The sequence below is a fragment of the Corynebacterium sp. HMSC05E07 genome (assembly GCF_001807225.1).
In the GTDB taxonomy this organism is placed as follows: Bacteria; Actinomycetota; Actinomycetes; order Mycobacteriales; family Mycobacteriaceae; genus Corynebacterium; species Corynebacterium singulare.
Genome location: NZ_KV788212.1, coordinates 236 through 43,334, shown reverse-complemented (window position 1 = coordinate 43,334; position 43,099 = coordinate 236). Strand labels below are relative to the sequence as shown.

Here is a 43,099-nt window from a genome sequence, read left to right as displayed (position 1 = left end):
CAAAATCAACGCACTCTAAAACCGGAAGGGTCTTTAAAGGTTAAAAATAACTACATTCAAAAACTGACCGCGGGAAAAATATTGTTTTTGCTTCGACAGCAATACTGCAAGCATACAAACGAAGGTAATGCCACCATAAACTGCGACATTCTACCAATCGGCTAGCCCCAGAATCCCTATGGCAATCGAAACGGCGAGAAAAGCAACTACGGCTGTTAGAGTGTTTCTCATGTTTAACCTGCACATAACTTTGCTTGAGGGGATTTGACGTTCGGCTAAATGGAAAAGCTTGAAGTAAAGTGTTACTGAAAATCCCTTACCTTACCTAGCGTAAAGATGTCTGGTTTTAAACGATGGAGTTGAAGATGATCCATACGTAAACGTTTAATTGAAAGGCTCTTACCCCCAATCAAATCCGAAAAAGGATGTTGGGAATACGGTTAGCCCCTGTTACCGCCCGGTGGTCGACCGAGCAATCGCCGTCAATCAGACGACAGATAGTCGATAGCCTACCGGGAACGGCTGCTGAGATTCAGGTTACGGTGGATGCTTCTAATTTGACAAGGGGACTTGCTTATCGCGAATGTCATTGTGGTTGACCCCATCACAGGCGAGAACTCTCATTTATGAGACATCGAGAATCCCGCAATTCCCATTCCACCAGCGAGAGTATTCCACATGCTGTAGGGTGCAGCTCATCTGAGAAACGGGATGTCAGGGTGATGTGTATCATAGCTTTTGTCCGCCTATCGATACAGAAAGGTTCTACCATGAATCGAGTCACGCTTCTGACAGTTGCGTCTCTACTCACTGCAGGTATTGCCCCCGCAGCTTCTGCCGAAACGGTTGAACAAGCAGAGAAAACTCTTGTTTGGTCTGAAGAGCAATTTGATAGGTCTCTTAAGGAGATCACTCCTGAAGAGAAGAAGCAGCTTGAGCTAATTAGTAACGTCGGTGAACATATTGATTACGACGATGAGGGTAACCTCAAGACCGATCTCAGCGATGATCAGCTCCGTAGTGATTATGGTTTCGAAGACAAAGATGTCAGTTTTTTCCACTCAGTGCTTGCTGAGGATGAAAGCATTGTTCAGCACAAGGAAAACGAGCCAAAAATTGTTACTACATATGATTACAAGCTCGGCCACATATCAAATAGCGATCTGAAGGTTGGGGCGGCTGCAGCTCTTACCGCAGCGGCAATGGAAGGGCCAGCTGCTCTCGAGGCGGCATTCTTTGCTTGGGGTGCTATAACAGGCGGGCCGATCGGAGCTGCTATCGCTGGCGCTGCCGGTATTCTTGGGGCAGCTTACTTTGTCGATCTTGCTCTTAAAATCACAGGGGCGGTCGCGCAGGGTAAAGGTATTACCTGGTACTCTAAGTGGGGATTTCCGCCAATTACCGCAAAGATTGAGGATGACTAATGCGGATGGATAAAGATCCAAAGTTTATTCGCTTTCCAGAATCTCTGTGGGCTTTTGTCACTATATTCCCCTCGGATATCATTGAGAATGATGGACTTGAGCACTTCTTCGATTCTGGATATTTGTGGCTCTATTCAATATTGGGATTAATCCTTTTTGGTATTTCCATGATCATGGGTAAAAAAGCGATATCTCCTTGGATGCATCGTGCGCGTTCCATTTTCCTCTTTGCTGCAACGATAGCTATTACAGCTTTCTTTCCTAGCCTAGTTGGGCGAATAGTCGTGGTCTTCCTAGCTATCTGCTACTTTTTCTGGCCCAATAACCATATAGTCTTTCGTCGAGCAGCGGCATGATCGGTGTTTTGAATGGAGCTAGCAGTCTATTAATCACTTGATAAAAAGTGATAGGATCTTGCTAAACTGTCTTCCAAAATTTGGCCACAGTACTCATGCGGGTACTGTGGCCAAATTGGTGCATCTATCAAAAAGGGTACATAAGGGTTAAGTAGCTCTTAACTATGGAGTTGTGACGCCTTGAGAGTGCCAGGAAGATTTGGATTCAGAATGAGTTCACGCTACGCACGCCAAGAAGCCCTCTGGGGAGCTAAGACTCAACAACGGCTTCACACTTCCACAGTCGCCGTCATTGGTGCTGGCGGCCTCGGCTCACCTGCCCTGCTCTACCTGGCAGGCGCGGGCGTGGGGCGCATCCTGCTTTTCGACGACGACCTCGTCTCCCTCTCCAACCTGCACCGCCAGGTCATCCACACCACGGCGACTGTGGGCCAGCCCAAAACCGAATCCGCCGCCGCGGCCTTGAGCGCCCTCAACCCGGAGTGCACCGTCGAGCAATTCTCGCGCCTGACACCCGATAACGCCCTGGCGCAGCTGCACGGCGCTGACCTCATCATCGACGGCACCGATAACTTCTACTCCCGCCATCTCGCCTCCTGGGCCGCCCATGAGCTGGGCATTCCGCACGTGTGGGCGTCCCTTCTGGGCTATGACGCGCAGCTCACCGTCTTCCACTCCGGCCACGGCCCGGTCTACGAGGACCTCTTCCCCACCGACCCGCAGGTGCCTTCGTGCTCACAGGCCGGCGTGATAGGCCCGGTCGTCGGTGTGGCCGGCTCCGCCCTAGCGGTGGAGGCTCTCAAGCTCCTCACGGGTATCGGCACCCCGCTCATCGGCACGCTGGGATACTACGATTCCCTCGCCGGGACCTGGGAATACATCCCCGTGCGCGCAAGCGGCGTCATCCCGGCGCGCCCGGCCAACCCCACCGACGTCCGCGACGTTCCAGAGGGCGCCACGCTCATCGACGTCCGCACCACCTCCGAACGCGCCACCTCCCGCATCCCCAGCTCGCAGCACTTCCCGCTCGATGACATCCTCGCCGGCCACAACCCGCCCATCGACCCCGAAGCTCTTGCAGTTCTCTATTGCGCGAGCGGCCTGCGCTCCTCCCAGGCAGTCGAGGCCCTGCGCGCTCGCGGCTTCAGCAACGTCTACTCGCTGCGCGGTGGCATCGATGCTTGGCAAGAACACATTTCCGAGCTCGAGGCCGAGGCCGACGCCGCCCACCGAGGCGATCTGGAGACCATTTCTCTTAAAGACCTAGAAGCAGAGCAGGGCGTGGTCGACTAGCTTTCGGCCCCAGGCTGAGAGGTTTTCTAGCCCCTCAGCCGGCGGCTCCGCCTTCTCGACATCACCCCGGCTACATGGTCCCTCTAGTTTGGTCCCCATACTCTGGTCCCTACTCACCGCAAAGGGACCTTTTACAGCCAGTTTCCTGCGCCCAGATGGTCCTTTTGCTCAGTGAAAGGACCAAAGTAAAGAGACCAATTTGAAGGGACCATCTTTGTCCCCCCTTCATCGACCAACCAGCTACCCCCTTTGTAAACTCACTGCCATGAGGATCCGCCAGTATTACGTCGCCACCGCTGTGGTGTGTGCTCTCACGCTGGTGTACATGCTGCTGCGCTGGGACTCGGTCCCCGATCCCATCCCGGTCCACTTCGATGGCTTGGGCAACCCGGACCGCTTCGAGCCCAAGTCTTTCTTCAACGCCACCGCTTTGGTGTGGATCGGCGTTGTATTCGCCATCGCGCTGCCGTTGTGCGTGCCGCCGATCTCGCTGGCGCGAAAGACAGTGCAGGTTCCGGCGGAGTCAGCGCTTCCTTTCTCCGAGGCCACCGCACAGCGCGCGGAGCTGCTCGCTGAAAAGACCGCCACGTTCATCGCCCAGACAGTGTTTGCCATGACGATCTGTTTAAGCCTTTCCGCCGTCGGTACCGTCGTGCCGGATATCCCCTTCTCGGGCTTTCTCCTCGTGACCGCGTGGGTAGGCTTCACCCTGTTCATCATGATTCAGGGCGTCCGATTGACGCTGACATCCGCGAAGGACGTGAAAGCCATACCCACCGACCAGGATGAACAGGTTCGCAACGAAGCACTCCGCCTTGCCGGTGGCATGGGAGTCTACAAAGAACCTAAAGACCCGATGTGCATGGCAGTCTTTTCCACAAATCCTTCGAAGCTGCAGATCAACACCGCGCACGAACCTGGTCGGCGCTACCTATGGCGCATGGGCATCGCTCTCGCCGCATCCATAGTATTCTGCGTGCTCATCGCCGTACTCTAGATGCATGGAGCACCTGTTTGAGCGCGCACACTCGATTCTTTCTGATGCCACCCACGTCGAGGTTTTCACCGGCGCGGGCATGAGCGCGGATAGCGGCATCGCCACGTACCGCGATGCGCAAACAGGGATCTGGGAGAACGTGGATCCGGTGGCGATGGCGTCGATAAGCGCGTGGCGCAGCGATCCTAAGCCGATGTTCGCCTGGTACCTGTGGCGCGCCCAGCTGGCGCAGCGGGCCGAACCCAACGCCGGGCACCGCGCAATTGCCGCCGCACGCGGCATGACGGTGACCACGCAAAATATCGATAACCTGCACGAGCGCGCCGGAAGCCAGGACGTGGTCCACCTGCACGGCTCCCTGTTCGCCTTCCGCTGCACCGAGTGCGATACGCCATATGACGAGGACATTGCGTTCCCAACAGAGCCAGTTGAAAGCATCACGCCACCCGAGTGCCCCGTGTGCGGCGGCCTCGTGCGCCCGGGCGTGGTGTGGTTCGGTGAGGCTTTGCCCAACGACGAATGGGCCGAGGCCGAGCGCCGCATGTCCACCGCGGACGCGCTGCTCATCGTGGGAACCTCCGGCGTGGTCTATCCCGCCGCCGGCCTGCCACAGATTGCCCATGCGCGCGGTATCCCCATCGTGGAAGTCACCCCGCAGCCCACGGACCTCTCGTCGCTTGCCGACGTCGTGGTCACGGCCACCGCAGCGGAGGCGCTGCCTCGCATTCTTGCCGGGCGAATCGATGGCATTGACAAGTAGCAGCTCTCTATCCCTCGGGTCTTGTTAAACAGAATGTACAAGATGTACATTTGCAGCATGGAAACGATGTCAGTGGCATCCAGCCAATTTCGCCAATCCCAAAGCCGAATCCTTGAAGAGGCACAGCACATTCCCGTCGCCATCACCAGTCGCGGAAGCCGTGTTCGCGCTTTTGTTGTCTCCCCTTCGTTTTTCGCCCGCGCAGTTGAAGCACTAGAAGATCGCGAAGATATCCAAGCCGCAGAGCTTGCCCGAGGAGAGTCCGCAGAAATCTCACACGAAGACCTTAAAAAAGAACTCGGACTCACCTAATCGCCATCTATGGCTAACTCCACCTATCGCATCACCTATAGGGCATCCGCAGCCAAGGAACTACGCAAGCTCGATAAACCGACGCAAAGGCGCCTACTTGCGGCAATCGAAGGCTTAGCCGTTAACCCTCGCCCGGATGGAGTAAAGAAGCTAAAAGCCTCGAACGATCTGTATAGAATTCGAATCGGACACTATCGCGTGGTTTATGAAATCTTGGACGGAAAGCTCGTGGTGCTTGTCCTACGCGTTGCTCACCGACGAGACGTTTACCGGAAATAGGCAAAATTTCTCTCAGATAAACAAAACCGGTTCTACCCTGCCAGAAGGTGAATACTCCACTTGGATCGCAAGATAGTTCTTAAACATCCAGATCGGTGTCGTGCTCCTTAGCCTTTCCGTCCAGCGCTTGCTCATAAGACTCCAATAGCCGGCGAGCATTGACTGGGGAGCCGAAAAGATAATCAGTCTCTACCCACGCCGAATAGTTGTCTTCTGACATCACGAAACCGCCTTCCTTACCACAACCATTATTCCCCCCGAGAGGAAATGAATCCATGCTCTACCTTGTTCCAGGAGCCTTAGCCGGCATCATCTTTTATGCCATTCTCACAGCAGTGAGCTGGGCAATCGGGAAGGTTTGGCCGCAACGTCACCTTGGGGCACATGGCTGTTTGGCCATCCACTGCCTCGTCGCGATTGCATTCTCTATTTTTCTCGTTGTTGCTGGCGGCGGAGGAAATTCGGCCACGCACCTGCAGATTAGCGGGTTCCTGCTGGCTGGATGCATCCTGAGCTTCGTTACAGCCGCATGGGATAGGGAGCAAAGCCACTCCACATGACCCCCGAAAAAATTGGCGGAGGCGGCGGGATTTGAACCCGCGGTGAGTTTCCCCACGCTGGTTTTCAAGACCAGTGCATTCGGCCGCTCTGCCACGCCTCCTCGTCACGCGTCAGCATGCACCGCGCGCAACACGTTCAGAGTACTAGACCTCCCTGGGGAAGAGGAATTCACCCCAACCACTTACTGCAGTTCAACCCAAGGCATCCGAAAATCGGATGACATCTTTTGAAAGCCATTGAAAAAAACTCCCTGCATGGCAGACTCGGGAACATGCAGACAGTAGATACCCTCATCATCGGCGGTGGCGCGGCCGGCCTTCAAGCAGCCCTGGTCATGGTCCGCGCGCGCCGCAGCGTCCTCGTTGTTGATTCCTCTACCCCTCGCAACCGCTTTGCCCGTGAAATCCACGGTGTGATTGCCCTCGAAGGCACGCCACCACGTGAGTTCCAGGAGCGCGGCAAAGAGCAGCTGCGCAGCTACGGCGTGCAGATCGTGAAGGCCACCGTAGATTCTGTCACCGATAATGACCGCACGTTGACCGCAACATTGAGCAACGGGGACACCGTCGCGGCGCGCTCCATCATCGTTGCTAGTGGTGTCGACGACGTACACCCAGCCATCCCGGGCCTGGAGGAAAACTGGGGAAATACGGTCCTCCACTGCCCCTATTGCCACGGTTACGAGGTGGCGGACAAGCACCTCGGCGTTCTCTGCATCGGCGAATTCTCCCTGCAGCACGCGGCAATTCTGCGCCAGTGGTCTCAGAACATCACCTTCTTCACCAACGGCATGGAGCTCAACGAGCAACAGCGTTCACACCTCACCCGGCGAGGCATGGCGCTTGTCGACGGCCCCATCACCGCCTTCCACGACGGAAAAGTCCAGGTTGGAGACGACGACCATGCTGTTGATGCGCTGTTCTACATGCCTATCCCCCGCCCGCACGATGAGTTCCTCGCTGACCTCAACCTCGAGCGCCACAGTCCTCCGTCAGGGATGGGCGGAAGCCTCATCAAGGTGGGCCCCGCCGGCGCCACCAGCCACGCGCGCATCTGGGCCGTGGGCAACGTGGTAAACCCACCAGCACAGGTGGCGATGGCCATGGGAGAAGCGAACGCCGCCGCCATCGCGGTCAACGCTTTCCTCGTCGAGGATGATTGGATTTAAGTACGGTGGTGGCATGAAAGCCATCATTCAGACCAATCCGGAAGACCCAAGCTCGCTGGAGCTGGGGGACGCTGATAAGCCGCAGCACAAAGACGGCGAAGTGCTGGTCCAGGTCAGGGCCGCCGGCGTGAACCGCGCCGACCTGCTCCAAGCCCGTGGGCATTACCCGCCACCGCCGGGTGCTTCAGAAATTATCGGGCTGGAAGTCGCCGGCGAAGTCGTTGACGCAGGTGATACCGATATCACAGTTGGATCGAAGGTCGGCGCACTTCTGGCCGGCGGCGGCTATGCCGAGTACGTGGCCGTGCCCAAGGGCCAGCTTGTGCCCATCCCCACCGGCTACTCCTTTGCCGAGGCCGCCTCCGTCATCGAAGTGGCCTGCACCGTGTGGTCCAACATCGCCATGGAGGCCGGCCTCGCAGAAGGCCAGACCATCCTCATCCACGGCGGTGCGGGCGGCATCGGCACCTTCGCCATCCAGGTGGCCAAGCAGCTGGGCGCCACCGTTGCCGTGACCGCCGGATCCGATGAGAAGCTCGAGACGTGTAAGGAGCTCGGCGCGGATATCCTCATCAGCTACAACGAGCAGGACTTCGCCGAGGAACTAAAGAATCAGTGTGATGTCATTCTGGACATCATGGGCGCAAAGTACCTCAAGAAAAACCTCATCGCGCTGGCCAAGGGTGGACACATGGTTACCATCGGCATGCAGGGCGGCACGAAGGCTGAGCTCAACATGGGTATTCTGCTCAACAAGCGCCTGACCCTGCAGGGCACCACGCTGCGCTCCCGCTCGGTGGAGGACAAGGCCGCCATCGTGGCCGACACCATCACGAATGTCTGGCCCTGGCTGGAGGACGGCAGCGTGAAGCACCACCTCCACGGCACGTACCCGCTTGCCGACGCCGCCAAGGCCCACAAGGCCCTCGATTCCGGCAAGGTCACCGGCAAGCTCGTCCTTGAGGTCTAGAACGACCTCTTAGGCCAAAGACGCCACGACGCGAGTCAGGTGCTCGATGTCGTGGTAGGTGCTGAACGGGCTCAGGGAAACTGTCACGGCGCCGCCGATTTCCTCCACACCCATCTCCGTCAGCAGAGGTGTGTGCGGGGCCGTCGTGGTGACAAGGCCGTTGTCGAAGAGGCGGCGGTGAATGACCTCCGCCGGAACGTCGCGCACCGCGAAAGTGAGGCGTGGGATGCGGTCATCGGAGGCGTCGGCAGCCGCCTCGCCCGTCACGCCCAAAATGTGCACGGCCGGCAGAGTGCCCAGCAGGCTGTACAGATCCCCGGCAAGTTCCTCCATGTAGGAAGACAATGCCGTGAGAGAGCGCGTCAAACGCACGCGGCGTGAACCACGCTCACCGCCTGCCAGGGCCGCACAATGATCCGCCAGGGGGCCCACACCGCCGGCCAGGCCCGGAGACACCGGACCCACCACGATCTCATCGAGGCGGCGGAACATCGCCGTGTCGCGGAAGACCAGCGCGGCAATCTGGGGGCCGCCGAGCTTGCCGACGTCCACCCCTACAATGTCCGCACCAATCTCATCGAAGTCGAGGAGGCGGTAGGGGGCGACATCGGAGACGTCGACAAGCGTCCAAGCGCGCGAGCGTTCATGGACCGCATCGATGATCTCCTCCGTCGGCGTCACCGTGCCCAACAGTGCATGAGCGGCGGAGAATGCGACAAAACGCGTGGATCCATCAACGAGCTCAGCGTACTGGAAGGCAGGCAGCTCGCCTGTGCCGAGGTCCGGCTGTGCCCAGCGGATATCCGCGCTGAGGCGCTCAAAGGCGCCGGAGAGCTCCGGCGGATCGAAGCGGGACAGCACCACCGAGGACCGGCGGCGCAGCAGCGGACGCAAGGCCAACGCGAGCGACTGGTAAAGCACCGGCAGGGACGGCCCCAGCACAACACGCTCCGCCGTGGCACCCGTGAGATCCGCCACTGCCCGGCGCGCGGAGGCATACATGTCCGCCGCGTTGAGCTCACCCGGCGCGCGGTGCGCCGAGTGTGCGCCACCGCCATCCTCCTGCGGCTTCACCGTGGCGGAGGTGCGGAAGGACCGCGCCACGCCCGAGGCCACGCGCTCCGCAATTTGCGGTGAAGAGTGGGCATTGAGGTAGGTCCAGCCATCGGACAGACCAGTGTAGAGACCTCGCACACTGGCGACGTCATACTGTTCTGTCATGGTTAACCCTTCCTCCTCAAGCGGATGATCGCCTCCCTACTCTATACGTCTCACGTAAATCTTTCCTAACCCGTGATTTCCCCTGCTCGTCACCGTTTTCGCTGGTTACGGGCGTGTGTCTAGGTGTTTAGGTATCGTGCGCGCTAGGGTGAAGGGCGTGCAAGACAAGAAAAACCTGCGTGACGACGTCGCCCGCATGACCACCGCGCCTGCACCCGGCGAGGAGCCGGCCTCGCGGTCAATGACCATGTCGGCGGCTTTCGCCGACCTGCTGCAAGGCGCTCGCCAGCGCGAGCTGTGGTTCAAGCTGGGCATTCAGGACATCAAGCAGCGCTACCGGCGCTCGGTGCTGGGCCCGTTCTGGATTACCATCGCGACCGGCGTCATGGCCGCCGCTCTGGGCCTGCTGTATTCCATGCTCTTCCAGATTCCCGTGGCGGAGTTCCTGCCCCACGTCACCGTGGGCCTGATTATGTGGAACTTCATCTCCGGCGCAATCAAAGAGGGCTCGACGGTCTTCATTGATAATGAGGGCCTGATCAAGCAGCTGCCTGCCCCGTTGTCGGTCCACGTCTACCGCCTAGTGTGGCGCCAGACTTTGTTCTTGGGCCACAACCTCATCATTTGGTTGCTGCTCATCATTATCTTTCCTCGGCACCTGGGGTGGGAGTTCTTCCTGTGCATCCCGGCGCTGGCCTTGCTGCTGGTCAACGGCGTGTGGGTAGCCATGTTCTTCGGCATTATCGCCACCCGTTTCCGTGACGTTGCCCCGCTGCTGGAGGCTCTCACCCAGCTGCTCTTCTACGTCACGCCGATCGTATGGATGACCTCTACCTTGAAGGACCAGGGTGAGGCTGTTGCCAGCCGTGCGCGCATTGCGGAGCTCAACCCGCTGTATCACTACATGGAGATTGTCCGCGGCCCGCTCATCGGTGTGCATGTGCCGGCCTATCACTGGTTTATCGTCATTGGCTGCACCGTCGTCGGCCTGCTCATTGCCGGTTTGGCCATGCGTCAGTGGCGCTTCCGCGTCTCCTACTGGGTCTAGAAAGGATTGTCCATGGTTTCCATTGATACGTATAACGCTTGCGTGGACTTTCCCATCTTTGATGCCAAGTCCCGTTCGCTGAAGAAGGCAATGCTCTCCACCGCTGGTGGTTCCATTGGCAAGAATGACCAGAACGTGGTCATGGTGGAAGCACTTAAAGACATCAACCTCCACCTGCGCGAAGGTGACCGCGTGGGGCTCGTTGGTCACAACGGCGCTGGTAAGACGACCTTGCTGCGCCTGCTCTCCGGTATCTATGAGCCGACTCGCGGCGCGGCCGACGTCCGCGGGCGCGTCGCCCCCGTCTTCGACTTGGGCGTGGGCATGGACCCGGAGGTCTCCGGCTACGACAACATCATCATCCGCGGCCTCTTCTTGGGCCAGACCATCAAGCAGATGAAGGCCAAGATGGATGAGATCGCGGAATTTTCTGAGCTGGGTGATTACCTCTCCATGCCGCTGCGCACCTACTCCACCGGTATGCGCGTGCGCCTAGCGCTGGGCGTGGTGACCTCCATTGAGCCGGAGATCCTGCTTCTCGACGAAGGCATTGGCGCCGTCGACGCCGCCTTCATGGCCAAGGCCCGCGTGCGGCTCCAAGACCTGGTGAAGCGCTCCGGCATCCTGGTCTTTGCCTCCCACTCCAATGACTTCCTGGCCCAACTGTGCGATACCGCCCTGTGGATCGACCACGGCCAGATCCGCTCGGTGGGCGAGGTCTCTGACGTCGTGGGCGAATACGAGGGCCCCGAGGTTGGCGAGTACGTGCGCGACCTGCGTCGGCGCTTCGACAACGAGGAGAACACCTAAGTTTCCGTGAAAACAGGCAACTATTCACTTGTTTTCACGAAATCCTCGCTGTTCCTACTGCCCTAGCTGCCAATCTTGCCGGCCCTCAGCGAATGGCTGACCAAACTTTCGTCACTTAGGGCACCTCACCCCGAGCATCGCACCCAGCTCCTCGGTCATGCCACTGACAGTCACTTCCGGCCCCGGATGGTAATCCTCTTTGCGCAGCACTGCCTTGTTGCCTTCGATGGAGTAGTGCAGCTTGCGCGAAACAGCTTGAGACGCCTCATTGCCAGGGTCCCACTCGGAGCGCAGCTGGCGCGCGCCCAAGTACTCAAAGCAGAAGACCGCAGCCGCATGGCGAATCTTCGTGCCAATGCCGCGTCCTTGGAAGCGGCGGTAGATCCACGACCCGGTTTCGACCTCATGGTTGTCTGGGAAATTCTGAGCCCGCAGATCTACCGAACCAATGACCTCACCGTCGAGGTGGACACCGAAGTCCAGCGACCATTCTTCCGGGGACATCTGAGCACGGTGCGCCCACCGGAAGCTCGGATCAGGTTTCTCCTTCAGCCACGGGAAGGTGTACTCCGGTAGCGGCTCTCCAAAAATCTCAGCAGCCGTGACGCCATGGATGGCGGCGATGTCGCCATCACGCAACACCCGCAAAGTCAGGTCTCCTACTTGTAGGGAGAGCTTAAAAGGTGCCCACATGTCTTCGACGCTTTTCACAGTCATGGCAACATTGTATTGAGCTATGCGGGTGGCACAATGGAACGCATGACTGCCACCCTGTCCCCGGCCGGAACAACGGCCGCTGTGATCGTCACCCACCAGCGCGTAGAGCTGCTGCGCGCCTCGCTTGAGCAGGTGGTGAACCAAACGCACCCAGTGCAGTGGGTCATCGTGGTGGATAACGGTGCGGAGCACGCAGTAGAGGATCTGCTCCACGAACTGGCGGGCGAGCGCGCCGTCTACGTTCCTTCGGAAACCAATCTAGGCGGTGCGGGCGGCTTTGCGCTGGGCTTTCTGACTGCACTCGCCCTGGGCGCGGACGCGGTGTGGTGCGCGGACGATGACGGCCGCCCCGCCGACCACCACGTGTTGGAGGAGCTCTACCGCGTGGCTGAGAAGAACAACCTGCACGAGGTCTCCCCCGCCGTGTGCAACATCGATGAACCAGCCAAGCTCGCCTTCCCGCTGCGCCAGGGCCTGGTGTGGCGCCGCTACATGAGCGAGTTGGAGGGGGACTTTCTACCCGGAATCGCCTCCCTCTTCAACGGCGCGCTGATCTCCGCTGAGGCTATGGACATCATCGGTGTTCCGGACTACCGCCTGTTCATCCGCGGCGATGAAGTGGAATATCACCGCCGCCTGGTCAACTCGGGATTAAACTTCGGCACCGCCCTGACCACGAGCTACCTACACCCAGACGGTTCCGATGAGTTCAAGCCCATCCTCGGCGGAAAAATGCACACGCAGTACCCGGAAGGGGAATTCAAGCGTTTCTTCACCTACCGCAACCGCGGCTACCTGCTGTGGCAGCGCGGCATGCGCAAACTCTTACCACAGGAATTCGCGCGCTTCGGCTGGTTCTTCCTAGTGCAACAGCACGACGTCAAGGGTTTCCTCGAGTGGCTGCGCCTGCACAACCGCGGCCGCAAGGAAGATTTCCGCCGCCCCTAATCCGCCGCCCCCTCAACTGCGGAGCTAGTCCACCTGAAAGGACTTGCGTGTGCTGCGGAAAATAACCCAGCGTTGAACAAAGAAGTTAATGAGCGTGGCCGTACCCTGGGCAATAACAAAAGCCATGGCCAGCGCCCACGAGGACGGCCATTCCAGGTTGTGGTCAAAGAAGGGAAACGCCCAGCGATACAGAAGGATATTGATCGCATAAGTCATGGCGTAGGTAGCGATAACGGCCGCAAAGCGACGCTTCGACGCATTCGCGTTGAAGGTCCACCGCCGATTGAGCAGGTACGCCACCAAGGTGCCGGCCACAAAGCCCAAGGTGCGCGACGTTACCCCGCCGAAGAGGTCTAAGCCGATTTGAAAAAGCCACGTAATACCGACGTCAATGACCGCAGAGATTGCGCCCGTGATGGCGAACTTTGTTCCCTGCGCCTGCAGGGAGTTCGACCGGGAAAGGCGTTCGGCATGGTTGGGCATGTCAGGAATTTTACTTGTCCTTAAAAATGAACACGCGCTGAATAGCGAAGTTCGTTACCGTTGCCACACCCTGCGCAATGACGAAGGCAATGGTGTCCTTGAGGGCTCCCTCAAAGCCCATGCTGATGAGCGGAGCGTTGAGAACCCAATACAAGAAATTCTGAACCGCAAAGGTGGCGAGGTACAGCATGCCCACCGCGCCCGCGGTGCGACCGGACACGTGGGCACCGAAAGTCCAGCGGGCGTTAGCGATGTAGGCGGCGATCGTGCCGAAGACCCAGCCGATGGCCTTCGCCAACGAGCGATGCAGGCCCAGATAAGTAAGGAATAGGGTGAGACCATAATCAATGGCCGCGGTGAACACGCCGACGGATACGAAGCGCACGAGCTGCGTCTTCAGAGTGGAGTCACCGGTAGAGGTTGGTTTAGTCACGGCGCAATACTCTACCCGCGCACGAGAGCCCGGTAAATGTCTAGGCGATCAACCGGTGCGGCGGCATCGACACCATAGGCCCCCAAGGACGCCAAAACGTCGAGAGACGCGGTACATAATTCCCGGATGTCAGAGCCATGAAGCTCCTCGCCGTCATCATCCACCCAGCCCAATGCTGCCATAGAGGTCTCCACCACCGAATCAGTCAGTGCGCGCCCACCCATACAGGACAAGGCCAACGCCATGGACCAGAAAGCATCCTTACCCTCATTGGTGACCTCTCGCGGCAGGGTGCGCAACTGGTTGAGCGTGGCGCCATCGACGTTAATCCCACGGTGCAGGTCGAGTGCTTGAAGGAGCGGTACGAAGTCATAGAGCCGCGAACGCTCAATGAGCGCGCGGATGGGAGCGGCAACGAGGTCAAGGACCTCATCGATTGTTTCTTGGCCGGTAAGTTCCGCATTGACGGCAGTGAGATCGAACGGAGTCTGGAAAGAACCAGAACCGCCCACACAGAGGGCTTCTGGCGTGCCGCCATCGCGCGGATAGGTCTCGACCACAACAATCTCGAAATCCCACAAGCCCCACGCATAATCAATCTGTTCACCCTCGCGGCGAAGAAACTCACGCACGGTATGGCTTGGATCAATGCGCTGGCCCCGAGCATCGTGATGTTCAAAGAAGTGCCAAGGGGAACTCTCTTCCGGCAATCCGAAACACACCTCGAGGATGCGGTGGAGCTCTTCCAGCGTCAGCGCATCGGAGAAACCAATCTGGCGGTGCACCTCGGCTTCCGCACGGACATTAGAGACTTGGCAGAGCAAGGTGCGAGCGGCGTCGCCACGATCGGCGCGGACCTGCGCCAGATCTGTGACCTTTGAGCTCATGGGCCCCACCATACGCACTTTTAGCTGTGGGCGGCGTGCTCGCGGGCCTCCAGCTCACTGAAAAGGAAGGTTAGAGCAGCACCAATGGCGCCCCACAGGGTCCACGGCTTGGACACACCGCGGCGGCGGGTGAAGCTCACGATGCCCTGTTGGATCTTGATGTTCAACCAGCCACCGAGTACCAGAATGGCAAAGGCTACGGGGATGGCCCACGCAGGGACGTCGGGAAGCTCCGGCTCTGGTCGGTCCTCGTGGCTTTCTGCATTAGTAATAGCCACCAGCGCGCCGAATCCGAGGAAAGACAAGATGTAGGCGCACACAAGCGCGGTCTTGTTCTTAATCCAATCCGGGAATGCCGTCATAATTCCTACTGCAGCGGCCTGGGTAATGCGGCCGGGCAGGGTGTCATCCAGCGCGTAGTTGTCAGTCTTGGGAGTAGTCATATCGCCCTACTGTAGGCGGGCGGTAGGCTACCGTGCATGTACTCCTCTAAAAAAGAGCACCTCACCCCAGCACAGCGCGCGGCTCACGACGACCGCGCCGAAGATGACAAGCGCCACGGCCACTTCCTGGCCACTGAACACACCGCGCTGCCTCTCGACGGTTTCATGACCAGGCTCATTGCTGAGGAACTGCCGATCCTCGATTCCGCTTCACGCGGCCGGGTGTACGAGATTCTTCGCGAATATGAGGGGCCCGAGATCACTACTCAGGAGGAGCTCCCGGACGAGATTCGGGACATCATGGATCTGCACTAGCCCATCACCACACCCCACACGATCAGACAGTACGCCTGTCCGGTTTGTTTTGTATGTGTACCTAATCTCACGTTTTCCCTCACGCCATCTGTCTCTCTTGCTATGTAGGGTGGAGAATCGACCCATCACATCGAGTCAAAAGAAGAAGAGATGGAACTGCATACTACTGAGAAGTCCCTCTACGGTTGGGGCCGCACTGCGCCGTCAACCGCCCACGTCCTGTCCACCCCGGACATCGACGTCATCAAGTCCGCCGTTGCCCAGGTTGCTGAGGACAACGCCGACAAGCCTTCCCACCTCCGTCGCGGTGTCATCGCCCGAGGCATGGGCCGCTCCTACGGTGACCCCGCTCAAAACGGCGGCGGCTTGGTCATCGACATGCAGGCCCTCAACAAGATCCACTCCATCGATCCGGAGTCGGGCATCGTTGACGTCGACGGCGGCGTCACCCTGGACCAGCTCATGAAGGCTGCCCTGCCGTACGGCCTGTGGGTACCGGTTCTGCCGGGCACCCGCCAGGTCACCATCGGTGGCGCCATTGGTCCGGACATTCACGGCAAGAACCACCACTCCGCCGGTTCCTTCGGTAACCACGTCACCTCTATGGAGCTGCTCGTTGCCGACGGTCGCGTCCTCCATCTGACCCCGGATGGATCAGATGAGGATCCAACAGGAGAACTCTTCTGGGCCACTGTTGGTGGCATGGGCCTGACCGGCATCATCCTGCGCGCGCAGATCAAGATGACCAAGACGGAGACCGCGTACTTCATCGCGGACACCGACCGCACGGATAACCTTGACGAGACCGTCGCGTTCCACTCTGACGGTTCGGAGCACAACTACACATACTCCTCCGCGTGGTTCGACGTCATCTCCCCGGAACCGAAGCTCGGACGCTCCACCATTTCCCGTGGCTCCTTGGCCACCCTGGCACAGCTCGAGGAGCTGGCCCCGAAGCTGGCCAAGGATCCGCTGAAGTTCAATGCTCCGCAACTCATGACCGTTCCGGACATCTTCCCGAACTTCACCATGAACAAGCTGTCTCTCATGGCCATTGGTGAGGCTTACTACCTCATGGGCTCTCCAGCCCGTAACCAAGTCAAGAACCTCACGCAGTTCTACCAGCCGCTGGATCTCATCGGCGAGTGGAACCGCGGCTACGGATCCAATGGCTTCCTGCAGTACCAGTTCGTCGTGCCGATGGACGCGGTCGAGCCTTTCAAGGACATCATCCGCGATATACAAAAGTCCGGCCACTACTCCGCGCTCAACGTGTTTAAGCTCTTCGGCCCGGGCAACAGGGCCCCGCTGTCCTACCCGATGCCGGGCTGGAACGTCTGCGTGGACTTCCCCATCAAGCCGGGCTTGGGCGCCTTCCTCGATGATCTGGACAAGCGCGTCATGGAGTTCGGCGGCCGCCTCTACCTGGCTAAGGAGTCCCGCACCTCGGCGGAAAACTTCCACACGATGTACCCAGGCCTGGAAGGTTGGCTCAAGACCCGCAACGACATCGACCCGACCGGTGTCTTCGCCTCCGACATGTCCCGCCGCCTCGAGCTGCACTAGAAAGGAATCACCTCATGCTGAATGCAGTAGGCCAAGCACAACACATCCTCCTTCTCGGTGGCACCTCCGAGATCGGCCTGGGCATCGTCGAGGAATTCCTCGATCGCGGCCCCGCCAAGGTCACCCTCGCTGCTCGCCCGGACTCCCCGCGCATCGCGCAGGCACAGGCCACCCTGGAATCCCGCGGTGCTGACGTTGAGGTCATCGATTTTGACGCTACGGACTTCGAGGCCCACCCGGGCGTCATCAAGCGCGCGTTTGAGCGTGGTGACGTCGACATCGCCATCGTCGCCTTCGGCACCTTGGGCGACCAGGAAGAACTGTGGCAGGACCAGGCCAAGGCCGTGGCTTCTGCGCAGACCAACTACACCGCACCGGTGTCCCTCGGCGTGCTCCTGGGGCAGAAGTTCAAGGAGCAGGGCCACGGCACCATCGTGGCGCTGTCCTCCGTCGCGGGCATGCGCGTGCGTCGCTCCAACTTTGTCTACGGTGCCTCCAAGGCTGGTGTCGATGGCTTCTTCATCAATCTCGGTGAGGCCCTGCGCGGTTCCGGCGCTAAGGTGCTTGTAGTCCGCCCAGGCCAAGTCCGCACGAAGATGTCGGCGGATGCCGGCGAAGCTCCGCTGACCGTCAACGTCTCTGACGTGGCCAAGGCCACCGTCAAGGCCGTTCTGGACGGTAAGCAATCCATCTACGTGCACCCGCTCTTCGAGTACGTGTCCTTGGGCTTCAAGTTCATCCCACAGGCGATCTTCCGAAAGCTACCGTTCTAAAGTTCCTCTAAGTCCGTGGCGTGTGGGAGACTTGTAGCATGACTGAGTCCCCCGCCATGGAATATGACGTCGACCGTCTGTCACGTCGCGCCTGCCTCGTGGGCATCGTCGCCGCCGCTTTCGGCGGCGGCCTTGTCACCCTTCTCGGGTTCTTTGCCTTCAAGACGGTCTCTCTACCGGCGTTTAGCACGTCCATGGTCACTCGTGCGTTGAGCACGACGGGCACGGTGCTCACTGTCGGCCTCGTCGGAGCTCTGTGCGTGTGGTGGCTCTTCGATGAGCACAAAGATGCGGTCAACCAGCGCCCGCGCTGGCGCACCTGGCTCACCACTGCCGTGTGTTACCTCTCCCCCGCGCTCCTCACCCTGGCCACCATCGGCCTGCCACTATCAGCCTCGCGCCTCTGGCTCGACGGCGTCCAGGTGGACCAGGTGTTCCGCACCCAGTTCCTGACGCGACTGACGGAGACAAGCTCGTATGCGGACATGAACTACGAGGGCTTGCCCACCTTCTACCCCCTGGGTTGGTTCTGGATGGGCGGCCGCTTGGCCAACCTTCTCTCTATGCCCGGCTGGGAGGTGTATCAGCCATGGGCGCTGATCTCCCTGTCGGTGGCCGGCTGCATCTTGGTTCCGCTGTGGCAGCGCCTAGTCGCTTCTCTGCCCGTGGCCACCGCCATCGCGCTGACCACCACTGCAATCACGCTCACCATCGGTGCTGAGGAGCCCTACTCGGCGGTTATCGCCATGGGCGTTCCAGCCGTAGCCATCCTGTGCTCCCGCGCATATGACGGCTCCTGGCTTTCCACTCTTGCTATTGCCCTCTACCTGGGCATCTCCGCGTGTTTCTACACGCTGTACACGGGTGCTGTCGCGCTCACCATCGTCAGCCTCATCGCCCTCGTCGTCTGCGTCTCCGAGCGCACGTGGCAGCCCGTCGTGCACCTCGCTGCGATTGCCGCAGGCTCACTGGCCATCGCAGCCATTGCCTGGGCTCCCTACATCAACGGCGTCCTCCGTGCCTCCGCGCCCTTGGAATCCGCAGCGCAGCATTACCTTCCGGAGGAAGGCACCCAAATCCCAGCGCCATTCCTGTCGCTGTCCGTCATCGGACTGCTCAGCATCATCGGCCTGGTCTACCTCGTGCTGCGCATCGATGAGCCAGATCTCCGCGCACTGAGCACCGCGCTCGTAGGAACCTACCTGTGGACGGTGGCGTCCATGGTCATGACGCTGGCAGGTCACACGCTGCTGGGATTCCGCCTCGAAGTTATGGTGGTTGTCCTCTTCGCCACAGCCGGTATCCTCGCACTCGCGGACGTCCGCCTCATGGGCCTTCCCACGCTGTATCCGGAGCGCTTCACTGAAAGCATGAGCAAGCGCGTTACGGCGGCCTTTGCCCTCATCTTGGGCATTGGTGGCATTTACTACGCACAGCAGATTCCGGCCACCAACGAGACAGCGCTGGATCATGCCTACACCGACACCGACGGCTACGGCGAACGCGCTGACCGCTACACCAGTGATTCTGCTGCCAACTACGGCAAGATTCGCCAGTTTATCGATGCACAAGGTTACGAAGCCGCGGACACCGTGGTGCTCACGGATGAAAAACTCTTCATGGCGTACAACCCCTACTACGGGTTCAACGCATTCACCAGTCACTACGCCAACCCGCTCGGTGAGTTCAACACCCGCAACCTGCAGATTGAAGATTGGGCTAAGCGGTCCTGGGAGCAGAACCCAGAGGAATTTGCGAAGTCTCTCGATTCATCTCCGTGGCGTGGGCCGGATGTCCTCATTTTCCGCGGCGATCTGGAAGAGCCGGGCGATGGCTACAAGACGCACTTGGCGGAAGACATCTACCCGAACCAGCCCAACGTGCGCTACCGCGCCGTCTTCTTCAACCCAGATGTCTTTGAGAAGGGCTGGGAAACCACCCAGATCGGTCCCTTCGTTGTGGCGGCACGTTCCTAAGAGCGTTTCTCAATAAGGCGAGGCAGTGACGTAGACTGATCGCCGTGTCAGATAGGAAAACCTCAGCACCGCAGTCCCTGCGGCTCACCGCCATCATTGCCGGACTCATCGGCTTCCTGTGCTTTGTAGCCACGCCACTGCTGCCAGTCAATCAGACCCAGTCCTCCTTCGACTGGCCGCAGCAGGACTCCCTGCAGTCCATCAACGCACCGCTCATCTCAGTGGCGCCGGAGGAGATTGAAGCAGAGATCCCACTGGTGGCCGTCGACAAGCTGCGCGATGGCCAGGACCTGCTCTACGGCACCATCCCGCCGGAGTCGAAGAAGGCCTCCAACCGCGGCATGTTCGTCCGTGCCGGCGAGGATGGCTTGTCGGTGACCAGCCTCGATGAAGTAGTGTTCTCCCTTACCCCGGAGCAGGTGGCCAAGCTGCCTGACGACGCCTCCCTCCGCATCGATTCCACCGAAGAGGCCACCACTGTCTCACTGGGCACGTACTCGAAGACCTCCGAGGAGGACCTGCGCCCGCAGGTCACCGGTGTCTACACCGAGATCGATAACACTCCGGAGAACCTGCAGGCGCTGGACAGCGACCTGCGCATCCACGTGGAGGTCAACTCCCGCTTCACCTCGTCACCAACAGCACTGAAGCTCATCGCCATGTGGCTGGGCTTGGCCATGGTCGTGATCAGCCTTGTATGTCTGTGGCGCATCGACCGTCTCGACGGCAAGCGCTTCGGCTTTATGCCGGAGACGTGGACGCAGATTCGCCCGCTCGATGGCGTGGTGGCCGCAGTCCTGGGCTGGTGGTACATCTTCGGCTCCAACACGTCGGACGATGGCTTCATCCTCACCATGGGCCGCGTATCGGATCACGCGACCTATATGGCGAACTACTACCGCTGGTACGGCGTTCCTGAGGCACCGTTTGGCGCGCCCTACTATGACCTCGTCGCCTGGCTGGCGCAGCTGTCCAGCACATCTGTTGTTGTGCGCCTGCCATCGCTGATCTCCGCGCTCATCATTTGGTTTATCCTCTCGCGGGAGATGCTGCCGCGCTTTGGCGGTCGCGTCAATGACCGGCGCCTCGCGCACTGGACCGCGGCGTTAATGTTCCTGGCCTTCTGGCTGCCCTACAACAACGGCATTCGCCCCGAGCCCATCGTGGCGCTGGGCGTCATGGTGACCTGGGCTTCCTTTGAACGCGCGATTTCCACGCACCGCCTTCTGCCTGCTGCCGTGGGCACCATCGTGGCCAGCATTACCTTGGCGGCAGGCCCCACGGGCCTCACCGCTGTGGGAATCTTCCTGGTCTGCCTCCCGGCGCTCTTCCGCATCATGGGCGAGCGCGCCCCGCAGGTGGGCTGGCTAGCTCTCATTGCGCCTTTCCTCGCCAGCGGCACGGCCGTTATGGTGGCGGCCTTTGGTGACCAGACCCTGGCCAGCGTCCTCGAGTCCACACGCGTGCGCTCCCAGGTCGGCCCCTCCCTGCCGTGGTATTCCGAGTTCGTGCGCTACGCCACGCTCTTTGAGCCTTCCGTGGATGGTTCGCTCACGCGCCGCTTTGCCATGTTCACCATGATCTTCTGCTTGGCGCTCATCATCTACGCCTTCATCAAGAACCACCGCGTGGTCGGCGCGGAGGTCGGACCTACCCAGCGCCTGCTGGCCATCATGGCGCTCTCGGCTTTCTTCCTCATGTTTACCCCAACGAAGTGGACGCACCACTTCGGTATCTATGCAGGTATTGCCGGTGTCATCGCCGCGCTTGGCTCCGTGGTGCTCTCCCAGATCGCCCTGCGCTCGCCCCGTGCGCGCACCTTCTCCATCGCCGCGGTCATTTTCCTCATGGCTATCTCGTTGGGCGGCTGGAATGCCTGGTGGTACGTGTCCTCCTTCGGCATCCCGTGGTGGGACCGCACCGTCCAGTTCAAGGCTATTGAGGCCAATACCGTCGTCCTGGCCATCGGCATGGTGGTACTGGCGATTGGCCTGTACCAGTCACTCATCCACGATTACCGCAAGAACAAGGCCGAGGCCAACGGCACACTCGAAGACTTTGAGAAGGCGTCCGCGGCCAAGGTTTCGCGCTGGGCTGGTGCTATGTCAGCGCCGATCGCTATCGCCTGCGCCCTCATCGTGGCGTTCTCCTGCGCTTCCTTTGCCAAAGGCTATGTGGCCCAAGCAGATTCCTACTCGGTGGGCAAGGGCAACCTGGCGTCCCTGCGTGGAGACACCTGCTCACTGGCAGATTCCACCCTGGTGGAGACCAACACCAACGACGCCTTCCTCACGCCCGTCAAGGGAGAATTCAAGGATTCGCTCGTTGACAAGAAGGAAGACAACTACGGTTTCGGCCCCAACCTGATCAAGGAGGATATCGAGCCGGAGAACCTCAACTCGGCGTCGGTAGGCGCCATTGCGAACAGCACCGGGGATAGCGCCGCCACCTCCAATGAACAGAAGGAGGCCACCACCACCGGCACCGCCGAACACGAGGAGAAGGCCACCGAGGTCACCGATTCCTCCGCGGGTGGTGTGCGTGGTACCCGCGGCGTGAATGGTTCGGAGATGCACCTGCCCTTCAACTTGGACTACACGAAGGTCCCGGTCATGGGCTCCTATTCGGAATCCCAGCGCTCCACCGCCACCATCACGACACAGTGGTACAACCTGCCGGAGGAGACCGAGGACACCCCCGTTCTGGCGGTGTCCGCCGCCGGCAAGATTTACCACCATGATGTCAACGGCGTGGAGCAGGAGGGCACCGAACTCACCTTGGAGTACGGCACGCTCAAGGATGGCACGGTGACGAACAAAGGTGAAGCCGAGCTTTCCGACGTCGGCGCAACCCCCAAGTGGCGCAACCTCCGCATCGCCCGCAAGGACCTTCCTGAGGAGGCCAACGTTGTGCGCCTCGTTGCGGTTGATGATTCCACCGACGAGGACGACTGGATGGCATTTACCCCGCCGCGCGTTCCGGAGCTGGCCTCTATCAACTCGCAGTTCGATGCCGAGACCCCGGCCCTGCTGGACTGGTCGGTGGCGCTGCAGTTCCCCTGCCAGCGCACCTTTGACCACTATGCGGGCGTGACGGAGATTCCGGAGTTCCGCATTCTTCCCGACGCCGCCGCGCAGACCTCCCTGACGGACTTCCAGTCCTTCTCCGGTGGCGGTGCGATGGCTACCGCGGAGGCTGTGAACTACTCCTACGAGATCCCGAGCTACCTCACCAACGATTGGGCGCGCGACTGGGGCTCGATTGAGAAATACGAGCTGCGCACCAATTCCCTGGGCGAGGCCCCAGCGGAGGCGGATATCGACCTCGAGGTCATCCAGCGCTCCGGGCTGTGGAAGAACTCAGAGATGAAAATTCGCCCCGAGTGGGAGCAGTAACTGACAATCTAGGCAGGTGAAGCGGCGGACTTCAAAAACTCCGCCGTCTCTGTAATGCGCTGGCGAGCTACCGCTGGGGTGGAGATGCGGTGCATCGACACGTACTCGGCTGTTTCCGCCCCGGGGATCTCCACGCGCTGAGCAATCTCGTCCTGCAGCGCGGTCTGCACAAGGATGCGCGAGTAAACACCGGGGAGCTTTTCCACGTCAATGGCGTAGTTATTGCGGATATCCTCCGGCAGCTTGGCTAGGGCGCCAAAGTCGGGGTAGGTGGCCAGGAGGGCGTCGGCAGGCACCAGCGCCGCAAGGGCCGCGCCGGAAGAATAACCCCACACCGTGACGTGCTCAGCGCCCTGGGCGCGGGCATAGTCGATGGCTTTCTGAACGGACTCGACCATCTGCGCCACGGTGTGCTCGGGCGCGAGCGGATAGTCCACATCAATGATGGTCGTGCCCGACAGCTGCGCCGCCGCGGCAACCTCAGGGCGCCACTGCATCTCCAGTGCCTGCCCATCACCGCGCCACCAGCCACCCGAATGCAGGGATACCGCCCAGCGGCTGCCGTCAGCATCGGACGGGGTAAAGACCGCGCCGACCTCAGACTCCGTGACCGTCACGCCCTCCGTGAAGGCAGTTCCGGGCAGCGAATGATCCACCGCAGAGCCCAGCACCATCATGGAGGCCTGCACGATGCGGTCCGGCAGCAGTGCGCAATAGCGATCCGCCTCCGGCGAGCCACCACCGGCCCACGGTGGGCGGAAGTCCGGCAACGGGTAGTGCACCTCCATGTAGGAGGAGAGCTGCTCCAGCTGCTGTTCCGGCGTTAGCTGGCGGTCTTGGCCGCCGATGGTCCACTCACTCATGGCCCCCAAGGGTACTACCAGATAGTGACGCGCTCCTCCGGCGCGATGCCGCCCTCCACATCGAAAGCCTCGTAGAACTCATCAATGTTGTCCGCAATAATGTTGCAGCGGAACTCCGCCGGGGAGTGCGGGTCGATGGCAAGGTACTGGGTCGCCATCTCTGGGCGGATAGCCGTGCGCCACACCCGCGCCCATGCCAGGAAGAAACGCTGCAGACCGGTGTACTCGTGCTCCGCCAGTTCCGGCTCGGCACCCTCGGCCTCGAAGGGTGCTACCTGGCCGTTGATGTCTAGGCCCTTATCTGCGCAGTAGTTCTTGTAGGCCACCACGGCGATGCCGAGTCCGCCCAGGTCACCGATGTTCTCTCCGAGGGTAAAGCTGCCGTTCACACCCGCGGAATCGGTGCCCTCAAGCACCTTCGGCACCTTTCCCTGATACTGATCCACGAGCTTGGCGGTGAGCTTCTCAAAAGCGGCGCGGTCCTCCTCGGTCCACCAGGAATTGAGGTTGCCCTGGCCGTCATACTGCGAGCCCTGATCGTCAAAGCCGTGGCCGATTTCATGGCCGATGACCGCGCCAATCGCGCCGAAGTTCTCCGCGGCATCTGCGTCCGGGTTATAAAACGGCGGGCGCAGGATAGCGGCCGGGAAAGTGATGTCATTGACCACCGGGTTATAGAAGGCGTTGACGGTTTGCGGGGTGGAGAACCACTCATCGCGATCAGCCGGCTTGCCAATCTTGGCCAGCTCATAGTCGTGGTTCCAGGCGCTACCTGCGCGCACATTCGCCACTAGGTCCGCGCCCTTCGGTGAGAACTTCAGGTCAGAGTAGTCACGCCACGTGTCGGGATAGCCAATCTTGGCCTTGAACTGAGAAAGCTTCTCCAACGCGCGCTCGCGCGTGGCCGGGGTCATCCACTCCAGTTGGGAGATGCGCTCGCGGTAGGCAGCCGTGAGGTAGTCCACGAGCTCATCCATCTCCGACTTCGAGGAGGGCGGGAAGTGCTTATCCACAAAAACCTTGCCAATTTCCTGGCCCACCATGTTCTCCGCCAAGCCCACAGCGCGCTTCCAGCGGTCACGCTGCTCCGTGGCGCCGGAGAGAGTCGTTCCATAGAACTCGAAGTTGTTCTTACCAATCTCCTCGGTGAGGTACGGTGCACGGGAGAGCAGGATGTGCCACGTGGCCCACAGCTGCCAATCCGCCATACGGCCGACGGTAAACAGGCCCTCGAGGTGCTCAAAGTAGGAGGGCATCATGGCCACCACGCGGTGCTCGGGCAGGCCCCCACCGTTCAGGATGGCACGGGTAATGCTCGGCAGCTTATCGACGTCCACCGGGTTGTACGTCTTCACCGCATCGCGGGCAGCCACCACATTCCAGTGCCCAGCCGCGATCTCTTTCTCCAGAGCCACGATGCGGGTTGCAGCTGCCTCCGCGCCGAGGCCGAAGAGGCGCGCTGGGTCAAGGAAGCCCAGCATGGCTTCCACATGCTTCTCGTAAGCGGCGAGGATCTCAGCGTGGGCCTCCTCGCGGTAGTAGGCCTCATCGGGCAGACCCAGGCCGGACTGAATAATGTATGCCACCGCCTCCTCGGAGCCGGAGTCCTTCTCCACCCAGAACGTCACCGGAGCGCCAATGCCCTCGCGCTCGAGTTTGCCCAGGTTGTGGGCCAGCTCTTCCGGGGTGGCGGCAACCAGCTTGTCTAGATCGGCGGCCAGCGGTGCGGTGCCAGCAGCGTTCACACCCTCGGTATCCATGTGGGAGGCATACAGGGTGCCGGGGCGTCCGGTGTCCTCCTTGACAATCTCGTGGACGAGCTCCTCGGCTTCGTCGCGCAGCGCGTGGAACGTGCCATCGACGGCGCGGTCATCGGGGATCACGTGGGACTCAATCCAGGGGCCATTAACAAATTGGTACAGATCCTTCATGCACTTCACTCTATGTCAGAAGCACGCGTTAATGTGGTGCCCATGACTTCCTATCGTTTCCCGCCGGCGAAGATGACAGGGCCCTTCTTCGCGGTGCTGGGCGCAACCGTCCTCGTCCTCGGTACGCCCGCAGTGCTGAGCCTGGCCCTGCCAGAACAGGAACCTGAGCTCGAAGACGTGGTGCTGGATGACCCCGACTGGCGCCAGCCCATCGACGGCCTCAAGTGCAGCGTCAACCATGATTCCATGGCCAACCAGGCGTGGGACTGTGGCGATACCTTGGTCGAGGCCTATGTGACCGAGGGCGTCGACGACGATGCTCTCGCCCTGCGCCGAGGGGTACGCGCCACATCCTTTGGACGCATGCCGGCGGAATCGGAGGTCACGGATCAGGACGGCATCCTTGTCCTTGGAACGTATGACGTCGTTCCGATCTACGCCTTCAGCGTCGCCAAAGGCGACCTCAACTATCAGATCATCTTCTCCGATGGTGAGCCCGCCGATCTCGCCGAACAGTTTATGGAGGCCTTCCGATGAGCAAGATTTTCCGAGTCACCCTGTGGATCATCATTGGCCTGTGCTTGCCGTGGTCACTGCTCAACCTAGCCGTGACCTTCTTCGTCGCGCCGCTGCCAGGCCTAGTCAGCGTGCTTATCGGCGTGGGCTTCCTCGCACTGGGCCTTTTCCTGTGGAGCCGGAGTCCGATGTGGGCGCGGCCGGGGAAAGGGTGGGCGTCGGCAAGCGTGCTGTGGGGCGCCGGCGCCGCGGTATCTCTCGCGTTACTTACCGCCACACCACTTACCGATCTCAGCGTCGGCATCGGCTGGGAGGAGTCCATGATGTCCTGGGGCGGCGCCTATCCGGAGGAATTCGCCAAGGCCCTCGGCGTGGTTTTCGTCCTGCTGAGCTTCCGCCAGCTCAACCGCCCCTGGCACGGGTTTATCGTGGGCGCGCTCGTGGGCTGGGGCTTCGAAGTCTTAGAAAATACCCTCTACGCTTCCATGGGCGCCTTGATGCACCCCACCTCGGACTGGATTGGCATGCTGCAAATGTGGGGCCTGCGCCTCGTGGCAGGTCCGTGCCTGCACATGAGTTTTACGGCCATCGCCGGTTTCGGCATTGGCTGGGCTATCTATGCCGCCCATAAGCCCTGGTGGTGGCGCCTCGGCATCGGCGTGGGCGCGCTGTTCGTCTCCTTCTGTCTCCACTTCGCGTGGAACTACATGTGGGATGCGACCTGGCAGCTGATTGCGCAGTACATCCTGGTGGCACTCATCATGTACCCGTTGGTCATCTACCTTGGCATCCGCGCCCACCGCCTTGCCAAGGCCGATGACACCTATTCACACTCGCCGGGAGCAGTGAGCCTGCAGTGAATTAGTCGAACTGGCCCTGCACAATCGCCGCGACGGTGGCGGCGATCGTGGTAAGGGAGCGCAGGGGTTCCTTCAGGACTGTAGGGCGTCCCCCGGCGCGGCGCGGCTGGAGGGTGAAAATCACCCGGGCGAACATATATCAGGTTCGTATGATTAGCACACATGAGAGGAGCTCGGTACACGGCGCTTGAGCTCCTCGCAGGCTCGATCGCGCAGGTCCTGCGGCGTCGGCGCGGCTGGTGGCGCGGGCACCTGGGGTGCTGCGGGCAGGACCTCGACGGCCCCAAGGACATCCGCGGTGAGGTCGGCTGGGGAGCCATAGGTGTTCGCCGCCACGGTATAGCCCGGGCCAAAGGACGCGGTGGCATGCACCTGGCGGTCATCCGACCAGCCAAACTTCGTCCCCAGAATGCCGGGTATCTGCGCGGTGCCGAAATCTTGGCGGTAACCATCGGCCGCTGCGGGCGCTGCCGTGGCCATGCCCTTCATGATGGGAGCGGCAGCCGGATCCGTTGAAATAACACCCACGAAGCGCGCGAGATCCTCTGTTGACGTCGTGGTCAGACCCCAGTAGCCGTTGTGGTGGGTCTCTCCCAGGTGATACTCCGCGATGATGGACGGGATAGCCTGCGGATATTTCCGCTCCAGGTCACCCGCAGTGGCATCTTCGGAGAAGCGAATCATGTTCTCCACGCGGGCTTTGTCCTCCGGCGCACCGTATTTGAGCACCCACGTGCCCAGGTACAACTTCACCAGGCTCAAGGCTGGGCGTGACTCGTGGCTGTTGGGCGTGGAGACGACGTTGCCGTCGGCATAGCGCACGGTCATCTGGGTGCGCGGCGGAACCTTGTTTGGGTCAAAGGTCATCCCCTGGGCTGCTGGCGCAGCAGCGAGGGTGGCGGTGAGGGCGAGCGCGAAAGCTCCAGTTTTTGTCAACACACGTCACAGCCTAGTCCTCGCCACGGCGTTTACCCCATGTCCACAAGGAGTACTCCCCCAATAATCAGCGCCACGCCCAGTCCTTTGAGCCACGTAAACGGCTCGCGAAACAGCGCATAGGAGGCCAGCGCGGTGAGCGCGACGCCGGATGCGGTCCAGATGCCATAGGCCACGCCGAGCGGCATGCCCGCGCGCAGCGCGAGCGACAAGAAAGCATAAGAGGACACGTACGCCACCACGACCCACGCAATCCAGGCCTTGTGGCCGTGTACGGCAAGCATCCGCAAGCCCAATGTTCCGGCCACTTCAATCAGGATGGCAAGAGCAAGCCAGATCACGGCGTCACCTCCGTCAGCTCTGTCTTCGGCTCACGCCCGCCCATCTCCACGCAGGCCACGCCAGCGATGATGCAGGCCATGCCCACCAGCATGAGCGGTGTGAGCTGCTCGCCGAAGAAGAGCGCGGACAGCCCCGCGGTGAGGACCACGCCCGTGGCACCCCAGATGCCATAGGCCGCGCCCACATGCATGCCGCAGCGCAGCACCTGGTGCAGCGAAGAAAACGCCACGATATAGCCCACCACCACGACGCCGTAGACCACCGGGTGCTCCAGCGCTACTTTGAGACACAGCGTCGCGGTGACCTCGCTGAGGATGGCGACGGTGAGGAAAAACCAGGCGCGCATCACGTGTCCTTTCACTTATGGGGCATGCTTGCCGACGTCTCCCAGATCCCCCGCATCCAGCCCACACTCCGCCAGCACTACACGATTTCCGTTGTGTGGAATCCCCTCCGCATCCCAGTGGTCCTGGGCAGCAGAAGAGTGGGTACGGCCTGTGCTGTTGACCACGCGCCACCAGGGCAGGTCAGCTCCCTTCGACATCACCCAACCCACATAGCGAGCGCCCACGCCAGCCACCTTGGCAATTTCGCCGTAGGTGGAGACGTTGCCGGGCGGGATGCGGCGCACGACTGCCCGCACATCATCCACGCGCGTATCGGTGCTCATTTGTTGTTCTTTAGATCTCGATGGGTTCGTCGGGGGCGTCCTCGACCTCGCACAAGGTCAGCGTGGCACCCGTCGAATCGGCGATGAGGCACAGGCGGCCGAAGGGGGACTCATAAGGTTCACGGATAACCTCACCACCATTGTCCACGGTGGCCTTGGCTGCCTGGTCCACATCCCGCACTCCCAGGTAGGTCTGCCAGAAGCTGGGCAAACCCTCGGCCTTCCAGAACCCAGCAAAGGCAGCGCCTTCCTCCTCCGCGAGCGCGTAGTCCTCATCGCCGCGGATCTCCCAGTCAAAGAGCTCACCGTAGAAGTCAACAGCGGAACGGAGGTTCTCCGACACTGCCAGCTCGTGCCACACCGGGGTACCCGGCTCGCCGCCGGCCACGAAACGATCGAGCTCCGGCTGGACCAAACCGAACATGGCACCGCTGTTATCAAGCACGAGGGCAAGCGGCGCACCCAGCGCCAAGATCTTTCCACCGAGCTTCTCCACTCGGGCACAATCGGCCTCCAGATCGCGGGAGAGGAAGTACGTAGCCCACGTGTCCTGACCAGGAACAATCTCCGCGATGGGCAGGCCTTGCAGGCGGGCGATGCCCTCCTCAAACTCCCAGCCCAACACGGCCGAGTAGAACTTCTCCGAAGCCTTCACATCGGAGGACGCCAGAGTAATCCAGTAGGGCATTCCCACTTCTGCTTCAAAAGCTGGCATTAGAGGTTCCTCCACTTTTCCGGGTCGAAGTCATCGTCTGCCGTGGCTTCGTCAAAGTAGTCATCGTCGTCGTCCTCGGCGGCGACGCGAACGCAGGTGTCAGCGACACAGATGACGTCACCAAGCGCGAGCGTGGCTCCACGCTGCGTGACAACCTCACCGTTGACCGTAACCTCGCCCTGCTCGATGAGCTCCTTCGCCTCGCCGCCAGTGGCGACCAAGGAGGCCAGCTTGAGGAACTGGCCGAGCTTGATGGATTCTCCCCTAATTGAGACGTCTAGCATGCCGCCCAGCATACCCAGCCACCAGTGCGCTTAGAGAGCCAGGACCCCGCGAATGCCCTCAGCCAAAATGATCACACCAAGCAGCGCGAACACCACGCCACTGAAGATATCTACATTAGCTGAGTTCTTCGACATCCACTTCGACACCGCACGGGTGCACAGCGCGACGCCGACAAAAATCATGAGGCTTTCAACGATAAGCACGGAGCCCACCACGGCGTTGGCGCCGAATCCCATGCCGGGGTCAATAAAATTGGCAAAGATAGCGCCGAAGAAAATGACCACCTTGGGGTTAGAGAGATCACTGACCAAGCCCATGCGGTACGCGGTACCAAGTTTGATGATCCCGTCCGGGGTAAATCCGCGCGGCTGTGGGGCGCTCTTTTCGGTGCCCACCACAGTCGCCGGCGCCCGACGCTCCTTAATGCCACCGCTAATGGCAGAAAAAGCCATCCACAGCAGATAGCCACCACCAGCAACCTGCAGTGCTACGAGGGTGACAGGATGCGTCGAAATCAGCGCGGTCAACCCCGCCAGCGAGGCCACCGTCCACACCACCAAGCCCGTCGTACTGCCAATGGCTGCCCATACGGCAGCGCGCGTGGAACGCGCACCTAAACGAATTATCTGCACCACATCCGGTCCCGGCGAGGCCATCGCCGCGAACCACACACCCATCAAGGCCACTAGGGCGCTGAGAGCCACCTAACACCCCCACGTTCACATGCGTTGATATTTACGCACGTCAGTGTAGGAAGCATCTCACCTGCAGCGAAACAGATAATTTAACTTTGCGTGCGCGGCTTAATCGTCATGGTGTCAATGTTGACATGTTCCGGCAGGGAGGCCACCCAGCGCACAGCCTCGGCGATGTCCTCCGCGGTGAGATTAAGTTCGCCATCGTAGACGGCCTCCGCGCGCGCTTGGTCACCGCGGAAGCGGTTGAGGGAGAACTCCTCCGTGGCTACGCGTCCGGGGTCAAGCTCGGTAACGCGGACGCCATGCTCCTCAATGCGCAACGCACGAGAAATCACGCGCACGCCATGCTTCGCGGCGTTATATCCGGAGCCGCCTTCATAGACGTTCCAGCCGGCGACAGAGCCCATGTTGATAATGAGGCCACCCTCCAGCTTGGGCATGAGCGCCTGAATCATGCGCACGGTGCCGAGGACGTTCACCTCGTACATCCACTGCCAATCCTCGACGGTCGTCTCCACGAGGGGCTCTAGGCCCTTGGCGCCGCCGGCGTTGTTGACCAGTAGATCAACATGATCGAGGTGGGAGGCAAACTCCGCCACAGACTCGTCTGAGGTCACGTCCAGCGCATAGGCCTCGCCGCCGATGTCCTTGGCTAGGGCTTCAAGGCGATCCACGCGGCGCGCGCCGACGATGACATGCCAACCATCGGCAGCCAATGCTCTTGCCGACGCCTCCCCAATCCCCGACGATGCCCCTGTTACGACCGCGACGCGTGCTGTATCTGCCATGCGTTTTAGGATAGGGCTTCTTCCAGCTCGGCGCAGATGTTTGCCACGATCTCAGACTTGAAATCAGCCGGGGTGAACTCGCCCTCCGTCATATCGGTGGCGAGTGAGATGTCGAGCTGGGTGCGCAGCTGCGTCATGGAGAAATTCGCCATGACGAGGCGCCAGGCCTCCACCGCACGGATGCCACCACTGAAGCTGTAGCCTACGTAGGCAATGGGCTTGCCTACCCACTCGGCGCCCAGGGAATCAACCGCGTTCTTGAATGCGCCCGGCACGGAACGGTTGTACTCCGGGGTGACGAAGATATACGCGTCACAGGCATCAATCGCATCGGACCAGGCCTGGACCCTCTCATCGCCATACTTCTTGTTGGCCGCCATCGGAATGACCGACGTGGTGAGAACAGGGACATCGAAGGCCTTGAGATCGACGAGCTCATACTCCACGTCGCCGACGTTGCGGCCGTGGGCCAGGTCAGCGACCCACTGAGCAATAGCCTGCCCGGCGCGGTCCTCGCGGGTAGAGCCAAGGATGATGCCGATTTTTGCCATGTCAGTGAGCCTTTCCGCCCTCAAGGTGTGCCCCCACTAGGTAGTGGGCACGTCAACGTTTGTTCTGCCACGAGCGTACGCGGATATGTCGACGCAATCGACACGTCGCCGGGATATGTTTAAAATTTCGGAAAAAATCGACATATCCGCCCAACATGTCTATTCTTTTGCCATGGCAACCTACAGTCCAGAAATTCCCTACAACGAGCTTCCTCCCCTCCCGCCTGCGGACGTCGTGGAAACTGTCCCGGTGCTGAAGGCCATCATCGACGCCAAAGAAAAGCTCGCTGAACTGCGTACCGCGTGCCAACTCATCCCGAATCCGGAGATCATCACCTCCACGATCCCGCTGCGCGAGGCGCGCGCTTCCTCCGAGATCGAAAACATCGTCACCACTAACGACGAGCTCTTTCGTGCAGCGTGGCAGGTCGATACCGAGCCCTCCCCTGCCACGAAGGAGGCTCTCCGCTATAACTCCGCGTTACATGCAGGCTTGTCCTCGTTATCGCAGCGTCCTCTATCGGAAAAGACAGCGAAGATTGTCTGTAGCACGCTCTTAGATACCCAGGCCGAGGTGCGTTCCCTGCCTGGAACTTTCATCGGTAACCCCGTTACGCAGCAGCGGCTTTACACGCCTCCCGAAGGCAAGGAAATTATCGAAGGTCACCTCGCGGCATGGGAGGACTATATCTATTCCAGCCATAACGTGGATTCGCTAGTGAAAATGGCGCTCCTTCACTATCAATTCGAGGCAATCCATCCCTTCTACGATGGCAACGGACGCACCGGCCGTATCCTCAATGTCCTCCATCTCATCCAAGAGAAACTCCTTGAACTTCCAGTCTTGTATTTGTCCGGTTATATCGTCGGCAATAAGGCTGAGTACTATCGCTACCTCAATGCCGTGACGGCTGAGGGAGCGTGGGAGGACTGGCTCCTTTTCATGATCCATGGCGTGTACGCGGCGGCGGACGACGCTTCCTCGATGATCACCCAACTCCGTGCCATCCAGGAGAACACCGCACATGAAATACGCGCTGCGGGTGTCATTAGCCAGCCACACGAGATGGCTGAACTAATCCTCATCAAGCCTTACGTCCGCATCTCGGACGTGGTGGAGATGGGCGTCGTCAAGCGCCAAACCGCCAGCGCATGGTTAGCCCACTTGGTTGACCTGGGAATTTTGGAAGAGATTCAGCAGGGCCGCGGGAAAGTGTTCATTCACCGCGCCGCCCTTGACGTTCTCACCCGCGAGTAGGGCAAAACAATAGGATGGTGAGCATGACTCACCCTGATACCGGATCCTTTGAACGCATGGCCAGCGGGCAGTGTTTCATGCCAGGCGTTAATGAGGAGGTCCGCGCGGAGCACCAACGCGGCTTCCGCTTGGTCAAGGAGCTCAACGAGCTGCAGAACACCGACCATGAACGCGCGAAGGAGATCCTGCGCGCGCTGCTCTCGCCCGAGTCTGAAATTCCCGGCCTCCATGCACCGCTCAACCTGGAGTTTGGTCGCAACGTCACGGTGGGCCGCGGCGTGTTCATCAATTTTGGCGCCACCATCCTGGCCCAGGCACCGATCAGCCTGGGGGATCGCGTCATGATAGGGCCGAATTGCTCGCTCATTACCGTCGGCCACCCCGTGGATGACCACCGCCGGCGCGAGGAGGGCTGGGAGATTGCCAAGCCGATTAGCGTCGGGCGCAACACGTGGTTCGGCGCGAATGTCACGGTGCTGCCGGGTGTCACCATCGGTGAGGACTGCGTCGTGGGCGCGAATACGCTGGTGACCACGGATATTCCGGACAAGTCGCTGGTGCTGGGCTCCCCGGGGCGCGTGGTGCGGAAGCTCGAAGGCTAGAATTCCACTGTGTTTGACCTCGCCACCATTGGCCGCGGCCTGCCGGTCCTCGAAACCATCGATTCACTTCCTTCCGAGGGCCACGTCGTGGTCCAGGCCCCACCGGGCACGGGTAAGACCACCCTCGTCCCGCCGGCCTTGGCCAACCAGGTACACGGCACCGTGCTCGTCACCGCGCCGCGCCGCGTGGCGGTGCGTGCGGCGGCCAACCGCCTGCAGGAGCTTTCCGGCCAGCGCATTGGCTACGCGGTGCGAGGGGATTCCCGCAAAGGCCAGGACGTCGAGTTCGTCACGCCCGGCGTGCTGCTGCGCCGCCTCCTGCGTGATCCGGAGCTCGAGGGCGTTGCCGCCGTGGCTATCGACGAGGTCCACGAACGCCAGCTCGACACCGACCTCGTCCTCGGCATGTGTCTCGAGTTGTCGCAGCTGCGCGAGGACTTCCGCGTCATCGCCATGTCTGCGACTGTCGACGCCGCCCGTTTCTCCCAGCTCATGGGCGGTGCGCCCATCCACACCACGGAGGCTGTGACCTACCCGCTCGACATCACGTATGAACCCGTGCCCGGCCGGGCGGCGGGGGATAGAGAATTCTATCGAGGCGTGGCAGACATCGCGGCGAGGCAGCACGAGTCCACGCTCGTCTTCGTGCCGGGCGTGCGCGAGGTCAACCTCGTCTGCGAGGCGCTCGCCGGCCACAACGCTTATCCCCTGCACGGCCGTCAGACCACCCAAGAGCAGGACGCCGCGCTCTACACCACCGAGCGACGTATCGTCGTGGCCACCTCCATCGCGGAGTCCTCGCTCACCGTGCCGGGCGTGCGCACCGTCATCGATGCTGGTCTTTCGCGTGTGCCTAAGCGCGATGCGCAGCGCGGGATGAGTGGGTTGGTGACGGTGTCGACGTCGAAAAGCAGCGCGGATCAGCGCGCCGGCCGTGCCGGACGTGAGGCGCCCGGCACCGTCATCCGCTGCTACTCACAAGACGATTACCAGCACTTTTCCCCGCACGTCACCCCGGAGATCCTGTCGGCTGACCTCACGCAGGCAGCACTTTTTATGGACTGCTGGGGCGCGGGCCCGGACTTCCCCCTCCTGGATCCCCCTCCCGCCGCCGCGCTTGCCGACGCCCACCGCACCCTCTCCTCCCTCCACGCCACCGAAGAGCTGGCGCTGCTGCCGACGCACCCACGCTGGGGAGCCGCGCTTCTCCAGCACGGTGCTGGCGCGGCCAGCACGATTGCGCGCCTCGATGATTCCGATCCGAAGCGCCTCGCGCACCTCGTGCCCAACAAGGGTCCGGTGGACCCCGGCGTGGTCGTGGCCACGGCCTTCCCCGAGTTCGTGGCCAAACGTGTGGCGGACAAGGAGCACCTTCTGGCCAGCGGCACCCGCGCCCGGGTCCTTGATTCCGCTGACGCACGGGGGCTTCGCGGCCACGAGTGGCTCGCCGTCGCCGAGGTCTCGCTGTCCAATGCCGGCAACGCCATCATCCGCGCGGCCGAACCTATCACGGAACAAGACGCCCTCGATATCGTCGGCGTCACCGAGGAGACCCGCGCTTTCCTCGACGGCTCCAAGGTCCGCGGCGTGCGCGTGCGCGCAGCCGGCGCCATCGTGCTTTCTGAAACCCCGGTGAAGGTTTCCGGCGACGAAGCCGTGGCGGCCCTGCGCAACTCTGGCCAGGGTTTGAGCCTGTTCCACTTCAGCGAGAAGGCCCAGAACCTGCGCGATCGCCTGCGCCACCTGCGGGCGGCCTATGGTGAGCCGTGGCCGGACGTCGATAGTGACAGCGCCAGCCTAGAGTGGCTCGAACCGGAACTGCGCCAGCTGGCCGAAGGGCAGAAGCCCGACATGTACCCCGCCCTGCAGCGCCTTCTACCCTGGCCCGAAGCCAGCCACCTCGACGAGCTCGCCCCTGAGCGCCTGCCTGTGCCCTCGGGCCGCAACGCGCGCATCGACTGGTCCGGTGAGCGGCCCGTGGTGTCCATCAAACTGCAGGAATGCTTCGGCCTGGCGGAATCCCCCGAATACTGCGGCCACCGCGTGCAATTCCACCTGCTCTCCCCCGCCGGCCGTCCGCTCGCTGTCACCGATGACCTTGCCAGCTTCTGGGCCGGGCCCTATGCCGGCGTGCGCGCCGACATGCGTGGGCGCTACCCCAAGCACCCGTGGCCGGAGGACCCGTGGAACGCGGTGGCCACGGCGAAAACGAAGAACCGTCTCTAACCCCACTGCTGCCAGGACAGGTACACACTCATCACGACCACGAGCGTGAGCAGCGCGTAGCGGATGAGCTTCGCACCGCCGCCCAGTACCGTCCGCGCGCCCAGCTGGGCACCGATGATATTGGCCACCGCCAGCACGAGCGCCAGCGCCCACAACACGTGCCCACCCGCGATAAAAACCACCAGGGCGCCGACATTCGTACAGGTGTTGACCACCTTCGCCATCGCCGCGGAGGTGAGGAAGTTCTGAGAGAAGATGGCGGTAAACGCCATGATGAGGAACATGCCGGTGCCAGGGCCGAAGATGCCGTCATAGAAGGCGATGGCCGCCACGGCCCCGAGTGCTGCCCACGTGCGCCAGCCACCGCGCCGGCCTTCCCCGTTGCCGCTACCGAACTCGGGACGAAACGCCACGAAAATACCCACCGCCACCATAAGAACGATGATGAGCGGGCGCATGACGTCCTTGTCCATGAGCGCGGCTGCCACAGCACCCAGCCCGGAGCACACGAGCGCGGTGAGCCCCATTCGGATGAGTTCACCTTTCGGCGGGCGCACTTTCTTGACCAAGGTATAAGCCGCCGACGCCGTTCCCGACACCGCCGCCACCTTGTTTGTCGCCAGCGCCGTCGCCGGCGCAAGCTGGGGTGCCACCGCCATGATGAGCGGGATAAGCACGAGCCCGCCGCCGCCAATCACGGCGTCAACCCAGCCGGCCACGCCCGCGCCGATGGTGAGAATGGCCCAACCGCTCAATCCAAAGTCCATGGCCACTATTAAACTCGACGGCATGTCTATGCGTGCACGGTGGTTCATTGTTGCCCCGGGGTCTGCAGCCCTCGGGGCGCTGTTCAGCTACGTGCACGTCCCCGCGGCGTGGATCCTGGGCGCCATCGTGGTCTCCGGAGCCATGGCCCTGACCACGGGCACCGAGCTCACCGTCAATGACCGCTTCTACGCCATGGCCCGCGGTTTCATCGGAATGATGGCCGGCATTCCGCTGACCCTCGTGCCTGCCTCCACGCTCCTCGGCTTCGTGCCGGCGGCAGTGACAATGTCCCTCATCACCGTGCTCATCGGCGTCAGCGGTGGCGTTCTGCTGCACCGCGCCCAGCCGAAGGACATTTCCTGGGAGACCGGCATTTTATCGATGCTTCCGGGAGGGGCCTCGCTCATGCCAGCCCTGGCCAGTGAGCTCGGGGCGGACTATCGCTATGTCGCGCTGACCCAATACCTGCGCCTTTTGGCGGTGTCGGTGTCCCTGCCGCTGGTGGTCTCGCTTCTCGACGCCCCCGCTGGCCACGGTGTCGACATGAGCATCGAGGGCGAGGTCACCTGGTGGATTGTGCTGCTCACCATCGCCATCGCGATCCTCGGAGAGCGCCTGGGCAAGCTCGTCCGCCTGCCCGCTTCCGCGGTGTTGGGCCCGCTGATTCTGACCGTGCTTGTCTCCCAGATCCTGCCTGCCGGGCACACCTTGGAACCGCTTTTTGTGTTCAAGATTATGGCGTTCATGTCCATCGGCTGGGTCTGCGGCGGCGGGCTCTCCGTGCCGGCGCTGCGGTCCTTTGCCAAGCAGCTTCCCGCCACGATCCTCTTCATCGTCGTGGTCATCGGCGTCTGCGCGCTCACCGCGCTGCCGCTGACCGCGTGGCTGCACATCACCTACTTCGAGGCTTACCTCGCCACCTCGCCCGGCGCGCTGGAAACCGTCCTCGCTCTGTCCGCGGAGGGCGGCGCCGGCCCCGCCGTCGTGGCGGTGCAGATCATCCGGCTCATCATCGTCCTCGTCGTGGCCGGCTACCTGCCCCAAATCTTGGGTTTATTCCGCAAGCGCCGCTAGTGGAACTACCCACACCCCATCTTGGCGTTGGAAGGCCGGACCACTCGGAATCACCACGATGAGAGCGGACGGTGGCGAGGACACCTTCTTTGCCACTCTTAACAAATGTGCCGCCGCTGCATCGACCTCGTTGTGAGAAAGCTTTGCTTCAAATCCCACCCACGAACCGTCCCGGAGTTCCACTATCGCGTCAATCTCCTCGCGCCCCTTCATATCCCTCAAGTGGAATACTCCGCGTGCCCTTAATGCTTGCGCATAAACGCGCAGATCGTGCACTAGTTGCGCCTCAAAGAGAATCCCCAAGGTCTCTAAATCACCAAGCAGTTTTTCTGGCCCAACCGCCAACAATGCAGCTGCCAAACCAGGATCCGCGAGCTGACGCTTCGGCATTTGAACCATAGTCGTCTTAGATCGCGTCCTCGGCGACCACGCAGGTTGGTCTTCAACTAGGAACAGGCGTGTAGCAAAATCATGAATAACGTTGACAGTTTCTGCTGCCGGCATGGCGGCAGCACTGCTGAGTTCGCCAATGCGTTTGCGAATCGCTGCAGCGGTGGCCGGTTGGGCAACTAGCCCCGCATACGCGCGAAGAAAAGACTGGAAGCGGCGCGGATCGCGGCGCGGACCGCCAAGCTCTGGGTAATCGTGCTCGCTCATCTCCGTGATATAGGATTCCATCGCCTCTTGGGCATCTAGAGGATCAAGGCCGAAAAACTCCGGGAAGCCACCGGCAACAATCCAGCGGGCATAGTCTTCCACAGTGGCGTCTGTCCCAGCGGTAGGATCCTGACTGCCATTAATGATCGCGCCCAGTGATACGCGTTCAGCCAAATCTCCTCGCTCTGCCAAGCTCAACGTACGCAACTGGATCGAGCGAATACGCCCAGCCCCCGAATGCCGAGCGGCATCGTCCTCAGGCGTCGAAGAACCCGTGAGGAGGAACTGCCCCTTTTCCCGCGACTCATCGACCGCATGGCGCACTTCGTTCCACATTGCAGGAACAACCTGCCATTCATCGATTAGTCGCGGCCGTGAGCCTTGAATCCCCAAAGCCGGTTGCATGCGCGCAAGGTTTGCTTCTGGAGTGTCACGGTCAAGTTGGATGACAGACTTAGCAAACTGGCGCGCCGTCGAAGTTTTTCCGCTCGCACGAGGGCCTTTCAGGAAGAGAGCTCCGGCGACGCGAAGCCCTCTCTCGACTTCGGCATCAACGATTCGGGGAAGGTACATGCCGAGTAGTTTATCCAAAAGGTGGATAAATTACAGAGCCACTAGTGGATAAATCCAAGAGTCAGGTGTGGATAAATCCAAGAGTCTGGCAAATCTTAGTCCAAGATGGTCTCGCGCAGAATGGACATCGGCACCGAGCCCAACGCCAAGGCCTCCGAGTGGAAGTCACGGACCTCCATGCCCTGCTCCACGGCCGCATCGCGCGTCTGCTTCCACAGGCGCTGGCCCAGCGCATAGGACGGGGCCTGGCCCGGCCAGCCCAGGTAACGGGTGACCTCAAAGTTAAGGTTGGCGTCATCCATCGCGGTGTTCTCGCGCATGAAGGTTTTGACGTGGGACTTATCCCAGGTGCCGGAGGTGGTGCAGTCCGGCAGCGCCTTGCCCAAGTGAAGTCCGATGTCCACGACGACACGGGCGGCGCGGAAGCGTTGGGCGTCGAGAAGCCCCATGCGGAAGCCCGGGTCATCCATGTACCCCAGCTCCGCCATAAGATCCTCGGCGTACAGGGCCCAGCCCTCGCCGTGGCCGGAGTTCCACGTCACCGCGCGGCGCCACAAGTTCAGGTCCGGCTGCGTCAGCGCGGCACCAATCTGCAGGTGGTGGCCCGGCGCACCTTCGTGGTGGACGGTCGTGAGCTCCTGCCAGGTGTGGAAAAGCTCCTGACCAGCAGGAACCGACCACCACATGCGGCCCGGGCGGGAGAAATCATCCGACGGCGAGGTGTAGAAAATGCCGCCGGTCCCAGCCGGATCGATGCAGCACTCAATCTCGCACACCTCGTCCGGAATGTCGAAGGCGGTGCCGTTGAGGTCCTTGATCACACGGTCCGCCGTGGACTGCATCCACTCCACCAGCGCATCCGTGCCGTGGAGCTGGTAACGCTCCTCCTCGTTGAGCTTGCGCATCGCCGCACGGACCGTAACGTCAGCTCCATAGAGCTGACGGGCAATCTTCTCCTGCTCCGCCTTAATGGAGCGCACCTGGTCCAGGCCCCAGTCGTAGGCCTCATCGAGGTCCACGGCGTCACCGACAAACAGCTTGGAGAAGCGCTCGTAACGCTCGCGGCCCACCGCATCCTGCGACGGGGCCTTCGGCTGCAGCTCATTGGAGAGCCAGTCGGCGAACTCACCGAACGCTTGCTTAGCCTTGGTGACCTCTGCAGAGTCAGCGTCGAGGCCAAGGTCCTCGAGCATGGAGCCGGCGTCAGCAAGCCGCTCGCTCTGCACGAACACGTCGGAGATCTGGCGCTGCGGTGCCACCATGCCACGCGACGCCGCTTCAATCAGGGAGTCCTTGTACCCGTTAAGTGACGCCGGCACCTTCGACAGACGTGAACGCAACGCGTCGAGCTGCTCCGGAGTGTCATGCGGCATGAGCATGAGCGTGTCGCGGATAGTCTGCACCGGAGAGGCGATGTTGTTAAGGCAGCGGATGTCCTCACCGGCGTGGTGCAAGTCCATGTCCAAGCAGAGACGATCGCGCAAAACCTCGGCGGTGACGTAATCCACCTCGTCGAAGTCATCATCGTCATCAGACTCGTCGGTGGTGTCATCGAGGGCGTCGAGATCCGCCAGCATTTCACGGGTGCGATCCGCCACGGCGGAGTAGTACTCCGGCGAGAAATCCTCCAGCTCCCCATCGAAGCCGGGAATGCCCCACGCGGTGGCGTCGGTAGGCGTGAGCTGCGCGAGATCGTGAACGAAGTTATCGCACGACGCGTCCAACAGCGACGGCTGGCGCTCTGCGTTCTGGTCAAAACTCATAAGGGCGAAGTCTAACGAAGAACCTCCCCATTCGCCCAACCCAGCCGCGCCTTTTTACCAGGTTGTTAGCTAATTGTTGCCCCATTTGCTGCCGGGGTTGGTCCAGGAACCGAAAGCGTCCAGCACACCAACCGGCGTCGGCTCCACCACGAGGGCATCAAGGAAGCGCTGTTGAACGAAGCCCTCCTGCACCATCGCCGAATACATGTGCACGAAGGGCTGCCAAAAGCCCTGCACATCCACCAGGCCCACCGGACCGTCGATATTGCCCAGTTGCTGCATGGTGAGGACCTCCGTGAGCTCCTCTAACGTGCCCACGCCTCCCGGCAAGCACACGAACGCATCGGCGAGTTCCTCCATGCGGGTCTTGCGCTGCGCCATCGTGTCCACGACCTCGAGCTGCGTGATGTGCTGGTGAGATAACTCGACGTCAACGAGCTGCTGCGGGATGACCCCGATGACGTGTCCGCCCGCCGCCAGGCACGCGTCCGCGACGATGCCCATAAGCCCAACATCGCCGCCGCCGTAGACCAAGGTGAGGTCTCGGCGTGCGAGCTCCTCCCCAAGATCGTGAGCAGCCTGTGCATAAGCTTCCGAGTTTCCGGCGGCCGAACCGCAGTACACAGCAACAGATTTCATGACTTCAACCTTATCGCAGCCCCGCCCCTAGACCATGATGTCTACTGGAACCCAATTTCTATTAGACAATGCGGTCTGTTGAATTTATACTTGACGACATGATTAAGTCCGGCCCCGTGTTCACCCGCCCCCGTACCCCTGCGGCGAAGTGCCTCCACATCATTCGACTCAATCCTGTCGTGACCCGCAGTGAGCTGGTGGAAGCCACTGGGCTCTCCCAACCCACGATTACGCGCGCCACCGCTGCGCTGCTGGGCGCTGGGTTGATCCGTGAACGCACTGACCTCACTCAGTCCCGGGGGCGTGGGCGCCCGACCGTTCCGCTGGAGGTTGCGGATAATGACTGGATGCTGGGCGGCATCGCGGTGGGCACGGCATTTACGCGCATCGCTTTCTTCGACACCAAGGGCCGCACGCTCTGCGAGGAGGACGTGGCGACCCCGGTTTCCCGCCTCAGCGAGGGCGACATCATCGAGCACATCATCGCAGGCATGAACCGTCTGATGACTGGCGTGGACCGCCGGCTCGTGTCGGTCGGGGTGACCACGTCCGGTAGCGTCGACGAGTCTGGCCACGTCACCGCCCACAACCTGGGTTGGGACAGCATGGACATTACAAGCCGCGTGCAGTACCAGTTCGGCGTGCCGGTGGTGGTCTCCTCCGTCATCCCCGCCATCCTGGGCTCGGAGACGCAGTCCACGGAGATGGGCGCGGAAAAGCCTGTCATGGTGCTCTATGCGGATGACACGGTAGGTGCGGCGCTTACCGTCGGCGATGAGATTGCCCCGCTGGAGCTCACTGCCCCGGATTCCCTGGCCACCCAGGCCGTGCTCACCGCGGCAGGCGCAGAGTCCCTCCCGGACGCGGTGCAGGACCCAGATGCGCGTGCGCTTCTCGACGACCGCGCCCGCTCCCTCGGCACCATCGCCGCCTCCCTCGTGGCTGAGCATGCACCGGACACCCTCGTGGTGGCAGGAGGCGCATTCTCCGACGATCCGGCTGCCCCGAAGCTCTTCGCGTCTGCCGTGCGGCACAACACCGACCAAGCGGTAGAACTGCGTATGATTCCTTCGCCTTCAGAGATCGTGCGTGCGTGCACTCGTGCTGTGGCTTTGGATCCGCTGCTGCGCGTGCCGCTTGAGCTGGGCCGGGAGGCCAAAGCCGCCTAGAGTTCCTTTCTCCGGTTGCGGGGTTGCCTGGGGTGGTTTAGTGTTCTGGTTCATGGGGGATTTAGAGACCTATTTCTCCT

Annotated in this window: 48 protein-coding genes and 1 tRNA gene; 25 read left to right on the top strand and 24 right to left on the bottom strand. The window is 61.2% G+C overall.

The window, feature by feature from the left end:
• The first annotated feature begins 770 nt into the window (after window positions 1–770).
• From HMPREF3149_RS04340 to HMPREF3149_RS04310, 7 genes are all read left to right on the top strand, one after another.
• Entirely contained in the window at window positions 771–1,424 is a 654-nt protein-coding gene (locus HMPREF3149_RS04340; RefSeq protein WP_070536863.1) for a hypothetical protein, read from the top strand.
• Window positions 1,425–1,429: 5 nt separating this feature from the next.
• Window positions 1,430–1,780 (top strand): hypothetical protein, encoded by a 351-nt coding sequence (locus HMPREF3149_RS04335; protein WP_141741448.1) that lies wholly within the window; start codon window positions 1,430–1,432, stop codon window positions 1,778–1,780.
• Window positions 1,781–1,990: 210 nt separating this feature from the next.
• Window positions 1,991–3,073 carry a ThiF family adenylyltransferase gene (locus tag HMPREF3149_RS04330; protein WP_083280771.1) on the top strand — a complete coding sequence of 361 codons (1,083 nt, stop codon included), beginning with the start codon at window positions 1,991–1,993 and terminating at the stop codon, window positions 3,071–3,073.
• Between the two features lie 265 nt (window positions 3,074–3,338).
• Window positions 3,339–4,070, top strand: coding sequence for a DUF1648 domain-containing protein (locus HMPREF3149_RS04325; protein WP_070536861.1), 732 nt, complete (start codon window positions 3,339–3,341; stop codon window positions 4,068–4,070).
• 4 nt (window positions 4,071–4,074) lie between these two features.
• Window positions 4,075–4,830, top strand: coding sequence for an NAD-dependent deacylase (locus HMPREF3149_RS04320; RefSeq protein WP_070536860.1), 756 nt, complete (start codon window positions 4,075–4,077; stop codon window positions 4,828–4,830).
• A 57-nt stretch (window positions 4,831–4,887) separates the two neighbouring features.
• Window positions 4,888–5,142, top strand: a complete 255-nt coding sequence (locus HMPREF3149_RS04315) for a prevent-host-death family protein (RefSeq protein WP_371440945.1) — start codon at window positions 4,888–4,890, stop codon at window positions 5,140–5,142.
• Window positions 5,143–5,151: 9 nt separating this feature from the next.
• Window positions 5,152–5,421: a type II toxin-antitoxin system RelE family toxin gene (locus HMPREF3149_RS04310; protein ID WP_070536858.1), complete on the top strand. Its 270-nt coding sequence runs from the start codon at window positions 5,152–5,154 to the stop codon at window positions 5,419–5,421.
• Between the two features lie 79 nt (window positions 5,422–5,500).
• Here HMPREF3149_RS04310 and HMPREF3149_RS13535 read toward each other — a convergent pair whose 3' ends face one another.
• The gene (locus HMPREF3149_RS13535; protein ID WP_168162177.1) at window positions 5,501–5,641 is read right to left on the bottom strand and encodes a type II toxin-antitoxin system Phd/YefM family antitoxin; all 141 of its coding nucleotides are present in this window, start codon (window positions 5,639–5,641) and stop codon (window positions 5,501–5,503) included.
• Window positions 5,642–5,696: 55 nt separating this feature from the next.
• On the opposite strand from HMPREF3149_RS13535, the gene HMPREF3149_RS04305 reads away from it, so the two are divergent.
• Complete coding sequence (locus HMPREF3149_RS04305; RefSeq protein ID WP_070536857.1) at window positions 5,697–5,981, top strand: hypothetical protein; 285 nt, start codon at window positions 5,697–5,699, stop codon at window positions 5,979–5,981.
• A 13-nt stretch (window positions 5,982–5,994) separates the two neighbouring features.
• Here HMPREF3149_RS04305 and HMPREF3149_RS04300 read toward each other — a convergent pair.
• A tRNA-Ser gene (locus HMPREF3149_RS04300) sits at window positions 5,995–6,082 on the bottom strand.
• A 171-nt stretch (window positions 6,083–6,253) separates the two neighbouring features.
• Between HMPREF3149_RS04300 and HMPREF3149_RS04295 the strand changes: the two genes are divergently transcribed.
• Window positions 6,254–7,150, top strand: a complete 897-nt coding sequence (locus HMPREF3149_RS04295; RefSeq protein ID WP_070536856.1) for an NAD(P)/FAD-dependent oxidoreductase — start codon at window positions 6,254–6,256, stop codon at window positions 7,148–7,150.
• 13 nt (window positions 7,151–7,163) lie between these two features.
• Window positions 7,164–8,120, top strand: a complete 957-nt coding sequence (locus HMPREF3149_RS04290; protein ID WP_070536855.1) for an NAD(P)H-quinone oxidoreductase — start codon at window positions 7,164–7,166, stop codon at window positions 8,118–8,120.
• 9 nt (window positions 8,121–8,129) lie between these two features.
• On the opposite strand, the gene HMPREF3149_RS04285 is transcribed toward HMPREF3149_RS04290, so the two are convergent.
• On the bottom strand, window positions 8,130–9,341 hold the full coding sequence (locus HMPREF3149_RS04285) for an aminotransferase class V-fold PLP-dependent enzyme (RefSeq protein ID WP_070536854.1): 1,212 nt from the start codon (window positions 9,339–9,341) through the stop codon (window positions 8,130–8,132).
• A 196-nt stretch (window positions 9,342–9,537) separates the two neighbouring features.
• Between HMPREF3149_RS04285 and HMPREF3149_RS04280 the strand changes: the two genes are divergently transcribed.
• Both HMPREF3149_RS04280 and HMPREF3149_RS04275 read left to right on the top strand, forming a co-directional pair.
• Complete coding sequence (locus HMPREF3149_RS04280) at window positions 9,538–10,389, top strand: galactan export ABC transporter permease subunit Wzm/RfbD (RefSeq protein ID WP_070536865.1); 852 nt, start codon at window positions 9,538–9,540, stop codon at window positions 10,387–10,389.
• Between the two features lie 12 nt (window positions 10,390–10,401).
• On the top strand, window positions 10,402–11,199 hold the full coding sequence (locus tag HMPREF3149_RS04275) for a galactan export ABC transporter ATP-binding subunit Wzt/RfbE (RefSeq protein ID WP_070536853.1): 798 nt from the start codon (window positions 10,402–10,404) through the stop codon (window positions 11,197–11,199).
• 111 nt (window positions 11,200–11,310) lie between these two features.
• Here HMPREF3149_RS04275 and HMPREF3149_RS04270 read toward each other — a convergent pair whose 3' ends face one another.
• On the bottom strand, window positions 11,311–11,916 hold the full coding sequence (locus HMPREF3149_RS04270; protein ID WP_070536852.1) for a GNAT family N-acetyltransferase: 606 nt from the start codon (window positions 11,914–11,916) through the stop codon (window positions 11,311–11,313).
• Between the two features lie 33 nt (window positions 11,917–11,949).
• On the opposite strand from HMPREF3149_RS04270, the gene HMPREF3149_RS04265 reads away from it, so the two are divergent.
• Window positions 11,950–12,864: a galactofuranosyltransferase GlfT1 gene (locus HMPREF3149_RS04265; RefSeq protein WP_210385405.1), complete on the top strand. Its 915-nt coding sequence runs from the start codon at window positions 11,950–11,952 to the stop codon at window positions 12,862–12,864.
• Between the two features lie 24 nt (window positions 12,865–12,888).
• On the opposite strand, the gene HMPREF3149_RS04260 is transcribed toward HMPREF3149_RS04265, so the two are convergent.
• Genes HMPREF3149_RS04260 through HMPREF3149_RS04245 form a run of 4 tightly spaced genes read right to left on the bottom strand, consistent with a single transcriptional unit; the run spans window position 12,889 to window position 15,110 of the window.
• A complete protein-coding gene (locus tag HMPREF3149_RS04260) occupies window positions 12,889–13,347 on the bottom strand; it encodes a GtrA family protein (protein ID WP_042528765.1) in 459 nt (152 codons plus the stop codon).
• A gap of 10 nt (window positions 13,348–13,357) precedes the next feature.
• On the bottom strand, window positions 13,358–13,747 hold the full coding sequence (locus tag HMPREF3149_RS04255; protein WP_042532981.1) for a GtrA family protein: 390 nt from the start codon (window positions 13,745–13,747) through the stop codon (window positions 13,358–13,360).
• Window positions 13,748–13,791: 44 nt separating this feature from the next.
• Window positions 13,792–14,667 (bottom strand): plasmid pRiA4b ORF-3 family protein, encoded by an 876-nt coding sequence (locus HMPREF3149_RS04250; RefSeq protein ID WP_070536850.1) that lies wholly within the window; start codon window positions 14,665–14,667, stop codon window positions 13,792–13,794.
• A 20-nt stretch (window positions 14,668–14,687) separates the two neighbouring features.
• The gene (locus HMPREF3149_RS04245) at window positions 14,688–15,110 is read right to left on the bottom strand and encodes a hypothetical protein (RefSeq protein WP_042528761.1); all 423 of its coding nucleotides are present in this window, start codon (window positions 15,108–15,110) and stop codon (window positions 14,688–14,690) included.
• 36 nt (window positions 15,111–15,146) lie between these two features.
• Here HMPREF3149_RS04245 and HMPREF3149_RS04240 point away from each other — a divergent pair, with 36 nt between their 5' ends.
• The 5 genes from HMPREF3149_RS04240 to HMPREF3149_RS04220 all read left to right on the top strand — a co-directional run bounded on the left by HMPREF3149_RS04240 (window position 15,147) and on the right by HMPREF3149_RS04220 (window position 23,135).
• The gene (locus tag HMPREF3149_RS04240) at window positions 15,147–15,425 is read left to right on the top strand and encodes a hypothetical protein (protein ID WP_042528759.1); all 279 of its coding nucleotides are present in this window, start codon (window positions 15,147–15,149) and stop codon (window positions 15,423–15,425) included.
• 150 nt (window positions 15,426–15,575) lie between these two features.
• Entirely contained in the window at window positions 15,576–16,991 is a 1,416-nt protein-coding gene (locus tag HMPREF3149_RS04235; RefSeq protein WP_042528757.1) for a decaprenylphosphoryl-beta-D-ribose oxidase, read from the top strand.
• A 14-nt stretch (window positions 16,992–17,005) separates the two neighbouring features.
• Window positions 17,006–17,764, top strand: a complete 759-nt coding sequence (locus tag HMPREF3149_RS04230; RefSeq protein WP_042528754.1) for a decaprenylphospho-beta-D-erythro-pentofuranosid-2-ulose 2-reductase — start codon at window positions 17,006–17,008, stop codon at window positions 17,762–17,764.
• A gap of 38 nt (window positions 17,765–17,802) precedes the next feature.
• Window positions 17,803–19,740, top strand: a complete 1,938-nt coding sequence (locus HMPREF3149_RS04225; RefSeq protein ID WP_070536849.1) for a galactan 5-O-arabinofuranosyltransferase — start codon at window positions 17,803–17,805, stop codon at window positions 19,738–19,740.
• A 44-nt stretch (window positions 19,741–19,784) separates the two neighbouring features.
• A complete protein-coding gene (locus tag HMPREF3149_RS04220; RefSeq protein WP_070536848.1) occupies window positions 19,785–23,135 on the top strand; it encodes an arabinosyltransferase domain-containing protein in 3,351 nt (1,116 codons plus the stop codon).
• Window positions 23,136–23,143: 8 nt separating this feature from the next.
• Here HMPREF3149_RS04220 and HMPREF3149_RS04215 read toward each other — a convergent pair whose 3' ends face one another.
• Window positions 23,144–23,998: an alpha/beta hydrolase gene (locus HMPREF3149_RS04215; RefSeq protein ID WP_070536847.1), complete on the bottom strand. Its 855-nt coding sequence runs from the start codon at window positions 23,996–23,998 to the stop codon at window positions 23,144–23,146.
• 14 nt (window positions 23,999–24,012) lie between these two features.
• Window positions 24,013–25,929: a M13 family metallopeptidase gene (locus tag HMPREF3149_RS04210; protein ID WP_070536846.1), complete on the bottom strand. Its 1,917-nt coding sequence runs from the start codon at window positions 25,927–25,929 to the stop codon at window positions 24,013–24,015.
• Between the two features lie 42 nt (window positions 25,930–25,971).
• On the opposite strand from HMPREF3149_RS04210, the gene HMPREF3149_RS04205 reads away from it, so the two are divergent.
• Window positions 25,972–26,466, top strand: coding sequence for a hypothetical protein (locus HMPREF3149_RS04205; RefSeq protein ID WP_070536845.1), 495 nt, complete (start codon window positions 25,972–25,974; stop codon window positions 26,464–26,466).
• Window positions 26,463–27,305: a PrsW family intramembrane metalloprotease gene (locus HMPREF3149_RS04200; RefSeq protein ID WP_070536844.1), complete on the top strand. Its 843-nt coding sequence runs from the start codon at window positions 26,463–26,465 to the stop codon at window positions 27,303–27,305. Before HMPREF3149_RS04205 ends, HMPREF3149_RS04200 begins: the two co-directional genes overlap by 4 nt.
• 1 nt (window position 27,306) lies before the next feature.
• Here the strand turns inward: HMPREF3149_RS04200 and HMPREF3149_RS14005 are convergent, their stop codons facing one another.
• The 10 genes from HMPREF3149_RS14005 to HMPREF3149_RS04155 form a co-directional block, all read right to left on the bottom strand.
• On the bottom strand, window positions 27,307–27,429 hold the full coding sequence (locus tag HMPREF3149_RS14005) for a hypothetical protein (RefSeq protein WP_256366409.1): 123 nt from the start codon (window positions 27,427–27,429) through the stop codon (window positions 27,307–27,309).
• A gap of 29 nt (window positions 27,430–27,458) precedes the next feature.
• Window positions 27,459–28,244 (bottom strand): hypothetical protein, encoded by a 786-nt coding sequence (locus HMPREF3149_RS04195; RefSeq protein WP_070536843.1) that lies wholly within the window; start codon window positions 28,242–28,244, stop codon window positions 27,459–27,461.
• A gap of 29 nt (window positions 28,245–28,273) precedes the next feature.
• Entirely contained in the window at window positions 28,274–28,582 is a 309-nt protein-coding gene (locus HMPREF3149_RS04190) for a DMT family transporter (RefSeq protein ID WP_070536842.1), read from the bottom strand.
• Window positions 28,579–28,929: a DMT family transporter gene (locus HMPREF3149_RS04185; RefSeq protein WP_070536841.1), complete on the bottom strand. Its 351-nt coding sequence runs from the start codon at window positions 28,927–28,929 to the stop codon at window positions 28,579–28,581. The genes HMPREF3149_RS04190 and HMPREF3149_RS04185 overlap by 4 nt, the downstream gene beginning before the upstream one ends.
• Before the next feature lie 15 nt (window positions 28,930–28,944).
• A complete protein-coding gene (locus HMPREF3149_RS04180; protein WP_042528736.1) occupies window positions 28,945–29,253 on the bottom strand; it encodes an MGMT family protein in 309 nt (102 codons plus the stop codon).
• Between the two features lie 10 nt (window positions 29,254–29,263).
• A complete protein-coding gene (locus tag HMPREF3149_RS04175) occupies window positions 29,264–29,968 on the bottom strand; it encodes a VOC family protein (RefSeq protein WP_070536840.1) in 705 nt (234 codons plus the stop codon).
• Window positions 29,968–30,252, bottom strand: coding sequence for an RNA-binding S4 domain-containing protein (locus tag HMPREF3149_RS04170; RefSeq protein ID WP_070536864.1), 285 nt, complete (start codon window positions 30,250–30,252; stop codon window positions 29,968–29,970). The genes HMPREF3149_RS04175 and HMPREF3149_RS04170 overlap by 1 nt, the downstream gene beginning before the upstream one ends.
• Window positions 30,253–30,282: 30 nt before the next feature.
• The gene (locus HMPREF3149_RS04165; protein WP_070536839.1) at window positions 30,283–30,957 is read right to left on the bottom strand and encodes a LysE family translocator; all 675 of its coding nucleotides are present in this window, start codon (window positions 30,955–30,957) and stop codon (window positions 30,283–30,285) included.
• 80 nt (window positions 30,958–31,037) lie between these two features.
• Complete coding sequence (locus tag HMPREF3149_RS04160; protein ID WP_070536838.1) at window positions 31,038–31,739, bottom strand: SDR family oxidoreductase; 702 nt, start codon at window positions 31,737–31,739, stop codon at window positions 31,038–31,040.
• 5 nt (window positions 31,740–31,744) lie between these two features.
• Window positions 31,745–32,290: an NADPH-dependent FMN reductase gene (locus HMPREF3149_RS04155; protein WP_070536837.1), complete on the bottom strand. Its 546-nt coding sequence runs from the start codon at window positions 32,288–32,290 to the stop codon at window positions 31,745–31,747.
• A gap of 172 nt (window positions 32,291–32,462) precedes the next feature.
• Between HMPREF3149_RS04155 and HMPREF3149_RS04150 the strand changes: the two genes are divergently transcribed.
• The 3 genes from HMPREF3149_RS04150 to HMPREF3149_RS04140 are packed head-to-tail and all read left to right on the top strand — an operon-like array spanning window position 32,463 to window position 36,376.
• Window positions 32,463–33,548 (top strand): Fic family protein, encoded by a 1,086-nt coding sequence (locus tag HMPREF3149_RS04150; RefSeq protein WP_246819942.1) that lies wholly within the window; start codon window positions 32,463–32,465, stop codon window positions 33,546–33,548.
• A gap of 23 nt (window positions 33,549–33,571) precedes the next feature.
• The gene (locus HMPREF3149_RS04145) at window positions 33,572–34,150 is read left to right on the top strand and encodes a sugar O-acetyltransferase (RefSeq protein WP_246819941.1); all 579 of its coding nucleotides are present in this window, start codon (window positions 33,572–33,574) and stop codon (window positions 34,148–34,150) included.
• 9 nt (window positions 34,151–34,159) lie between these two features.
• Complete coding sequence (locus tag HMPREF3149_RS04140; protein ID WP_070536834.1) at window positions 34,160–36,376, top strand: ATP-dependent RNA helicase; 2,217 nt, start codon at window positions 34,160–34,162, stop codon at window positions 36,374–36,376.
• Here HMPREF3149_RS04140 and HMPREF3149_RS04135 read toward each other — a convergent pair.
• Window positions 36,373–37,143: a TSUP family transporter gene (locus HMPREF3149_RS04135; RefSeq protein ID WP_070536833.1), complete on the bottom strand. Its 771-nt coding sequence runs from the start codon at window positions 37,141–37,143 to the stop codon at window positions 36,373–36,375. The genes HMPREF3149_RS04140 and HMPREF3149_RS04135 overlap by 4 nt on opposite strands.
• Here HMPREF3149_RS04135 and HMPREF3149_RS04130 point away from each other — a divergent pair.
• On the top strand, window positions 37,142–38,218 hold the full coding sequence (locus tag HMPREF3149_RS04130; protein ID WP_042528719.1) for an AbrB family transcriptional regulator: 1,077 nt from the start codon (window positions 37,142–37,144) through the stop codon (window positions 38,216–38,218). The genes HMPREF3149_RS04135 and HMPREF3149_RS04130 overlap by 2 nt on opposite strands.
• Here the strand turns inward: HMPREF3149_RS04130 and HMPREF3149_RS04125 are convergent.
• From HMPREF3149_RS04125 to HMPREF3149_RS04115, 3 genes are all read right to left on the bottom strand, one after another.
• Window positions 38,198–39,448, bottom strand: a complete 1,251-nt coding sequence (locus tag HMPREF3149_RS04125) for an ATP-binding protein (RefSeq protein WP_070536832.1) — start codon at window positions 39,446–39,448, stop codon at window positions 38,198–38,200. The two genes, HMPREF3149_RS04130 and HMPREF3149_RS04125, sit on opposite strands and share 21 nt — an antisense overlap.
• 95 nt (window positions 39,449–39,543) lie before the next feature.
• The gene (locus tag HMPREF3149_RS04120) at window positions 39,544–41,211 is read right to left on the bottom strand and encodes a DUF885 domain-containing protein (protein ID WP_070536831.1); all 1,668 of its coding nucleotides are present in this window, start codon (window positions 41,209–41,211) and stop codon (window positions 39,544–39,546) included.
• Between the two features lie 69 nt (window positions 41,212–41,280).
• The gene (locus tag HMPREF3149_RS04115; protein WP_070536830.1) at window positions 41,281–41,850 is read right to left on the bottom strand and encodes an LOG family protein; all 570 of its coding nucleotides are present in this window, start codon (window positions 41,848–41,850) and stop codon (window positions 41,281–41,283) included.
• Between the two features lie 98 nt (window positions 41,851–41,948).
• Between HMPREF3149_RS04115 and HMPREF3149_RS04110 the strand changes: the two genes are divergently transcribed.
• Complete coding sequence (locus tag HMPREF3149_RS04110; protein ID WP_070536829.1) at window positions 41,949–43,019, top strand: ROK family protein; 1,071 nt, start codon at window positions 41,949–41,951, stop codon at window positions 43,017–43,019.
• The last annotated feature ends 80 nt before the right edge of the window (window positions 43,020–43,099 follow it).

Coding starts and splice junctions, on each gene's coding strand:
- HMPREF3149_RS04340 (WP_070536863.1), top strand. CDS start 771: ATGAATCGAGTCACGCTTCTGACAGTTGCGTCTCTACTCACTGCAGGT.
- HMPREF3149_RS04335 (WP_141741448.1), top strand. CDS start 1,430: ATGGATAAAGATCCAAAGTTTATTCGCTTTCCAGAATCTCTGTGGGCT.
- HMPREF3149_RS04330 (WP_083280771.1), top strand. CDS start 1,991: ATGAGTTCACGCTACGCACGCCAAGAAGCCCTCTGGGGAGCTAAGACT.
- HMPREF3149_RS04325 (WP_070536861.1), top strand. CDS start 3,339: ATGAGGATCCGCCAGTATTACGTCGCCACCGCTGTGGTGTGTGCTCTC.
- HMPREF3149_RS04320 (WP_070536860.1), top strand. CDS start 4,075: ATGGAGCACCTGTTTGAGCGCGCACACTCGATTCTTTCTGATGCCACC.
- HMPREF3149_RS04315 (WP_371440945.1), top strand. CDS start 4,888: ATGGAAACGATGTCAGTGGCATCCAGCCAATTTCGCCAATCCCAAAGC.
- HMPREF3149_RS04310 (WP_070536858.1), top strand. CDS start 5,152: ATGGCTAACTCCACCTATCGCATCACCTATAGGGCATCCGCAGCCAAG.
- HMPREF3149_RS13535 (WP_168162177.1), bottom strand. CDS start 5,641: ATGTCAGAAGACAACTATTCGGCGTGGGTAGAGACTGATTATCTTTTC.
- HMPREF3149_RS04305 (WP_070536857.1), top strand. CDS start 5,697: ATGCTCTACCTTGTTCCAGGAGCCTTAGCCGGCATCATCTTTTATGCC.
- HMPREF3149_RS04295 (WP_070536856.1), top strand. CDS start 6,254: ATGCAGACAGTAGATACCCTCATCATCGGCGGTGGCGCGGCCGGCCTT.
- HMPREF3149_RS04290 (WP_070536855.1), top strand. CDS start 7,164: ATGAAAGCCATCATTCAGACCAATCCGGAAGACCCAAGCTCGCTGGAG.
- HMPREF3149_RS04285 (WP_070536854.1), bottom strand. CDS start 9,341: ATGACAGAACAGTATGACGTCGCCAGTGTGCGAGGTCTCTACACTGGT.
- HMPREF3149_RS04280 (WP_070536865.1), top strand. CDS start 9,538: ATGACCACCGCGCCTGCACCCGGCGAGGAGCCGGCCTCGCGGTCAATG.
- HMPREF3149_RS04275 (WP_070536853.1), top strand. CDS start 10,402: ATGGTTTCCATTGATACGTATAACGCTTGCGTGGACTTTCCCATCTTT.
- HMPREF3149_RS04270 (WP_070536852.1), bottom strand. CDS start 11,916: ATGACTGTGAAAAGCGTCGAAGACATGTGGGCACCTTTTAAGCTCTCC.
- HMPREF3149_RS04265 (WP_210385405.1), top strand. CDS start 11,950: ATGGAACGCATGACTGCCACCCTGTCCCCGGCCGGAACAACGGCCGCT.
- HMPREF3149_RS04260 (WP_042528765.1), bottom strand. CDS start 13,347: ATGCCCAACCATGCCGAACGCCTTTCCCGGTCGAACTCCCTGCAGGCG.
- HMPREF3149_RS04250 (WP_070536850.1), bottom strand. CDS start 14,667: ATGAGCTCAAAGGTCACAGATCTGGCGCAGGTCCGCGCCGATCGTGGC.
- HMPREF3149_RS04245 (WP_042528761.1), bottom strand. CDS start 15,110: ATGACTACTCCCAAGACTGACAACTACGCGCTGGATGACACCCTGCCC.
- HMPREF3149_RS04240 (WP_042528759.1), top strand. CDS start 15,147: ATGTACTCCTCTAAAAAAGAGCACCTCACCCCAGCACAGCGCGCGGCT.
- HMPREF3149_RS04235 (WP_042528757.1), top strand. CDS start 15,576: ATGGAACTGCATACTACTGAGAAGTCCCTCTACGGTTGGGGCCGCACT.
- HMPREF3149_RS04230 (WP_042528754.1), top strand. CDS start 17,006: ATGCTGAATGCAGTAGGCCAAGCACAACACATCCTCCTTCTCGGTGGC.
- HMPREF3149_RS04225 (WP_070536849.1), top strand. CDS start 17,803: ATGACTGAGTCCCCCGCCATGGAATATGACGTCGACCGTCTGTCACGT.
- HMPREF3149_RS04215 (WP_070536847.1), bottom strand. CDS start 23,998: ATGAGTGAGTGGACCATCGGCGGCCAAGACCGCCAGCTAACGCCGGAA.
- HMPREF3149_RS04210 (WP_070536846.1), bottom strand. CDS start 25,929: ATGAAGGATCTGTACCAATTTGTTAATGGCCCCTGGATTGAGTCCCAC.
- HMPREF3149_RS04205 (WP_070536845.1), top strand. CDS start 25,972: ATGACTTCCTATCGTTTCCCGCCGGCGAAGATGACAGGGCCCTTCTTC.
- HMPREF3149_RS04200 (WP_070536844.1), top strand. CDS start 26,463: ATGAGCAAGATTTTCCGAGTCACCCTGTGGATCATCATTGGCCTGTGC.
- HMPREF3149_RS04185 (WP_070536841.1), bottom strand. CDS start 28,929: ATGCGCGCCTGGTTTTTCCTCACCGTCGCCATCCTCAGCGAGGTCACC.
- HMPREF3149_RS04180 (WP_042528736.1), bottom strand. CDS start 29,253: ATGAGCACCGATACGCGCGTGGATGATGTGCGGGCAGTCGTGCGCCGC.
- HMPREF3149_RS04175 (WP_070536840.1), bottom strand. CDS start 29,968: ATGCCAGCTTTTGAAGCAGAAGTGGGAATGCCCTACTGGATTACTCTG.
- HMPREF3149_RS04170 (WP_070536864.1), bottom strand. CDS start 30,252: ATGCTAGACGTCTCAATTAGGGGAGAATCCATCAAGCTCGGCCAGTTC.
- HMPREF3149_RS04160 (WP_070536838.1), bottom strand. CDS start 31,739: ATGGCAGATACAGCACGCGTCGCGGTCGTAACAGGGGCATCGTCGGGG.
- HMPREF3149_RS04155 (WP_070536837.1), bottom strand. CDS start 32,290: ATGGCAAAAATCGGCATCATCCTTGGCTCTACCCGCGAGGACCGCGCC.
- HMPREF3149_RS04150 (WP_246819942.1), top strand. CDS start 32,463: ATGGCAACCTACAGTCCAGAAATTCCCTACAACGAGCTTCCTCCCCTC.
- HMPREF3149_RS04145 (WP_246819941.1), top strand. CDS start 33,572: ATGACTCACCCTGATACCGGATCCTTTGAACGCATGGCCAGCGGGCAG.
- HMPREF3149_RS04130 (WP_042528719.1), top strand. CDS start 37,142: ATGGCCACTATTAAACTCGACGGCATGTCTATGCGTGCACGGTGGTTC.
- HMPREF3149_RS04135 (WP_070536833.1), bottom strand. CDS start 37,143: ATGGACTTTGGATTGAGCGGTTGGGCCATTCTCACCATCGGCGCGGGC.
- HMPREF3149_RS04125 (WP_070536832.1), bottom strand. CDS start 39,448: ATGTACCTTCCCCGAATCGTTGATGCCGAAGTCGAGAGAGGGCTTCGC.
- HMPREF3149_RS04120 (WP_070536831.1), bottom strand. CDS start 41,211: ATGAGTTTTGACCAGAACGCAGAGCGCCAGCCGTCGCTGTTGGACGCG.
- HMPREF3149_RS04115 (WP_070536830.1), bottom strand. CDS start 41,850: ATGAAATCTGTTGCTGTGTACTGCGGTTCGGCCGCCGGAAACTCGGAA.
- HMPREF3149_RS04110 (WP_070536829.1), top strand. CDS start 41,949: ATGATTAAGTCCGGCCCCGTGTTCACCCGCCCCCGTACCCCTGCGGCG.